Here is a 55,999-nt window from a genome sequence, read left to right as displayed (position 1 = left end):
CACTACCGCGAGGAACGAGCACCAAAGATAAGAAAAACCAAAAAGATAGCACCGAATACATACCAGCCATACGTTTTCCATCCAGCTCTAGCAAAAACTTGATCTTGGCCAACGAGAACAAAGCTCGCCCAGTAATGAGGGTGGGCACTCAGTCGGTCTTGCTGGTCTAGGTAATTGAGCTGGGCCTGCTGTAGCGCGCCACTGGTGGATTGCCCTCCTGCCAGTGCATCATAAAACAGCGGCATAAGTTCCGCTGTAGCGGCATCCGATACTGGCCAAAGACTACCAATCAAGGCCCGCGCACCTCCTTGCAAGAAGGCCCTGCCTATGCTGAGCACCCCTTCACCGGCGCGGTAAGGGCCCGACTGCGTTTCACAAGCGCTCAGGACGACCAGCTGCAATTGTAGTGGAAGATTAGCGATTTGGCTGGCGGTGAGGCTGCCGTCTTGCAGAAATAAGGCCGATTGACTTGGGTCTTCCTGATCGCGGCAAGCGTGGGTGGCTATATGCCAGACGGTGAATTCCTCCTTGCTGCCAGTGAGTGCCTGAAGACGAGCTTCCGGGCCGAGAAAAACTTGCCCTTTTACTCGACTGATGATGGCTTCGGCTTCCTCCATGCTATGGTTCAAGGCTGGCAATGGGCTTACACAAGCAGTACGGCTGGCCATGGCATCACCGTTAAATTCGGGGGCCAATGCACCTACTTTGAGCGGTAGGGAAGGGTGTCCGTCATCCAGCCATGCAAGTGCTGAAGGAGCCGTTGTTAATTCGTAGGTTTTGACCAAGTAATCCAGTTGTTGAGGACTGTAAGACGGCTCGCCCTCTGGTGCTTGGCTGCTGAGCAGGGCGCTGAAGGGCAAATCCCAAAGCGCGCCATCGGGCAGGATAAGCAACTTTTTTGGGCCTGACTGCCGGTGATGGCGAAGTGCGGGGCGGAGCAACACGTTTTCATACAGCCAAAAAGCGGCTTTGGTATAGCGCTGGTAAGCGGCGGTAGGTTCCTTGAGGAAATCCTGTCCAGTCATCTCTGACTGAAAATTTTGCAGTGCTGTTTGTGTTTCCTTGTTCCAGTAAAAGTGATCAATCTGCACTTGTTCGCCATCAAGGTGAAAGACGATGCCTTCGTCGCCCAGCAAGAAATAGCTAATGAGTAAGGTCTGTTGTTCGCGCAGTTGGGCCTGCACTGTTGCTAGTGAAAGCTGCGCGGATGGTGCCGGAGGCCAATGACTTAGCTGGGGCAGCTGCTGGTCCACAAGCTCGCGCAAGCGTTGGGGCTGCTCAAAAAAACTACCGGACTGGGTTGCCAATTGTCGGGCCAGCCGCAGTTGTTTTCCCAATGGTGGCCAATCCAGATCATCACGATCGGCAACGTAACCTTGGAGTTGATCAGAAAGCAAGGTAGATTTGGCTTGTTCGGCCAGCAAAAATGCTTCCTCCCACCATCCTGCTTGGGGAGCTTGCTGGTGTAGTAGTAAACAGATGGCCATGGCCCGATGCGCTAATGCCGGGATGGTAGCAGCCAGCGCCAGCCGGTCGGCCTCGGTAGTACGTGCCCGTCGGAGGAAGTGCAGCAATTCCAGGCAGTGCCGCAGCCCGGTAAGGCGTTTTTCCAAAGTAGCAGCGTCGGCTTGCGCTGGCAAAGGACTCCGATAAGCACCTAGCAATGCTTCGAGCGCCAGTCCAGGGTCTGTCCAGTCCAGGGGATCAGCCAACTGTAGGCTGTCGGGGGCACCCAAGAGTTGGAAAACCTCGTGGCTCAAAGGCTCATCGCCTTCCTGAAGGTAATGGTAGTCCATCAAGACGGCCGCCAACATCCGATTGATCGTATCCGAAGGCGGAAAGCTCCGCAGTCGCTGAATCAGCGACTGCATCTGGCGCAACGGTCGATGCTGTACAGTAGCCAGTTGGCTGGCAAGCTGCGTAATCTCTTCCGGGTTATCACTGGCCATGGCCTGTTCATACACGCGGTCGGCCTGCTGCAAAACCTCATATTCCGGATAGATATTTCCTAGGATCTCGTATCCCAAGGCCTCATTGAACCCGTCTGAAGACATGATCTGATCATACAAATCCTCCGCCTGTCGGGCCTGCGGACTGTTCTGCCCAAAGCCAGCTTGCATAGCCAACAATAGCAGGCCAAGGAGGATAAAAGAAAACCAGGAAATGGCAATTCGCATACGTAGGGAGGGTGTGATTCGATAGCTGTTGGAAGGAACCTTGCAGATGCCTTTCAACTTGCGTAGATAATAACTTCATTGCTTGGATTACACAAAGGTAATCAGAAGTTTAGGGAGTTATTATGAGCGATAATGCTGGGAATTTAAGGTTTTACCAATATCCCACCTCTCCAAGGTATGTTTTCTTGACCCCATGCTGGTTTTGTTCGAGATGTGCCCCCAATCTTAGTACTCAAGTACAATAGATATACAGATAAGAAAAAAGAACGGTGCCTTTGGGGTAAAAGCCAAGAATTAGAAGTAAACACCTTACTTTTGCGCCGACCCCTAAAGGAGGCTTCGACTCAGCGGTATCTAACTAAAGTCGTAGCTACCGATAAAAAAACGCTGTGGCGTTGCGCGAGACCCACTATTTGGGACAAGCTCTAAATCAGCTGACAAAACCATTACGAATGAAATATCTTGCTGCTCTTTCCCTCATCTTTTCGTCTATTGTGGGGGTTTCGCAAACTAGAATCCTTGTTGACGGACTATTCGAGGAATGGGAGGAGTATCCGGTAGTATATGCTGATGCTACCGGTGATGGCGGTTTCCTGGGAATCGACTTTCTGCAATTGAAAATTCATAATGACGATGAGTTCCTCTTCTTTTTATTAGAAATCGGTGCTGAAATCAACCTTCAAGATTTGAATAACATCACTGTTTATCTTGATACAGATGACAATACGAGTACAGGGTTTTCCATCAGTGGAATTGGTGCTGACCTGGTTTATAATTTGGGCAACCGTGGTGGTGTTTTTTATCAGTCGGGTAGTGTATTTGAAGTTGCTCATATCGATATCGGCCTGGTGAGTGCCCCAACGGTTACTTCTGACCGATTTGAGGTGGCCATCAATAAGAATGTTACCATTTCAGGTACCCCCGTTTTTCAAAGTGATAACTTGAAAATCGTTTTCAAAGACGATATCCCAAGCGGAGATTTAATGCCTGCTGTAAATGAAGAAGTGGCGTATACATTTTCAACACCAGACTTATCGCCACTTCCAGGTTATTCCATCCAAAAACCTCAGGAAGCCGACCTGAGAATAATCTCTTACAATGCCCTGTCTGATGGTCTTTTTGACCAAAGCAGGATTCCTGCCTTTACCCGTATATTTCAGGCGACCCAACCAGACATCATCGGATTCCAGGAAATCTATGATTACTCCTCCGCACAAGTGGCCAATCAAATGGAGTCGATACTTCCTTCCGCTGTGGGCCAGCAATGGTACCATGCCAAGGAAGGGCCGGATTGTCATGCAATAAGCAGGTATCCCATACTGGCAAGTGCCCTGATTCCCGGTTACAATCAAAATGCAGGCAACGGTGCCTTTTTGATAGATATACCAGGGCTAGAGGCCGATTTACTCTTGATTGTTGCACACCCACCATGCTGTACAAACGACTCCGGGAGGCAAATCGAAGTAGACTTAATGATGGAATTTTTGAGAGAAGCAAAAGCCGGTAATGGACCCATTCCGATAGCAGCAGATGCGCCGATTGTCATCCTTGGAGACATGAATTTTGTGGGCGACAACCGCCAATTAGAGACATTGCTTTCCGGAGATATTGCTGATGAATCGTCTTACGGGCCAGACTTCACCCCCGACGGGGATGGTAATGACCTATTGGACAGCCATCCTTATACAACAGGCGTACCTTTTTCTTACACCTGGTATCGCGCAGGAAGTAACTTTAGTCCTGGGCGATTAGATTACATCATTTACAGTGGCTCGAATCTAATGCTCCAAAATAATTATGCTTTATTTACGCCAGGTTTGCCGCAAGACAGCCTCGACGCGTTTAATCTTTTCGCAGATGATGCCGTCATTGCTTCTGATCACCTTCCGGTCGTTTCCGATTTTGAGTTTAGAAACGTGACTGCCCAACAAGACCTGCTTCCCCAACAGCCCGGCATCCTGAATGTCTACCCAAATCCCGCTTATGGATGGACAGCGGTTTCTTTTATGACTCATCAAAAGGATCTTGTTGTTATTCAGTTAGTTAGCCAAGATGGTAAAGAAACAACTGTTTTACGTCAAGAAATCATAAATGCAGGGGAGCATAATTTTCAATTCGACACCTCTAACCTTCCTTCAGGAGCGTATTTTTTACAAATACAGACTGCTGAGTTTACGGAGGTTGAAAAGATTATTATTCTTTGATTTTAGAGCTATTAATAATAGGAGCCTCCCTTCGGGCGCTACGTTGCGTAGCTCGCTATTCGCTCGGCCCCCAGCAAGGGCTGGGGTCTGCCCGCCACTGGCTGGCACTACTCCACATCGCTAGGCCAACTGTGTTTCGTGTTTTAGCGTTACCTTGTAAGAAGAAATAAAAAGGATAACCATGCCTCATTCCCACCCCATTTTACTTTTTGATGGTGTTTGCAACCTCTGCAACAGTTTTGTGCAGTTTATGCTGACGCGCGATCCAGAGGGCATCTTCCAGTTTGCGAGCTTACAATCGGAGGAGGGGCGTGCCTTATTGGTAGCGCATAACCTCGATCCGGAGGGGATGGATACCGTCGTGCTGATTGAAAATGGCCAAGCTTATACCCATTCGGACGTACCACTGCGGGTAGCTCCCCGCTTGGCTGGTTTTTGGGGCTGGGTGAGCATCTTCAAATATATGCCTCGCAGTTGGCGCGATGCCATCTACCGCTGGGTAGCAGCCAATCGCTACCGTTGGTTTGGCAAGCAGGAGAGCTGTATGATGCCCCGCCCAGAATGGAAGGAGCGATTTTTGTAGACTGATCAGAACCATATTAGAATACGTATAGGTTAAATTCATGAATTTAACCGTTGATGATGTTTTCTGAACCAGATTAGGAAATTTAAGGGATTATAGGAAGGAATATGCATAGGTTAAATTCACGAATTCGACCGTTGACGATGTATGCTCAACCGACCGAAACCCCCGCCTTCTTCATTTGTCCAAGAATATCATTATAAAGAATAGGCGTTTTGAAGGCCAAGAGCTTTTCTTCTTGCCCGTTGGTGACGACTGATATACGGAAGTAAGCGCTGAATAGGAAGCTGTCATATTGCTCGGCGTTAAGGTGTTCAATTTCAGAGAAAGCAATGGTCTTGGCGTGTTCATCAAGGATGTCATCGGCATTGCGGCGATGATTGTCTTTTGTGATGGTGATCAACCGGCGTTCAAAATCAAAGGTCACTTCTTTGTTCCACTTGAGGGGATGGTCTTGGAGTACCACATAAGTATAGTAGCCGACGATCGCTATTGCAGAAAGAAACTGTATCATAAAAAAGACCGTGGATGTATTTAAGAAGTTGGTGACAACTATAAACCAATATCCCCCGACCCAGTAACTGAGGAGTTTGGTAATCATTCGGACCCACAGGCCGTTGGTGTCAGAAGAGGCAGTAATTGTTTTCATTGTACTAATTTACGAATTAAGTGCTTTTTTAAACTACCAAAGGCATCTAGGGTTTTTATTTGAACCATATGAGGGATTATAAGGAAATTTAAGAAGAGGGGAATTCGCTAGGTTGAATTCACTAATTTAACTACGCGGTAACCACCCTAGTGTTATTTGCCAGTGCTCGGAAGGGCGCATCCAGATCTTCCATCAATAGAGCATTGCCCCAGATAATACAGATGGTCGGTAACATGCTTTGGAGCATCGGTAAATAAGGTATAACTTGCTATGAAGTGAACCTTATTCCCAATACCGTATTTCTTATAATTAAACCTCTATCTAGTATGAAACGCAGATCCTTCCTTCAATCTTCGGCCTTGTTGGCTGGAGCTACTTTGATTCCACAGCAAGCATGGTTACGTAATTTCTTATTGCCGGCTGGCGAACTGACGGCCATACGGCGCAATATCAGCTTCTACACCGAACGCGGTGGGACGATTGTGACCCTACTGACCCCCGAACACAGCGTGGTGGTCGACACCCAATTTCCGGAGCAAGCAGGCAACTTGCTGGCGCTGATGAAAGATACCAATGCAAAACCGCTAGACTTGCTGGTAAACACCCACCACCACGGCGACCACACCGCGGGCAATATTGCCTTTAAAGGAATGGTGAACACCCACGTAGCCCACGCCAACTCGCTGGCCAACCAGGAACGGGTAGCCAAAGAACGCGATCAGTTGGCGGAAACCTTACTGCCAGGGACGACATACACCGACAAGTGGTCGCAGCGGGTAGGTGATGAAACGGTGAGTCTCCACTATTTCGGTCCCGGCCACACGGATGGCGACTCGATGGTGCATTTTGAAGAAGCCAACGTGGTGCATACGGGCGACTTGATGTTTAATCGACGGTTTCCCTACATCGACAAAACTGCCGGCGCGGATATCGGCAACTGGATTGAAGTACTAAGACAGGCTCGCAGGACTTTTGACAAGGAGACCTTTTACGTATTTGGCCACAGCGGCGAGGGCTACCCCGTAACAGGTACTTCAGCCGACCTGAAAGCGATGGCGCACTTCCTGAAAATGTCGCTACGATTTGTGAAAAAAGCTAAACGTCGAGGCGATACCCTGGAGCAATTGCTGGAAAAAACAACCATGATTCCCGGTGCCCCGGAATACAAAGGAAGCGGTGTAGAACGGGTGCTGAACGCGGCTTGGGAAGAGATTTGAACGGGTTGTAGTCTGGGCTTCAGCCCGGGCGTAAGAAATCTGTATCAAATAGCATTACAAATGCTCACTTTCCTATTTCCGGTTTTGGGTGCGGAGTGCGATAGGTGCGGAGTGCGAGGTAAATACTTCCGACCTCTGACTTCCCACTTTCCACTTCCGACTTTGAGGATGTTAGATGGTTGGCTACCTCGCACTCCGCACTCCGCACTCCGCACTCTGACTTGCTACTTCCCACTTTGATAATGGTTGATGGTTTGGATCTACCCAACCCTTAAACCTACTTCGCTACTAGCGGAAATAAATTTACAGAAAGCTGAAAAGCATCTCGCCAGGCGAGGGCGGTATTGGACAAGACGATAATGACGGCTTTCTTTTCGGGAAATAGCATCATTTGTGCAGCAGCACCGGTTTGTTCGCCACTATGGCCGATAACGGGGCCTACTGTTGGGTTGTCGCCATAGAGGAAGAGGCCCATACCGTAGGGATTGTTTTTGCCACGATCTACATCAGGATAAGTTTGCATCAGGGCAAGGGAGCTATCTTGGAGCAAGGTGCCGTTGAGTAGTGCTTGGCCGAATTTTAGCATATCAGGTGCATTGGAATAAATGCCGCCGCCAGGAACACGATTACTGAGGTTGTTGGCGTCGGCATTTTTGATTTTTCCCTTTCTGGTACGGTAAAAGAAGGCCGATTTATTCTGATATTCCTGCTCAAATATATCTACACCACTTTGGGCCATGCCTGCTTTGTCGAAAATGTTTATCTGGATATAATCATTGAAAGACTGGCCGCTAGCGACTTCAATGACTCGTCCCAATAGCACATAGCCATAGGTGGAGTACTGGTATTGGGTGCCGGGCTCGAAAAGCAATTCCCGGCCTTGAAAGATGGTAATAGCCTCGGCGAGGGTAGCATATTCCTTTGTGGTTTCTGTTTCCTTGCCGGAGAGGTAACCGCCGATGCCGGCAGTGTGATGAAGAAGTTGGCGAGCCGTTATTTTCTGCGCTGCAAAAGCAGGGTAATCAGGAAGGTAATGGACGATTGGAAGATCGAAGTCAAGCAGGCCCTTTTCCTGTAATTGTAAAGCTGCAACTGCGGTGAAGGTTTTGGAGATAGAAGCGATGCGTTGGCGGGTATCGATATTACAGGGTGTCTGCCGATCTTCGCTGCAATAGCCATCAGCCCCCAGCCAGATGACCTCATCGCCAACGGCGACTCCAGCGTTGATGCCTGCGAATTGTTGAGCTGCGATAGCGTTGGTGAGGAGCTCGTCGGCAGTAGGGGCGTCTTGGGCCGAAAGGCCGTAGATAGCAAGAAAAAGAAAGATGGAAGTGATCGTGAATTTCATCGGGGAGTATTGATTTGGTGATTTTTGTTTCACACAAAACTATTACGTAGGGTGCTGGAAATCAAGCAGGTTTAGAGCATTTGTGGTGAATTGGCTCCTGCTAGGGACGAAATTGAAGCCGATCGAGCAAGTCTTTTTTGTAAGCTTGGGTTACAGGAATTTCTAACTGGGTTAAAACTGCCGTTGAGGTTCCTTTCCACTCCAGGAAATGATGTGGATTGATCAAATGAGAGCGATGTACCCGTAATAGTAGAGGTACTTCTTCTTGCATTTTTTTTAATGTACTACGCAGTAATTTTTTACGTAGCGTCTCTTCTTCAAGGTAATAGACGGTAACATAGTTGTTGGCAGCCGAGAGGGCGATGAGCTGGTAGGGGCGAAGCCGCAAAATATCCAATTTGTTAGTGCCACTAAGTTGTATCCAATCCGATTTGGTGAGAATAGTGGGCGGTATCGGTGCGGAGGGTTCTACTGATTTGCGTGCAGCAAACCTGCGGGAAAGGGCCAGTAAGGGTAACAAAATAATGAGTGTAGGGATATATATTTCTAAGCTGAAGCGGGGGAACCCATAATCACCATTAACCCAATCTGTAATGTAATAGCGATACGATAAGGGTAGGCAAACGAAAGCGAAAAGCATAAGTAGAGTTCCCTCTAATAGCCAATTCCAGTACCCTAATTGTCGGTACAACCCGTTTTGCACAGGGATACAAACCAGGTAGGCAACCGCTGCTACCAATCCGTATCCGACCATCAGCTGCACTCTGAACCTTAGACGAAGGTCGGCTGCATCAAAAGGGCCAATGATGGCCAAAAAGAGATAAAGCCAAGTGCCCATCAGGATCGCGATAAGGAAGTGATGGCGGTAGTTGGTGGAAGGAGTGATTTTCTTGGTCATAAAGACCAATTATACACAAATAAGGGGTGATTTGTACGAAACTCATACACAAATCAGGGGTGACTCATTTTTTCGGTAATGGTATTCGGAAATGCCGGATTGTAAATTAGGCCAATAATATTGTCCCAAGGGTCACGAACGGTAGCTACAAGAAGCGGCCCACCGACGCTGTGGGGGGCTTCGTGAGTAGTCGCTCCTAAGCTTAGTAAATGTTGATAAATGGCCTCAATATCTTCCACGCCCCAGTAGGAAAGTACATTGTCGGGCTGGCCAGTGGTGGCCTTTTCGGCAGGCAACAAGCCTAGTTCAAAGCCACCAATATTGAAACCTACATAGAAAGGCTCATCGAAATAAGGAGCTGTGGCAAAGGCTTTGGTATACCATGCTTTTGCTGCTGCTAAATCAGGAACTTGATAGATGGTGGTGCGCAATCCGAGCATAAGGAGGAAGGAGATTGGTGAATAAGTAGGAACAGCACGAAAATAAAAAGCGATTTTGTTTTTCAAATAGTTGAATAAACGATTTATTTCAAGTGTTTTAACTATTTGAAAAACCTAAGAAAAACCTAAGAAAAATCGCAATTTATTTTCTGCGCAATACTTATCGGTAAGATAATTGATTGTCAGCCTTCTAAGATTTATTTTTTACTATTTTAGTGTAAAATTCGGTTGCCTTGGGAAGCTATTCCCGAAACAACTGATAATCTCAAAAACGAATAAAATGTGTTTTACTTTTTCTTTTTAGTGACCTTCACTAAGGGGAGATGTTCAAATGCATTCTATACCTAAAAACTTAATTATGCGACTCTCTACACTAGCGATCATGGCCTTGGCTATGTTTTTTTCCTTCTACACCTTTTCTTTAGCTGCTCAAAGTTGTGAGCCTGCACTCTTCTATTTTCCCGGAGATAATTACACCGGAGATTTTCATATCGACCGTACCGTGGAGGGCAATTATCTCCTGGCCGGAGAGATAGACAACAGTGCAGCAGGTTCTGGCAAGAATATTCATATCCTCAAGGCCGATGACTTTGGGAACGAAATCTGGTCGACGACCTTGGTTTGGCCTGGCGATGAATCTGTTAGCGCAGTGCGCACTTTGCCAGATGGCAGCGCGGTAATCGTTGGTTCTACCGATAGCGAAAATATAGCTAACGCAACTCAGAGTATCTTTCTAGTAAAGATCAGGGAAGATGGTAATACGCAATGGTGGAGAACCTATGGCCAGTATTCTTCCTGGACATATACAGGCACCGATGTTGAAATTTTACCGGCGGGAGGGTTCGTTATTTCCGGAAATAGCAGAAGTGCTAATAATTATGAGGATAAAATGGTTTTCTTAACGACTGACCCCAATGGCCAGCAAACGCAATGGAAAACGCTGTCTTTGTTCGTCGAAGATATGAATGGTAACCTGGATTTTGGCCGTTCTAGCACAAACAATGTGACTATCCTGGAAAATGGCGACTTTGTTTTTACAGGCATCACTTACCCCCAGTCATTTGCGTGGCCTACAGGTGGCTATTTCACCGTGGTACGAACATCTCCTTCTTTGACGACTGTTTGGGAACTAGCATCACCCTTTGGCTTCTGTCTACTCAGCCATGGATGGGCGTTACTGGAAGAGGAAAATGGAGATTTGAATATAGCTGTTAGTAGAGAGCCTCAGGGCTGCTTTGATGTCGGTAGTTCTTCTTCGATGCACAGGGTTTCTGGAGCAGGCGAGTACCTGGGAACAAGTTATCTTGGCGAAAGTGGAGGGCGAAGTATTATCCGTGCCGAAGATGGTAATATGATCATAGGAAGGGCGCGTAGTATTGCGAAAGTAGATACTTACGGAGAAATTTTATGGGAAAGCCCCTCCATGGGCAGTTTTACCAGTGGGGCAGGTAATTCTCTGGTTGCCAGTAACAATGGTGGCTACATCTTATCAGGGCGACAGCAAGGGGCCGTGGTGCTCATCGAGTTTGACTCCTTGGGAAATACCTGTACCAACAGCCTCAGTGGGAAGGTTTATTTCGATACCAACCAGAATTGCACCTTCGATAGTAGCGAGGTTATTGTCCCAAATGTCGTTACAGCATTGAATAACGGAGTGCAATTCGCAAATACCAATCCGGAAGGCTGGTACCACTATCAGTTGGATACCGGACAGTATATGATACAAATGGCTCCGCCCAATAACCTCTGGAGTATTGGTTGTCCGCTGACCACCGCTTACAATTTAGATTTAGTGAGTGTTTATCATAATTATGACGACTTGGATTTTAGTTTACATGCGGTCGAGTCTTGTGCTTTACTCTCCGTAGAGGGATCGCTAGGCTGGGCAAGAGCCTGTAGAGAACAAACGATAGCGATACAATACAATAACCTCGGTACGCAGGCCGCAGAAGGCGTGTACGTCACCCTGGATTTTGACGAAACACTCACCTTTATTGATGCCAGTGTTCCCTGGCAGCAAATAGATGGAGAGTACCGATTCTTTGTGGGAGAATTGGGTATAATGGAGTATGGCCGTTTCAATGTACAGGTAGAGGTTGCCTGTGATGCCGAGTTGGGAACCCAGGCGTGCTTTCGGAGTGCTATTTTCCCTGTTAATAATTGTAGCATGGAAGAAGGACACCCCATGGAGGAACAATGTAGTACGATCCGGAATTCGTATGATCCTAACGACAAATTAGTAGTAGCTGCTGATACCGCAAGCTGCTGGAAAACTGCGCTGGATAAACTTGAGTTCACCGTTCGTTTTCAGAACACAGGTAATGATACGGCCTTTCAGGTAGTGATCCTGGATACCTTGCCCGATTACCTGGATATGGAAAGTGTACAACCGGGCCCTGGTAGCCACGATTATAACCTCAGGGTACTTGGAGAGAATCAATTGATGTTTGCTTTTTCGGATATTAATTTATTGGATAGCACCAACCATGAGGCGGAAAGCCACGGTTTTGTACAGTTTTCGGTTTACCCTAAAGCAACAATTGCGGACGGTACAGTGATCAGCAACCGAGCCGCCATTTATTTTGACCATAACCCTCCCATTTTTACGCCTACTGTAAGTATTGATCAGTGCATTGTTGTTCCACTTACCATTGTAGAGGTCGAAGCCGAAGAGGTGACAGATTGTACAAACCCCAACGGCATACTGAACGTCATCGCAGCGGGTGGTGCCGGAAATTACGAATATAGCATTGATGGAGGGGAGCATTGGCAAACGGAAGAGGTGTTCTTGAACCTGATTCCCGGCGATTACGAAGTCCTTCTACGCGATGTGGAAGGTCAGGAATACAACTACCCCGAAAATCCGGTGACCGTCACGGAAGCATTGCCTATTCTGCTGTCTTTATCCCCATATTCTCCTACTTCTTGTGGCGGCGAAAACGGTAGGATTACCATAGATGCAGTAGCCCCAGGGGCACTGATGTATAGCGTAGACGGTGGCGAAAACTTTCAGGCTGATCCTGCTTTTCTTAGCCTGACGGAAGGTACTTATACGGTGCTGGTTCTCAATGAGTGCCTGGTTGGCGATACAATTGAGGTAGTTCTTACTGATCCTACTCCACCCGTAATCACCGACGTTACTTGGCAAACGCCTAATTGCGAGGGGAATGGCGGGCAAATTTTGGTGGAAGCCGATGGTGTTCGTCCCCTCCGGTTTAGTGTTGACGATGGGGAGTCCTGGCGTACTTATGGTATTTTTAATGGCCTGCAAGCAGGCGTTTATCAGGTAGTCGTCAGTTATGGCGCTGGCAATTGTGAGGTCATGTACGAAAGTGAAATAGAGCTCTTCGCTGGTAGTGCTCCTCCCGAAATTGTGACGGTAGAAGCAAACAATGGCACCGATTGTGATGGAGGCGATGGCATCATAAATGTCTTCACTATCAGTGAAGAAGGTATGGAGTACAGTATCGACGGAGGGGAGACCTTTCAGGGAAGTTCAATGTTTACGGGACTGTCTGCTGGCTGGTACGATATCATTGTACGCAACGAATGTGACACCAGAGATACCTTCCCCGCAGTAGAGGTTGCTTCACTAGCTGTTCCCGAATTAACGGACTTCGAGATAGTTCGCCCCGGTTGTGGTGCCGAAAACGGTAGCATCAACATCCTTGGAGGGGAGGCCGCTAGTTTGCTTTACAGTATAGATGATTGGGAAACAGATCAGGAAGAACCCCTTTTCACAAACCTTTCAGGAGGGATGTATACTGTTGTGGTGAGTAATGAATATGGATGTACTACAAGTTTGGAAACGATAGCGCTAGAGGAAGTAGCAGCGCCTGTTATTCAAAACGTCAACGAAACTAACCCCGGTTGTACCGATAGCGCTTCTGGCGAAATAACCATTGTTGCTAACAGTGAAGAAAGCTTGCTGTATTCCATTGATGGCGGAGCCAATTGGTTCACAGAAGCTACGTTTACCAACCTTACCGAAGGTGCTTACGAAGTAATGGTAAGCAATGAGAATCTTACCTGTATAGAAACATCGGTGGAAAATCCGGTACAACTCACTCCGCCGATCTTCCCTGTTATCAATGATATTGAAATTATTCACCCTTCTACAGGAACGGCCACGGATGGAAGTATTACCATTTCTGCCAGTGGAGAGACCTACCTCTACTTTAGTATAAATGAAGGGCAAGATTGGCAGGGAGAGCATGTGTTTTCCAATTTGCCCGCGGGTGAGTACACCATTTGGGTCCGGTCCGGCGGGCCAGATTGTATCGTCTCCGAAAGCGAAATTGTGCTCGATGCGACCGTTGCCGTTGGTGAAGAAAAGATGCAGCCGATACTCGCGGTTTATCCTAACCCTACATCGAATAAAACTACCATTCGTGTAGAGCTTCCTGTCGTTGAAGAAATAGAGGTGAGTTTGGTCAGTGTGCTGGGGAATACGCTAAGGCACTACCCAAAACAAAAGACCAGTTTATTGGTGGAGGAAATACAGATAGCCAGTCTACCTGCTGGTATCTATTACTTGCAGTTTTTAATAGGCGGAGAGTTATTCCAGAAAGCTTTGGTAGTGATTTAAAAAAGGAAAGGTGAGGCTTGTTTTATTTAGTGCTGAGTGTGGTTACTCGACTTTTTGTAGCTAAAGTTGTCAAAATGTATCTTCTTGATAACCAGCTGAAAAAAGCTTTACGTCTCTGCGCGAGACACACTATTTGGGAAACTCCCGGTACTTAAAACATATCAAGAAGCAACAAGGCCTCATCACTCATCTTGCTCTTGTCCCAAGGGGGATCAAACACCACCCGAAGGTCGATATCTGTAACGCCCTCTACGGCGATAACCTTCTCCTGTACCTCCATCGGCATAGAGTCGGCTACGGGGCACATAGGACTGGTGAGGGTCATCTCGATGAGTACTTTACCGGTGTCGTCAATATCTATGGTGTAGATCAGGCCCAGCTCGTAGATGTCGGCAGGGATTTCCGGGTCCATTACGGTTTTGATGGCGGCAACGATGTTTTCTTTGATAGTATCTTTATCCATTGCTTTGATCGTTTTGGGCGGTCATGGCTAGTCCGTAAAGTTTCATTTGTTTGAGCATACTGCGGAGGCCGTTGGAGCGAGTAGGGGAGAGGTGTTCGTGCAAGCCGATCTTATCAACAAAGTGGAGTTCTGCTTTGGCTACGTCTGCTGACTTTTGCCCGGAGAGTACGCGTACCAAGAGGCCAATGATACCCTTGGTGATGATCGCATCGCTATCGGCGGTAAAGACCACGTGGCCGTCTTCTTGCGCAGCGTGCAGCCATACCCGGCTTTGACAGCCTTTGATCAAATGCTGCTCGTCTTTGTACTGTTCATCAATAAGGGGCAAGTCTTTACCCAAACTGATGAGGTATTCGTATTTATCCATCCAGTCATCGAAAAAGGAAAACTCTTCGATGATTTCGTCTTGTATTTCGTTGATCGTCATTATAAGTATTCTCGGACTGTTTCTAGCTAAAGTTGTCAAAATCTATCTACTTGATACCCAGCTTTAAAAAACCTCTGCGGCTCTGCGCGAGACAAATTGTTTGGGACACTCTCCCTTAACGTAACATGTTCGCCGCTCGCTTCACACCAGCAACGAGTTTGTCCACGTCTTCCATGGTGTTGTAGACGGCAAAAGAAGCTCGTACAGTGCCAGGAATCTCGAATCGATCCATCAAGGGCTGCGTACAGTGGTGGCCGGTACGAACGGCAATGCCCAACTTATCCAGAATCGTCCCCAAATCATAAGGGTGCGTACCTTCGATCAAAAAGGAGATCACACTGGCCTTGTTTTCGGCGGTGCCAATGATGCTTAAACCATCAATTTCGAGAAGTTGTTTGGTGGCTGCTTCCAATAAATGGTTTTCGTGAGCGCTGATATTATCTTGCCCAATCTGCTCAATGTACTCCAAGGCTACACCCAGCCCTACTGCACCGGAAATATCAGGGGTGCCTGCCTCAAATTTGAAGGGCAGCTCGTTGTAGGTTGTTTTTTCAAAGGAAACCGTTGCGATCATCTCCCCCCCTCCTTGGTAAGGAGGCATGGCATCCAACCACTTTTTCTTGCCATAAAGGACACCGATACCCGTAGGGCCAAAAACTTTGTGACCAGAAAAGGCATAAAAATCTACATCCAGTGCCTGTACATCCACCTTCAGGTGGGGCGTCGCCTGGGCTCCGTCGAGCAATACCGGAATATCGCGATCGTGGGCTAGGTCGATAATTTCTTTAACAGGATTGATCGTTCCCAAGGCATTGGAAACGTGAACGATGGAGACGATTTGCGTACGCTCACTGAGGAGTTTTTTATATTCCTCCATGATCAGTTCCCCACGGTCATTAATAGGGATCACTTTCAGGATGGCTCCACTGTATTCGCAGGCCAGTTGCCAGGGAACGATATTCGAGTGGTGCTCCATCGCGGAGATAATCACCTCATCCCCTTCCCGTAGGAATTTGCGCCCAAAAGAAGAAGCAACCAGATTGATGCCATCGGTACAGCCCTTAACGAAGATCACTTCTTCGGTGCTACCAGCATTGAGGAAGTGGCGTGCCCGTTCGCGACCCAGCTCAAAAGCATCGGTGGCCTGTTGGCTCAATTCGTAGACACCCCGATGCACATTGGCATTCTGGTGGCGGTAGTAGTAGTCTAAAGCATCCAACACCTGCTGTGGCTTCTGGCTGGAAGCGGCACTGTCGAGAAAAACCAGTGGTTTGCCTCGCATCTCGCCTTCAAGAAGAGGGAAATCAGCACGAATGCGTGCGATATCAAAAGCCGGAGCGGTGATGGTGTTAGACATGAATTTTTTTTTTACCACATAGACACATAGTTATTCATTCTTATGTGCCTATGTGGTGAAATATTCTCTCCGTAGCATTGCCACGCTTTATTTTATCACATAGACATATAGGGTAGCTGTTTATCTATGTGCCTATGTGGTGAAAAACTATCCCAGTAGCTTTGCCACTAACCTTTCCATAGCGTAAGCCTGTACAGCTTCGTTAGGCATCGCTTCGAGCACCTCGGCCAGGAAAGCCTGCTGTAATAATTGTCTTGCCTGTGCTTCAGACAATCCGCGACTACGAAGGAAGAATACGCTGGTTTCATCCAGTTGGCCAATGGTGGCACCGTGGCTACAGAGAACGTCATCTGCAAAGATTTCGAGCTGTGGCTTGGCGTCCATGACGGCATTCTTGGAGAGTACCAGGCTGCTATTCTGCTGGAAAGCATTGGTTTTTTGCGCATCCTGGCGCACTGTTACTTTACCATTGAATACGCCGCGAGCGTAATCGGTAAGGATGCCTTTGTACAGTTCGTTACTCTGGCAATGCGGTACAGCATGGTCGATAAACGTTTGGTTGTCAATGTGCTGCTGCTTGTTGCCGAGGTAAACACCGTAATAGTTGGTGTTGGTATTGGAGTCGAGTAGGGTAGTGGCGAGGTTGTTACGAACCACTTTACCACCCAAATCGAGACTGTAATTGCTATAAATACTATCGCGCCCTTGGCGAACCAGGGTGTTGTGTACTTGTAGGGCCTGCTCATTCTCCAGTTGGAGCTTGTAGTGGTGGCAGTGGGCGTTGTCTTCGACACTGAACCAGTTAGCTACATTGGTAAAATAGCTGCCGGTACCGGGTGTTGCATCGTGGCGTTCAATCACCGAAAGGTTGCTACCTACACGTACCCGAACAAAAAGCTGGGGATGGCTCAGGTGAGCTTCCGCTGTAGCGGTATTCAGGTAAAGGCAGTAGATCGGCGTATCTACCTGCGCGTTACGCTCCGTCTCAATGTAGAGACCATGTTGGGCGAAAGCCCGGTTGAGCGGCAAAAACGTATTCTGTTCGGTACCTCCTGCCTGAGCAGCCTGGTCTTCAATCCAGCTACGCTTTTCGTCGTTTTCAAGGGCAGTGCTGAGGCGCTCTACACTTACTCCTTTAGGGAGGGTGCTGGCCGATAGCTCTTCTTGAAGAACACCATTAACGAAGACGAAAGTCGCTGCTGTTAATTCAGGAATCTGGTAGGCTGCTACCGTATTGGCGTCCACTGCGGGAGCGCTGGTTTCCTGAAAGTGATTTTCCATCATCCGCGCGATAGGGGCACCGGAATATTTCCAGTCTTCATCCCGACGGGTAGGGAAATCTTGCCCTTCTAGTTGCTTGTAAGCAGCCAGGCGGAACTGAGCCAGTGGGTGTTCGCTGTGCCCGTTGAGCCCTTGCCGATAGGTCTGGAACAATTGCTTGTACCAGTCTTTGGTGGCAGTATCTTGATCTTGCAAAATTGCTGACATGTGTTTCGCTTTTGGCTAAATTAAACGGTAGCTGATTGCTCAGCTTTGATCCAGTCGTATCCTTTTTCTTCCAGCTCGAGCGCAAGGCTCTTGTCACCAGATTTTACGATGCGTCCTTCGTGGAGAACGTGTACGTAATCAGGAACGATGTAATTCAGCAGACGCTGATAGTGGGTAACGATGATGAACGAGCGATCAGCACTACGCAGTTGGTTAACGGCATCAGCAACGATCTTCAGTGCGTCGATATCAAGACCACTATCGGTTTCGTCAAGAACAGCAAGCTTTGGCTCCAAAAGCGCCATCTGCAACATCTCATTACGCTTCTTTTCCCCACCGGAAAAACCTTCGTTCAAAGAACGCTTGAGGAAAGACTCGTCGATGCCCAGCATCTTGGCTTTTGCACGAAGGAGCTTCAGTACTTCTACTGGTTTCAACTCTTCTTCGCCACGTGCTACGCGAACAGCATTCACGGAGCTTTTCAGGAAAGTAGCGTTGCTTACTCCCGGAATTTCTACCGGATATTGGAAAGCCAGGAACATACCTGCGTGTGCTCTCTCTTCTACTTCCATTTCCAGCAAATCTTCTCCCTGGTAGGTTACCGAGCCACCGGTTACTTCATATTCTTCACGGCCAGCAAGTACATTAGCCAGGGTGCTTTTACCAGAACCGTTAGGGCCCATGATGGCGTGAATTTCGCCGGGCTTAATATCAAGATTGATACCCCGGAGGATAGCCTTGTCTTCAATGGATGCTTGGAGATCCTTAATCGTGAGCATGAATGCTTATTTTAAAATGCTAATATTAATGTTGATTATCCTACGCTGCCTTCCAGACTGATGGCAAGTAGTTTCTGCGCTTCGGCGGCAAATTCCATCGGAAGTTCGTTGAAAACCTCCTTACAGTAACCATTAACGATCATGTTGATGGCGTCTTCTTCACTGAGGCCGCGTTGCTTGAGGTAGAACATTTGATCTTCACCAATTTTTGAAGTGGTGGCCTCATGCTCTACTTTAGCGGTACTGTTCTCGATTTCCAGATAAGGGAAAGTGTGTGCACCACAACGATCGCCCATCAGCATAGAATCACACTGAGAGAAATTATGCGCATTTTCGGCACGCTTGCCCACTTTTACCAATCCGCGGTAAGAGTTGTGCGAACGCCCTGCCGAAATACCTTTAGAGATGATCGTACTCTTGGTGTTTTTACCAATGTGAATCATCTTGGTGCCCGTATCTGCCTGTTGCCTGTTATTGGTAACGGCTACAGAGTAGAATTCACCAATAGAGTTGTCGCCTTTGAGGATACAGCTAGGGTACTTCCAGGTAATCGCTGAGCCGGTTTCAACCTGTGTCCAACTGATCTTGGAGTTTTTTCCCTGACAAATACCACGCTTGGTCACAAAGTTGTAAATACCACCTTTGCCTTCACTGTCACCAGGGTACCAGTTTTGTACGGTAGAGTATTTGATCTCTGCGTCATCCAGTGCTACGAGTTCTACCACTGCGGCGTGCAGTTGGTTTTCATCGCGCATCGGTGCGGTACAACCTTCGAGGTAACTTACGTAGCTACTGTCTTCGGCAACGATAAGCGTACGCTCAAACTGTCCAGTGTTAGCCGCATTGATGCGGAAATAGGTCGACAATTCCATCGGGCAACGTACACCTTTAGGAATATAAACGAAGGAGCCATCACTAAATACAGCAGAGTTCAGCGCTGCAAAGAAGTTGTCCGTAGGAGGAACAACGGTTCCCAGATATTTCTTGATCAGCTCAGGGTGATTGTGTACCGCTTCGCTGAAAGAGCAAAAGATGATACCCAGTTCACCGAGCTTTTCGGTATAAGTGGTCTTGACGGAAACACTATCAATAACCGCGTCAACAGCTACGCCTGCCAGGAACTTCTGCTCCTCCAAAGGAATACCAAGCTTGTTGAAAGTCGCCAGCAATTCCGGGTCTACCTCATCCAGGCTTTCATACTGTGGCTTCGTTTTTGGCGCTGCGTAGTAACTGATAGATTGGTAATCAACCTTCTTGTAATCTACATTTGGCCATTCCGGCTCGGTCATGGTCTGCCAGTGGCGAAAGGCCTTTAGGCGCCATTCTGTCAAAAACTCAGGCTCATTTTTCTTAGCAGAAATCATCCGCACAACTTCTTCGTTCAATCCAACCGGAAAGATGTCCGTTTCGATGTCACTGGTGAAGCCGTACTTGTATTCACTTTGGGTGTGTTGCTCCAAAGTCTGCATGGAATCGCTCATAGGTGGCGGTACTTTAGGATTTAGACTAAATCTAAATAAGATAATATGCCTTTAAGACAAAACAGGGATTAGAAAGTTCAGTTACTGACGCAGTTTTTACCCTTTAGCGACGCAAAGATAAGAAAGGAAGAGGGAAGAAGAACCCTGATTAGGGAAATTATTACATAGAGTTTATAAAACAACGAGCTTTTTCCGATTCCTACAAGCCCGAAACGGGGAATACCTAAACTATACCTAATGATTAGGTAGTGGTATGGTTGAAGCGAAATTGATAGGTGGAAGAGTACTTGGGGGAGGTTTCCATGTTTGGCAGGCAGTGTTCGCTACGCTTACGGTGGTGCTCGTTCCTCGCGGCTGTGCTCACTTCGCTCGCGGTTAACGCGGCTGCCGCCGACGTAGTCGGCACTACCGTGATTCCGATTTATCGGAAGAACACCCCCGTGAGCGTAGCGAACACTATCACCACTCTGCCAGCAGCAACCTCAACCGAAGGATTTGCCCCAAGCCTAAACTTTTCAACAGCAACAAAGGTTATCACTGAGCATCGCATTCGGATCAGGATATGCACCTTATTTAAAAAAAGAAGCAATGACAAATTCCAAAATAGCCCTCGTGACGGGCGCCAACCGTGGTTTAGGTAAAGAAGTATGTCGCCAGTTGGCCCAAGAGGGCTACCGTGTGATCCTCACCAGCAGAACCGAAGACAAAGGCCGTGCCGCCCTGGCTGATATCGCCCAAGAGGGTTTGGATATCGTTTACCACCAATTGGATGTCAATAACCAACAGAGCATCGCTACCATCAAAGAGTGGATCATCAAGAATTATGGCCGTTTGGATGTGTTGGTCAACAATGCGGGTATCAACTACGATTTGTGGCACAATGCCCTGGATGCTGATCTCGAAGAATGCCATGAAACGATAGAGGCCAATCTTTTTGGTCCCTGGCGCATGGCGCAAACCTTCATCCCGCTGATGCAGGAGAAAGGCTTTGGCCGAGTAGTGAACCTCTCCAGCGGCGCCGGTGCCCTCAATGGCATGGACGGCGGCAAACCTGCCTATGCGATGTCAAAAGCTGCGCTAAATGTACTAACCATCAAGCTAGCTCACCTTACGGCCAATGACAACATCCTCGTCAATGCTGTCTGCCCCGGCTGGGTACGCACCGATATGGGGGGCAAGGAAGCTACGCGTTCTATCCCTGAAGGTGCCAAAGGCATCGTCTGGGCGGCTACGATTGAAGATGGTGGCCCCACCGGCGGCTTCTTCCGCGATGGGGAACGGATTGCGTGGTAGGGTTTTGAACCACCAAAGGCACCAAAGAAGGGTTCTTTTCTGAACCATATAAGAGATTATAAGGGAATATAAGCGTGCCGATTAAACAAGGTAAATTCACGACAAGGTAAATTCACGAATTTACCCGACATGATAGGTTTAAAAACCAAGGCACCTACCAGGGCAAATTCATNNATGAATTTGCCCTGGTAGGTGCTTTTGGTGGTTCAAAAAAGAAACATCCCCTTACTCCTTCACGAAGCTGTGCGTATTCACCAACCGACCGTTGGAAACGGAGAGATTGTAAATGCCTTGAGGCAGTTGCCTGATGTCGAGTTGCTGCTGGAGGGCTTGGTCTCCTTTGTCGTAGCTGCGGCTCAACAGTAGTTTGCCGGTGTTGTCGGTGAGACGGATTTCGAGGCGGCCGCGCCAAACGCTTTCAAAGTTGAAGTTGAGGTCATCTTTGGCAGGATTGGGGAAGATAGACAGTTGGCCGAAACGTTGGTTCAAGTCCCTTACGTTGACGACGGTCTGGTTTTCGTAAGCGCCCATGTCGGGTGCATTCACGCGGGGGAGGCCTTCGATGTCGGTAGCAGGAGCACCCGCTTCAATACCCATATCAATACACGGGCTACCATCTTGTAAGTGATAATCCTGGTCGTCGAAATCTACGAAAAGTGGGTCCTCACCGTTCAGGTCGTTGGTGTTGGAGAATTCTGTGACCATCGACCCATCGGTGCTGAGGTTGCCACCGGCGGACACCAGAACGGGGTCACCATCTTCGATCTCATAATTAACCCCCAGTGGATTATGTAAAATCGTATTCTGCAAAGTAAGTACGGAAGTGCTTTCCGTACCAGGCTTCCAATGAGAGATGCCGGCCCCAATGGTAGCACCGTTGTTAACGAGTGTGCTGTTGATCAAATTGATCGTCGCATTGATGGTGTCACTCGTATTCAGGGAAATGGCACCACCAATACCGTCGGAGTCGGTGGCGAAATTGGTGTCAAACAATACGTTGGAGAGGTTGCCATTGGCATTGCTCATGTTTAAACCACCACCTTGGTTGACGGCGAAATTGGCAATGAAAGTAACTTTTTCCAAGTTGAGAACAGGCAAAGGAAGGCCCACGCTCGCTTCGTTATCTCCAGTCATACTGATAGCTCCTCCAGTTTGTGCAGCATTACTTAGCAAATCACAATTGGTAAGTGTGATGGTGTTTTCGTCATTCTGACTGTAGACAGCTCCACCAGAACCCATTGATTCATTTTCGCTGAATACACAGTCGGTCATATTTGTGGTAACACCAAAAGCATTGGAAATAGCTCCGCCGACATTGACAGCCGTATTTCCAGAAAAATCACAGTTGACAAGGTTCGCAATTAATGAACCCTGATAGCAAGCTAAAGCTCCACCAAAGGTCGAACCGTTGCCTGTGAAAATACAGTTGGTAAGCGTAGCTTCAATGACCTCATTGTCAGCAGAATTGGTAAGGTGCATGCCGCCACCAGAAGACTCGCTGGCACTGTTGTCAGTAAAAGTACAATCTGTAACAGTGAGCGTACAATCACTGCTGTACATACCACCTCCGCGCATCGTAGTAGCGGAATTGCCAGTAAAGGAACAGTCGGTCACCATCGCAGCTACGGAGTTGATATAAAGGCCACCACCGCCCCAGCTGGCAGTATTACTGATAAAGTCGCAGTTCTCAATTACGATAGGGTCTGTACCTCTAGGGTACACGCCACCGCCATAATGACCGTAGTTTTGGGTGAAAACACAATTGCGGATACTAGGGTTTCCGTAGGTGAGGATACCGCCGCCTCTGCGATCATTGCCAGAACCGTCAGCACCTTCTGTATTGCCATTACGAATGGTGAACCCGTCAATAACGGAAACATTGGTTACGGTGTCTGTGAGCCAAATTACATGTTTAGAATTATCGGTGCGGTTAGCGGTAATGTCCTCGTCATTGTCGTCGCCATTGTGGTCACCAGAGAGGATGGTCAGGTTGGTTTCCCAATCTCTCTCTGCGAGCATGGTTTCTGTTCCGGCAAAGCCGCCGTAGAGAAGTAGATCGTGAGGGAAGCTAAAAAATGCGTCTACAGAAGGCGTACCTCCTCCTGGTTTGTAGGTGCCGGCAGCAACCCATATTTGATCTCCAGGGGTAGATGCTGCTAATGCATCCGATAAATCAGCATAGGCATCGCTCCAAGAGCTACCACTGTTACTACCAGTAGCATTTTGGTCGACAAAAATTTGTGCATTGATACCACTGGTAAACAGCATGATCAATACCAGAATAGATAGATAATTGTTTTGCATGGTACAAGATGTTTAATAACAAAATAAGGTGATTTTAAGATGTAGGATTGGTATTACTGCTTAACGACCCGGTGAGCAACGGCTAAACCTGCAGCTGTTTTTACCCAAAGTGTGTATAGACCAGCAGGAATTTGTTGGAAAGCCGATACGGTTAAATTGCCATTGCTGCTGATCGTATGCTTTTGCCAAAGCACACGGCCATTTATATCCATGAGTAGTAGGGTAGCCCCCGCGGTGAGGCCCTCCAGATAAAGCAAGTCGTCGGAAGGATTGGGGTAGATTTTTAATGCGGAATTTGCAAGCGTATTAGTATTTACAGGGCCTGAGGAACAACTCAAGAAGCCGCCCTCTAATTCGTGNNTCTTCCGAAAAGTGATCTCGGCAATCCTTGCGGGAATAGGACATGAGATTGCCGGTGTCTGGACTGTAGAAGTCGCCCAAAGCATCTATCTCAACCCCCGTATATTCGCAGTTTTCGTTGACAATAGATGAATTAAGGCGGGGGTCGGCCGGGGTGTCACACAGCAAATCGCCAGCAAAGGCACAGTTGCTCCCGTCAGCCAGTTCTGCTCCGTTGGAGGAAGAATGGGTGTGTAGCAAAGAAAAGGAATGCCCCAATTCATGGGTAAGCGTACTGCCATTTGTAGTACAACCATTTTCCATTAGTACGCGGTTCTTAATATCGAAATTGTAAGCATAGCCACAGATCGATTCTCCTGCAGAGTTTTCCAGGTTAAGGACAAAGTAAATATTGATAACATTAGGTACATCGTGAATATCACAGAGGACTTCATCGGCACCTTTGGTAAAAGTCAGGTAGTTGTTGTTATTGATGAAGTTAACCGGCCCGCAGTGGACAAATTCGAGGTCGATGGCCGCAAAAACCTCGTTGACGGTAGCCAATTCTTCGAAAACGTCAGCAGAATCAATGGCCAATGCACCGTTATTCGCACCTATGATGTGAAACTGTACGGGCACCTCTGTAATAACGAACCCATTTCTCGTTGGCGAAAAATCTGGATTTGTGTCTCGGAAAGAAAACGTTGTGTGCTGGTCTTCTTCTGTCGTACCACAGGAGAAATTACTTTGCGCATTGATTCCGGGAGAAAGAAATAATACCACGCAAATCAAGAGAAGTCTTTGATAGTTCTTCATCATATCCATTAATCTTATCTGAATGAAAAAGGAATAAAGAGCGTTGTTCCAAGTATTGGCTTAATACGAAGTGCTAATCTTACTAGTAGTAATACTCAGTGAATTTAATAAAAAAAATGGACTAAGAGTGTGTTGTAAGATTTCATTTGGTGGGAAACGATCAATCGAAATATTCAACCGAAAATAGATGGAGGATTTACCCGGTGTTACCGAATTACCTGCATCGCATTTTTCTAAACCACAGTAGACACCTAGAGGATGTCTACTGTGGTAAATCCCCCTTAAGTGCCTTTGATGGTTCAAAAAAAATAAGCCCTTATTAGCACCAATTACCCGTACCTTCGCCGCTCACCCAATGAGACCTCATGGCTGCCCCTTCACATGCTAAGAATGTTTTCCTCCTTCAATTGGCCATCTTGTTTATTGCTACTTCGGGCCCGTTGGGGCGGGTGATTGCGATGCCAGCTACCGTCGTCATCTTTTGGCGAGCAGCCTTGGCCAGTGTCGTTTTTATGGTGTTTTTGAAGTTGCAACGACAACAGTTATGGATTGAAAACAAAAAAGACCGCTACCTCATTCTGGGTGGAGGCGTATTAATTGCCCTTCATTGGGTTACCTATTTTATTTCGCTGCAACTATCTAGTGTAGCTATCGGAATGCTCTCTTTGTTCACGTATCCGGTGATTACGGCTGTGTTGGAACCCCTTTTGTTAAAAACGCGCTTTCAGGCCACTCATCTGCTGTTGGGTGGCCTTACACTTTTGGGTATCTACTTTCTGGTGCCGGAGTTTGATCTGGCCAACGGGGAAGTGCAGGCCATTGCTTGGGGAGTGTTTTCGGCCACCCTTTATGCTTTGCGCAATATTCTGATGAAACGCCAGGTCAGCCGCTATAGCGGAACCATCATTATGTATCACCACATGCTGGCAGTGAGTGTGGTTTTGCTGCCCTTCTTATTTTGGGAAGGCACTGGTGATATCCAAACGGCCTGGCCATATATTGCTTTGTTGGCGGTGCTTACTACGGCTTTGGGGCACACTTTGCTACTGCGTAGCTTTCGGCATTTCTCTATAACTACGGCCAGTATAATGAGTTGTGTTCAACCCGTTTATGGCATTATCCTGGGAATAGTCTTTTTAAAGGAATACCCTGGCTGGTCGACCTATTTGGGCGGGGCTATTATTCTTTTGGCGGTACTGATTGAGAGTTTGAGGGTGCGCAAACAAGTGGATTAAGGTCATTTGGTGTGTTAGGGGCCATGCCGGTAGGGGCGNNTGCTGCGCATTGCATACCGCTGCCATCCTTCGTCCTGCTCTCCCGAAAGATCGGGATCCGCCGGGCTTCAGGCGCTGCCTTGCGCCCCGTATCTAAAGTCGGAAGTGGGAAGTATTTCCTGCACCCCGCACCAAAAGATCTAAGCGTTGGAAAAGTGTAGGCTGGACTGAAGTCCTACGGTTTGGACACATTTATGTGTTTTGACCTCGGTAGAGGTCGTCTATTGGTAGAACCATGTTTATTAGGAGTTAAAACGACCTCGGATGTGGTCGAATATCAATTCCTATTGGGTCACCGGGGAGAAAAAATCAAAAAGGAAGACTGTATTTACGCTTGTGCGACCTCATCCGAGGTCGTTTCCTTGTTTATTCATTCTTTTCTACCAATATTCCACCTCTCCGAGGTGTTTTTTCTTGATCCCACTCCTGATTTTGGCGAGATGTGTCCCAACCGTAGTATTGAAGTCCAAGCCACGTCTTAAGCATTCAACCCCAAACGATTTCATCTAGTGCCGACTTTTTAAAGAAAACTTTGAGCAAAAAAAGAACCCGCTGAGCTTAAAGTATTTGCTCAGCGGGCCAAATTATCATCTAGTATAAAAATATTCGTTCTCTGAACGGGGAGTTCATTATTGTCTTAATGCAATATTGTTGCAATATAGTAAAAAGACGCAGTAAGTGCAATATTGTTGCAATAAATGTAAAATTAGTCAGTAGGGGGTAGAAGAGGAAGGTAATGAGTTAACACGTTAAAACTGCTGTAATAAATAATCTTGGGGAACAAGTTGCTACTGCTACTGGAATGTATATTTAACCGACGGTCTACGCACCTCATCGCATCCCGCACCAAAAAGGTGTAAAGGTTGGATAAGTGTAAGTGTGTAAAAGTTAGATTACTCATCCCGCACAAAACGCACTCCGCACCTAAAGTGGGAAGTATTTCCCGCACCCCATCGCACTCCGCACCAAAAAAAGCGCACCCCGCACCAAAAACTACTGCTTTATTACTTTGCCTTGTCGCAGTTTGATTTCTTTATCCCAAAGCTCGTAATAGTAAATTCCCACAGGCCAAGCACCTGCAAGAACGGTATTCCAACCGTGCTGGATTCGCTGCTGGTGGATAGGTCTTCCTAAACCATCAAAAACAATAAGCTGCGCGTTTTTAGGATAGTAATCATTCATCACCACCGAAAACTGATCTCGAAATGGGTTGGGAAAAACCTGTAACGCAACATCCAAACCAAGCTGCGCTGTAGTATTTACGACACCTAGAAAAAGAGTGTCGCAAGCGGTATGGCTACCATTTTCATTACTTACCGTCAGGCAAACTTCATAAACGCCATCTTCTAAATAGGTATGCACCGGTGAGGTATCCTGACTCATTTGGCCATCACCAAACGTCCACTGCCAAGTGTCGGGCTCATAAGCACTCAAGTCTTGAAAATAGAAATCCAGGTAATTTGTACTGTCCTGATCCGCTCGGAAATTTGCCAGCGGCATGTTGTCAATACCGAGCGTATCACAAGGGCTACCGTCAATTGGCCCGAGGCGGTAATTGGGGTTGTTAGGTATTGAAAAAGCATTAAGCGTAGGTAACCGTACGCTGTGTTGCTCTACCATGCAAGCATCACCGCCTTTGTCCGGGTATTTGATCCTATGCATAACGGGTACCCCATTTGGACAGATCACATAAATCTTACCATCTGGTGCAAGCTGTGCAGCAAAAAAAGTAGTAGGGAACCAGTCTACATTCAAATCATAAACGGCAACGGTGTCTCTTGTTGATTCAATATCCTCCGCCCAAAGATCAAATTGGTAGATGTACCAACCTGATGAATGATACAAATAGCGGGAATTGGGAGATATGGCCACGCCTCCGGCACCTCCGTCATGCGAAAAGTGCATTTTAATTGGGTTGCTTAGTAGGCCTGAGCAGCGGTCAAAATCGTAGATGTCTAGGTATAATCCTACATCAGCACTGATCGTGTTAAATATCACGTACTTACTGCCGTCAGGAGAGAAAACGGCTTGGCCTGCTCCTTGCATTACTGGTTCGCCTATTGTTTGTTCGCCAATTACCTGGGGCCCATTTGGAGCTATTAAAGTTCGGTGAAAAACGTTTTCATCTAATTTGTTCTTGACATACCACCAATCCCTACCGTTAGCGTGACGGACTAAGCTTGATTTGCCAAGCTCTACCGTATCCTGTAAGAAAACGACCCTTTTTTCATACACTTCGCCTTCTCCATCATTGGTATTCATATTAACCCGTGAGTAGAGTAGAGTGGTAGTTTTAAAACGATGATCCTCATGAAAAGGGAAATATTCTCCTTTCTCTTGTATAAGAAGATATTGGTTGGCAGAATCTGGCCAAGGTACACTTACGCCCCCTTGTGGCAAGGCATATCCCCCGTCTTCACCTGTTGCACCTGGAAAGCCGCTCATTCCATCACCATTCTGCATAAGTTGATGAAGATGATTATTTAAACCAACACCATTACAATAGTACTGTAAGTCTCCATCTGAATTCGACATGGAGACATTGAAAAAATCCATATCAAAAGAGATGTATTTTCTACTAAAAGTATCAACCTTGCCAAAATCTGAGAACTGCAAGACCGATAAGCCAAAATCAGGGTTGCCTACATTTGAACCATAACCAGTAATCCAGTGATAATCATGTTTTTGGGCACTCAAAGCTGGCCCCAAAAACAGCAGTATAGACGTAAGTAAACGGATAGACTTCATTCTGAGAGCGATTTATGGCCTTTTCATAAAGATAGCATAACCGTACCAATATATGCGACCTCATCCGAGGTCGAAATAGATTGAAATAGATTGAAACTACCAATATTTCACCTCTCCGAGGTGTTTGAGCTGGCAGAGGTAGCGTTATTTTACTCATTAAAGAATCAAGAAAGCCAATGCTTTCTCCCTCCAATAAGCAGATTCCATCCTGTTTTACCCCGGATCTGTTGTTTCTCCTGTTCTACCTTGGTTATACCTACGCACCCCATCGCACTCCGCACCAAAAAGGTGTCAAGTTTGGAAAAGTGTAATGGTGTAAATGTTGGTTGCTTCTAGCAGCCCTCATCACACCCCGTCGCACTTAGCACTCCGCACCAAAAAAAACGCACCCCGCACCCAAAAAACGCACCTCGCACCTTCCTGTTTTGCATCGGTTATACCTACGCACCCCATCGCACTCCGCACCAAAAAGGTGTCAAGTTTGGAAAAGTGTAATGGTGTAAACGTTGGTTGTTTCTAGCAGCCCTCATCACACCCCATCGCACTCCGCACCCCGCACCCAAAAAAAGCGCACCCCGCACCAAAACCCCATTTTATCCTTCTACCAAGTACCTCGTACCCAGTACCTTTTACCAAAAACTACTCCTTCACAATTTTCGTCACCCGTTGATCAGGCCCGTTTTTACTCCTCAGGAAGTAGATTCCCGCAGGATACGAACCTAACTCAATAGCCACGAAATTTCTCCCGGAAGTCAACGATACGCTATTTTGGGCGACAACTTGTCCTTGTGTGTTGACGAGCTGCCATTGTAAAACCGTCGACTGGTCGGTATAATATTCGGTGGTTACTTGCTCCTTGGCGGGGTTGGGAAATACCCGCGTCAGTTGAAAATTGATACCTTCTCGTTCCAGCAGGATAATGTCCGAGTACTGGAAACTGCCATCCAAATCAACGGTCTTGATGCGGTAGTAAGCCTTGGGTAGAGGGTAGACATCAGACCATTCGTACTTCACTTCTTGCTGACTATCGCCAGCGGCCGGCGTGTTGCCAATTTGCTCCCAAGTCGTTTCGCCGGGTAGCAGTCGCTCTATTTCGTGGAGCTTTGTGTTTTCTTCTAAGCTACTTGCCCAGCTTAGTAGATTGGTCTTATGCATTGGCGTTCCACGGAAGTATTTCATCTCAATGGGTAGGATCGCCGCATTGGAGCGCGGGAAGAAGCCTGAAAAACCACTTACTTTATACTCTAGCAAATGGGTGCTGCCCGAGAAGTCTTCCATCGCATAGTTGGCTGCCAATATTTGGGGTGTCCCATTGTTGTAGTCGCCACAAGTGCTACCACTAACTTTGAGTAGTTCAATCTCATCGAGGTCGTTTGGCCCACCAGCAGTAATGAGGTCTTGAAGTTCCTGCTCCGTCAAATAAAGCCGAACGGTAGCTGCATTATTGTTCTCAACATCAATAAACCAATCGCGATCAAGGATAGGGTAGTTGTCACCATCTTTACGAATGGCACCTGTATTGATATTGTATTCCAAAGAAATATCACCGAGGTTATTAAACTCGTCATTGATGGAGGCAATACGGTTTCCACTGCCATCAACAATATGAATCCATTCGCCATTGCCATCAGAGCTTGCAGTGTATACGTTTCCACAATCACCGCTATTGATCGGAGCGGAGTCACAGCTAATGCCAGGATCAGAAATGGTGAAGCTGAAATTGCCTGTGGTTCCGCTCCAGCCGTCAATTTGCAGGAAATAAGTTTTTCCTGGAATGAGACAGCTTTGATTTTCAATGAGGGGGCTGTATCCGCCAGCACTTCCTGAGTCATCATTGGCAGCCACCATCATTCTGGTACTACTATTCAATAATTCTTGGCAACTATTTGCTTCCCATAGCGCCATTTGCATATCTATAGCAGTATTAAAGTCAATGTTGATACTTCCTGAAGCTGGTGCAGTAAATTGGAACCAAACGGTATTGTGTAAGGTGTTTTCACACCATCCATTTTGCACGCCACAACCTGCTGCATTTGGCCGGGGTTCATTGTTCTGGGTGGTAGCGCCATAATTGGAACACGTGACTGCTGCGCCGTCAATATTTGCTGTGATATCTAGCGCATCACAAACATCATCATTGTCACAGGTACTTGGGGCGTTGTATAGATTATTGGCAGTGAAGGCACAACTTGGCTCTTCTGAAAAGCTAGCACTTACCGTTACAGATTCACCATCAGCAGGCAAGCCAGTTATGGTTACGGTCTGCGGGCTGCCGGTTATCGCTTCATTTACAGTTATCCCCGCTGCTGATACATCAAGGGTTCCACTGGCAGGTGGGAAAGAATAGCTGATCGTAAAAGCCTGGTCATAAGTACCACCTGCAATATTAGAGGGACTACCATCGGTAGCTATATCAGCTACAGAACAGTCCGTACTACAGAAGTCGTAGCTAAAATTGATCAAATCACCAGACGAACTGATATCGAATATATTGATATTGGATACTCCACCGCTGTAATTGTTGGAGTTTGGACTGGTACTACAATTGAATTCAGTATTGTTACTCGACCCAGGGTACAGGTCACCGTTGTCGCCGCTATTTACGTTCAGGTTCAGGTCTCGATCACCATCTGCTTGTTCTAGGTCAACCCATGGACGGCTTTCGTCACTATTGGAATTTCTACTTTCGTCGATGTGGTAAATGGCTAATCCTTCACCCGGTATATGGGCATCCCAGCCAATTTTTTGCCGATTTTCCAAAAGGAAGTACTCATCAGCATCTGGGGTGTCAAATTGATAGGCTTCGTCGTCATTATCGCTGTAGTCCATGTTACTGATATCTCCGTTGCCACTTAGGACGGTAGGGGAAATCCAACCAAGTTCTTTCTTGCACCAAGCCGAAAACTGAGCGGGTGTTTTTCCACTATTGTTCCAAGTGCCTCCAGCCATACAACACCAGTGCCCCAGTCCACGCGAAGAATTGTCCGTGTCATAAAGGTCAGGCAAGCCTAACGCGTGGCCAAATTCATGAACAAATACGCCAATATTAGTGATACTATTTGCACCGTGTTTTTCCGGCTGGATGATGTAATCGTTGATTAATTTCCCATCATACGTTACACTCAGACTGGCCGCTGCAAGTACCCAACGGTGCGACCAAATGTCGTCTACATTACCTGATGCTTCCGCTCCCCTGCCAGAGTGGATCACTTCGACTACATCAACTCGGCCATCACCATCGCCATCATATTGAGAGAAATCTATGCCAGCAGCCTCTGCCGCGTCTACGGCTTCCCGAATTAAGGGTACTGCATTATGGAAATTCCGATTGGCTAAACTCTCAATACCGTAGGTCGCTTTGTTGTTGAGTGCCGTATACCAGCCTTCTACATCGGTGTTTACGGTCAATAGCCCGTAAGAAATGTCAAGATAGTAGTCACGGAAACTCCCGGAGTTACCATTTACATTATAGCCTACTTGGTTGGCCATATTGTCAAAATCGCCTTGTGGGTAAGTAAAGGCTTGGTCGGGGAAATCAATTAAAAGCAGCAGTGCCTTTTGGACTCCGGCAGGTGGGAAAACAGCACTGGTACCTGGTTCGTCGTCATCATAATTCCTCAGCTGATCAGTTGCGGTAAGCTCTGCCAGCCGAATCCCTTCGTAGCGTAAGTGGGGGCGAATAACTTGCAAAAGGGTGATTTCGGTACTAGAACGGTTGTCGAGTGCGGAAACGGGTACCCCTGTAAGGTATAAGTCTCCTTTTTTGCCACGAGTAGCGTACCGATAAAAGTTATCGCTACGATCTTGTAGTACACTATAGCCATCAAGGGTTTCTAGGTAGGCAGCTGGGCCTTCCGTGAAGAGGTAAGCCATGAAGCTGCTGCCATCAGGCTGAACCAATTCTATAGGCTCAGGGTAGGGGGCTACGCCACAATAAGTGTTGCCACTATGTGATAAATGGACAGCCACTTGATCCGCGTTGGAGGAAGGTGGCTGTTCTTCTCCAGTAGAGATTTGTTGGCAAGAGATACTAAAAAATACCAAAAAAAGCCCGCAAAGAGCAGAAGTTAGATGATGTAAATGCATTTTTCCATGTGTTAAGGGGGTGGCCCGAAAAAGAATCGATGACCAATAAATCCTTAACAAATAAAACATTACCCCATGGGTTCTTTTTAAAGAAAATGGAACCTTTGTGACAGCATAAATTTGTCTAAGTATAAGTAGACATAAATCATTTGCTTGGTTATGAGCGGGTGTTATTCAGCGTAAGGTGTATAAAAAAATGGGCATTCCCATCCAAAGGATAGAAATGCCCAAAGTTTTTCAAATACCTAGTACCAACTACGTAGTACCTAGTACCTCACAATCTACCCTTCGTCCCAAGAGATTTCGCTTACGCGGCGAGAAATTTGGGTGAAGACGACTCCACCTTCGCGATTGTCAACTTCATCTAGACGACCAAGGCGACGAGCGTCTACCCAGCGGTGGCCTTCGAGCCAAAGTGAATAGCGGCGTTGGAAAACGATTTCATCAATCAATGATTCCGTATCGGTAGCACCGGTATAGTTGCCTACACCCCAAGTGTTACGAATGGTATTGATCGCAGAAACGGCATCACCACCCTGGCGCGCTTGTGCTTCGGCGTAGATGAGGATCAGTTCTTCGTTACGCATCATAGGTACACTGCTGGTATTAGAAGCCCAACGTGCATCCTGGTACTGTCCAATGATTGGCTGTCCGGTACCTGCATCAACCAAGCCCTGATCAGAGATTGGGTTGTTTACGCGCTCAGCAAACTTGTTTGCCACGCGTAGGTCACCTGGTAGCGCATCTTCCAACATGCTGGGATGTACACACAGAACGGTAGAACTAGGGGCATCAATGTTGTAGAATAAAGGATTGTTCACATCAGGTGATTCCCCGTAAGGGTGTGAAGGTCCTACATTCATCGCTTCGGCAGTAGCGGCAGAAAGGTTCATGAAAGAACCCTGGAGTGCAGTTAGGGCACCAGGGTAATCTTCTTGATACAGTGCAACTCTTGCGGCAATAGCACGGTTGATTTGCTTCATGCCATCAGGAGAGTCAAAACCGGCAAATCCACTACTCAAAGTGAAATTGAAAGTTCCTCCTGCTTTATCCAGATCGGTAAAGCCTTCGTCGAGGATGTCACGAATAGCAGCTAAGGCATCATCGTAGCTAAGGGTTGGTCCAGGGTTGAGTGGTTCTTCCACATCCACCCGAATACCGTTTTCGTATTGTTGCATCAATGGCCATAAAAGCTGGTAACCTTTAATGGTTTTTGCAAAACCAGTATAGCCAAAGACATCTTCATTTGATAACTGGCTACTGTTGTTAGCAGCCTCAATTATGACGTTAGCCTGTTTTACGGCAAGGTAAGGATTGACATAAGTACCCGCAGAAGCAAAAAAGTCAGGATAAGTATCATCAACTTCCAGGCCTAACCAGTCAGCAATAAAACGAGGGTCAGAACCGAAGAAAGCATAAGCCTCGCGGCCTAAAACACCAAATAGTTCACCTGCGTTCTCTACGTAACCTCTGTGGCGAGCTTCCAAGCCTGTGACTAGCCCTTGCATAGCTACTGGGCTAGCATCGGAAGTTACACCACCCAGAGAAGGGTTGTTTGGGTCGACGACAGTATCGATCTCACAAGCAGTAAATGCCAGTAAGCCAATCATACTCAGACCTATGATAAATTTATGCATGGTATATCGCATAGTTAATTTTTTAAAGTTTTTTTAGAAATCAGCGTTCAAGTGGAAGAAGAAGCGCCGAGAAGAAGGATAAGGAGTTACCTCAATGTTACCGGTAACGGCCTGAGAACCAAAGTTACTTACCTCTGGGTCATAACTACCATAGTTAGTCCATAGTAGCATGTTGTTGGCAGAGACACCTAGTTTCAGACGCTTGAATACCCCTACTTCCTGAGGGAAAGTATAGTACAATCCTGCTTCACGTAACTTGAAGTAGCTGGTCTCTTCGATGAATGCACCGGCACCATCAGCTCCTGCACGAGCAGTAAAACGCTCATTACCGTTTAAAATTTCATCTCCGTCATCATCTCCATCCCAATCAGGTGAAGTACCACCATCATCCCACAAGAAAGCAGAAAGATTGATCGCTGCACCTCCGCTCTGATACTGGGTAACAAAGCTGAAGTCCAAATTCTTCATAATGGTGATATTGTTAGACCAAGCCATGGTGAAGTCTGGCTGACGATCGCCGTGAATGGTGAAACCACCAGCAGGCAGGTCTGTACCAGAAGGCGTACCGATAATCGTAGTAGGGGAGTATCCTTCTGCGAGCAGGTATTGACCTAATGAAGCACCGAAGCCACCTTGCAGGTATGGAGGGATATCTAACTTAGTGATCTCAGACTGGTTCGACCAGTACAGTAAACGAGTGTACCAGTTGAAGTTTTCTCTTCTCACAACATTGACACCCAAGCCAAGCTCAATACCTGTGTTACGTAATTCCGCAGCATTGGTAGCAAGAACCGAAATACCAGAAGATTCTACTGGTTGTTGATCCAAGATAAGGCCAAATACGTCCTTCACGTAGTAGGTAGCTTCCAAGGTGATTCTGTTGTTCAGTACACCCAGGTCTACTCCAAATTCAAGTTCCTGTGCGGTCTCAGGCTCTAGGTCCGGATCTACAGCACGGGTACCTACTTGTGTACCGATCTGACCACCAAGTAGCTGAGGGGTCAGCGATTCGAAGGTCGTACTGAAACGTGGTAAACCACCTGTTTGACCAAAGGCGGCACGTACTTTGAATTGACTGAAGAGGTTGTCGCCCCAGAAATCAAATTCGTGCAGATTGAATGCACCAGATAACTTAGGGAAAGCGTAGTATTTCTCCTGATCACGGTTGAGTGTAGAACGGTCGAAACGTACACCAGCAGAAACGATAATTTTGTCTTCCCAGTTCAGGTCTTCCTGAACAACAAAGCCCAAATCAGTAATGCTACGTTGCTCTTGTGATAATACACTTTGAACGTTCGCCCATTGCAGGTTGTTCTGGCCAGCAATTAAGCCACGGCCACGGTTGAGCACAAAGTCGCCACGCTCGTCCAGGCGTACGGCTCCGACACTGGTGTTGGAGTTGATCTTGCCTAAGTTCGTGTTGTAGGTCAAGAAAGCCTGGATGTTATAGTTCAGATCATCCTGACGGCCGCGCATCACATCACCAGGCGTTGCAGAAGCACGTTGGTGCTGCAAATCTTCCGGGAAGTAAACAAGCGAGTTGCCACTCAGGTAATCAATACCACCATTGATCTTAAACTTCAAGAAGGAGTTAGCCGACTGATAGAGGTCAATATCAATACTGGCAGCAGATACAAAACGATCTACTTGCTGATTGTTGACACCACGGTCTCTGATCGCAATAGGGTTATCATTGAAGTAAGGGTTATCTGGGTAATTGCCATTTTCATCTGGTTCCAGATCAGCGTAAGTAGGCAGGTATGCCAAAGCATAACCGATACTACCACCCGAATTGTTCTGGTTACCGGTGAAACCACGGTCGTTATCACTCTTCATGTAAGAAGAGTTAACACTCACTTTGATGCGGTCACTGATACGGTGGTCAACGTTAGCACGGAGTGAGTAGCGATCAAAGCCAGTACCTTTAATGATACCATCTTCTGACAATACACTACCAGAAACAAAAAACTGCGTCTTCTGGCTTCCTCCACTAACACTTACTTGTGTGTTAAGTAAAAGAGGTGTTTCACCGTAGAAGTACTCTTCCCAGTCTGTTGATTCCCGGCCTTCGGCCTTGGCAGCATTAAATGCAGCAAGTTCTGTTGCTTGTCTTGCAGGGTCGCCGTAGTAGTTGTTAATCTTGGCTTCATCCCAAACATCGAAGCCCTGGAAATTTTGTCCGCGAGCAACACCAATATCTTGGCTGAATGATACACGGGTTTCTCCAGCTTTACCTTTCTTGGTGGTAATAAGGATAACACCTGCGTTGGCACGTGTACCATAGATGGCAGCTGCCGAAGGACCTTTCAGAATCTCGATACGCTCAATGTCATCAGGGTTCAAATCCGCAATACGGTTAGCACCATCATCCTGGGTAGCTGAGCTTGCACCACCAGTAGCACCATTCAACTGGCTACGACCAGTACGAATAGTAGAGTTGTTGACATAAACACCATCAATGATGTAAAGTGGCTGACTAGAGCCAGCACCCAGCGTAGAGATACCTCTGAGCTGAACGTTGACACCACCACCAGGTGCACCACCATTGGCAGTGATATTAACACCGGTAAGCTTGCCATATAAGGCATTGTCAACGGTCTGTGGTGTGGTATTGCCGGTCAATTCTCCTGAAGAGATAGTTGCTACAGCGTTACCTGAGTTCGAGCGTTTAACGCCAGAAGCAAGGCCTGTTACTACCACCTCGTCGAGGCGAGCAATATCATCTTCTAATACAACAGCTAGCTGTCCAGTACTTGAGCTAACAGCTACTTCCTGGGATTTAAAGCCGGTATAAGAGAAGATAGCTACGTTCTCAGAACTTCCGGGGACGTTTAGTTCAAAATTACCGTCAAAATCGGAGATGGTACCGGTAGTAGTGCCTTTGACGAGAATGGATACCCCGATCAAGGGCTCACCAGCGGCGTCTTTTACACTACCCTTCACCATGTACTGCGCCATAGCAGGAGCTGCTAACAACAGCATGGCAACCAGCATCATACTGGCACGGGTAAAACAAATTTTCATACAAATTGGTTTTGATTAGTAAATGCGTTTTTCCTATTTTTTGTGATCGTTTGGTTATCTCGGGGTTTGAGATTTGTAGAGAGAGCGAATATTTGTTCGTAAGGTAAAGCTATAACGAAAATACCATATCGTACGCGGCTTTGTACGTGAAATTTTATTTTTTTAGTTTGGTTTTGTTTTTTATTAATGAATAAGGGCCTGAATATTAGTAAGTTGTTGTGCTTTATACTTAATAAACAAAAGGTAGTTTTTTATTTTAAGTGCATTACTGAATAAGCTGAGGATTGGGCAGTGGTCCATCTTGTGCAGATTTCTCGCAAAATCAGGTGTCTTGCGCTAGGGGTAGTAGCCAGCCCCGCACCGCGGGGAGCCCGACTGTGAGGAAGGGCCAAGCGAATAGCGCGTGGCGAATGACCCGGCCCCGACGAGCAGGAGGGGAAGCGCCCTGTTCCATCTCTTCTGTATTGTCAAGAATGGCTTCGCTTCGGGATCAGTATTATCCGCCCTACGGTTGGGACACATCTAAAAAAAACACATCTAAGATGTGGAATATTGACAAAAATGTCAATTTCTAACGTCATCGCTCATGTTAGTTTCCGAACTATCCCGACCAGGAATCAAGATTAGCCCATTTTACGCTGGTCAGAAGACCAGAAAGATAGGGTATCGTAGTCTGGAGACTACGACAAGCCCACATAATTGAGATGTGTCCCAACCGTAGGGATGCCCAGACTACTGGTTAACTAAGGAGGTAGTCTATGTCTCCTCGCTCCAGCGAAAGCTTTCCACTAGCTCCGAGGATGTCCTCTGCCAGTTGGAGTTTGCGATTTTGGAGCTGTAGGATTTTCTCTTCGATGCTGTCGCGTGTGATAAATTTCAGGGCAATGACATTCTTCTTTTGGCCGATGCGGTGCGCCCGTGCTATTGCTTGCTGCTCGGTCGTGGGATTCCACCAAGGGTCGAGGATGAATACGTAGTCGGCGGCTGTCAGGTTTAGGCCGGTGCCTCCGGTTTTGATGGAAATGAGGAAGGATTGTACATCGGGGTTTTCCTGGAAACGGGCAATTTCGCTTTTCCGTTTATTGGCCGTAAGGCTGCCACTGAGCCAGGCATAAGGACTTTCGCGTTGTTCTAATTCCTGTCGAAATAGTTCCAAGTGCTTGACGAAAGAGCTGAACATGAGCACTTTGTGGCCGCTGCGCTGGATGGTTTCCCATTGTTCCAGGATGTCTTGGTATTTGCCGCTGCCTTTGGTGTAGGTGTCATCCACCAGCTTTGGATGATTAACGAGCTGCCGGAGTTTGGTGAGGGTCTGCACAACCAGTATCCGGTATTTAGCGTTGGAGGCATCGAAATTTTCAAGGAGGTAATTGCGGGCGGCTGATTTTTCACGCTCGTAGATTTTCCTTTGCTCTTTGGTCATTTCGGTATAAAATACCTGGGTAGTGAGTGGCGGTAAATCTTTGGCTACTTCTTCCTTTGTTCGCCGCAGCAGATAGGGCTGGACGAGTTTGCGAAGCCTGTCTTTTTGCTCTTCATCCCGTTGTCGTTCAATAGGGAGGATGAATTCCTTGCGGAAGAAATTGTAGCTACCTAATAGGCCTTCGTTGATGAACTGCATTTGCGACCACAGGTCACTCAACGAGTTTTCGATGGGCGTACCACTAAGGGAGAGTTTGTGGCGCGCTTGCAGACTATTGAGGGCTTTGAAGACCTTGCTTTCGCGGTTTTTGATCTGTTGACTTTCGTCTAAAATGATGTATTCAAACTCCAATTGTTCTAACAATTCTACATCGCGCAAGGCGGTTTGGTAGGTGGTCAGAATGGTGTCGAAGCGCTTGAGTAAGCGAATGTCCTTGTGGCGTTTTGGTCCGAAATGCTGGTAGACAGACAAGGACGGCACGAATTTTTTGATTTCACTTTCCCAGTTGTACAAAAGGGAAGAAGGCAGTACAATTAGGGCGTTTAGGGGTTGTAGGAAGTCTTCGTCATCAGGTGGCGCAAATAAACCGAGTTGCTGACCGGCAGCGTTCTGTGGTTTTGATTGCTTTTCAGCGGCATTTTGGGCTGCGCGTTGCTCTTTGGCATAGAGCAGCATAGCGATGGTTTGTAGGGTTTTACCCAGACCCATGTCGTCTGCCAAGCAACCACCTAGTTCATTTTTGTGTAATTGTGCCAACCATTTTACGCCCTCCAATTGATAAGGCCGTAACTGTGCTTTCAGCAGCGGAGATGGCGTGTAATTGACCGTTTCTACCTGTAAATCGGTAGTGTCAGGAACATCGAGGGTCTCTAGTAAGGTATACTGGCTTTTGGTCAATCGCAGGTTATCGCCTTCTGTTTTACCAAAATCTACGACCTGCTTGTAGCGGTTGAGCCACTCTTCCGGGATCAGGAAATAGGTTCCGTCCGGGAGTGGAAAAAAGCGATTGTTATTGCGAATATATTTGGTCAAGGCTAGAAATGGGAAGCGATGTTCTCCTACAACTACTTCGCCTTTGAGGTCAAACCAGTCGGATTCCGTTTGTACTTCCAGGTCGATTTTTGGGAGGGCCAGCTGGATAGATTTTTCGTCTAATTCCGGGGTTTCGATGGTGAAACCGGCAGCAAGTAGGGTTTCCCTTTGTTGGGCCAACCACTCGAGGATACCATAGGCATTGTCTTCGGGGCCAGCGACTTCAAAATGGCTTTGGTGCTCCTTACGAACGAGGGTGAACTCTTCGAGGCGCTCCATAAAAGCTGCTTCGGCGGCAGGGTTTCTTCTTATTTGCGAAATCCTGATTTCTTCCCCCGACATATCCATCGAAGTACGACTTTTGCGGGCTTCCTGCCAACCGAAGAAGGCGTCTTGGTAGACCATTTCTACCGCTAGTATCCACCGTTCCTCGAATAAATGTTTGACGGTTTTTAGGCGGCAAGCCAAGAGTTCATTATGCTGTACAACGGCGAAGCCTTCGGCCTCAACCTCGACTTTGTTGACAATTTTCATGATGAAATTGCGAAAGTAGGCATTGACGGAAGCCGCTGGAATCTGGACTTCTGCTTTTTGCCGGAAAGGCTTTACCAGAAAACCGTTGATGTGATTGAGACGATATAATTTGTAGTCGGCACAAATCCATCCGGTAGGTTGGTTAGTGAGTGCTACGACCTCTTTTTCCCGGATGGGCCATTCTTTTTCTCCTGTAAAAAGGCGTAATTGGTAGAGCACCGCATCGTCGGTCTTCTTGAAGTAGAGCTGCGGTTCGAGTGGCTCTTTGACGAGCTCTACGATAAAATCTTTGACCAATACCCGCCGTTCTACCTGCCAGCTAAGCGGGAGGTCATGCCTGAAGATCAGTTGAAGAATCTGGTCTAACCGACGGTGAACATAATTCTGGATAGCTTTAAAAAGCTCTCGATCTTCCAGCATTTGTACCAGAGGAGGGGGCTTTCTGCGACCTTTGTGGAAATGTTTGAGGATAACATCAGGTTGCAGTTCATCAATCAGGCGAAAGATGACTTCGCGGGTAGGGTTGAGTTCCAGTTCAAATGCACCGATAGTAGCCGTGGTAGCTTTTTGCTTAATGTGTGCGAGGAAACCATCCTGATCACGCGTAACCACGAATGCCTCTGGCAGGAAAAGCTCCTTGGCATATTCGTTGAGGTTATAGACGACATCAACAACTTCCTTTGGTACTACGGTAGGTTTGAACATAAAGATTGGAACAAGGTAAAGACTATACAAAAGACTGCAAGAATACTAAAAATGCTTCTTTGTGCCAGCGCAGGAAAAAAGAAATTTGAGCAGGCTGGAAATAAAATTACTTTCCTCCTACAATGGGGAAGGGATGTACTATATTTGTTAGTTTTGGCATTCAATCCTGTATATGTTATTGCATTGGTCAGATCATTTACTGTTTATCATTGTGGGGATCATCATTCCGTTACGAACGGTTTTGGGTACGCAACCTCAGTTAGCCAATATGCGCTTCAATACCCGCATGAAAATTCAGTTGTATTGGGGCAACAACCTCTGGCTGTGGCTGTTGTGCGGCGCAGTAGCAGGCGTGTGGTGGTTCAATGATCGCTCCTGGGAGTTGATAGGTCTGAAAAGCGAACTGCAATGGCCAACGGGTTGGCCTTTAATCGTTTTTGCTGTTTTTGCGTTGTTGTACGTTTGGGATACCATCAGCGAGGTCAATAGTCAGCAACATCGGGAGATGACGGCAGAAAACCTTCAATCAGAATTGGGCTTTCTGCCCACTACGGGCTACGAATATTTCCATTTTATCTTTTTGGCGCTTACCGCGGGGATTTGTGAAGAATTCATTTTCCGAGGTTATTTTATTCGCTATTTCCAATGCTTGCTAGGGTCGGAAGAGACCTATACGTTGGCCATCCTGCTACCAGCATTGATCTTCGGTGTAGTTCACTTTTATCAAGGCTGGCGGGCGGTTGTTAAAATCACCGCGATGGCCATTATGTTTGGCTATGTTTTTGTGCATACGGGCAGCCTGTGGGTGCTGATGATGGTACACGCAGTTATTGACCTATTAGGTGGGTTGATTGCCTGGCAGTTGTTGCGGCGGCGGTAGAGGTTCCGCTGTGCAATATCGCTATTCTTTAAAATGGCGTTTTGAGTTGGAAATTCTTGGAAGAATGCGGAGTTATGGGATAGTATGATTAATATTTATTGGACTGGCTGAATGTCTTTTGGCTCAGGAAGATTATAAGACCTATTACAAACTGGCATGAAAAAACACCCCCCGATTCCATAAGAATCGAGGGATGGATAAATTACCTTGTTTAAAGGTGGCTAACACACATTTTCATACAAATTGTAAAGCTTAGTGTTGAATTACTACTTGATCGATAAAGGTTTTACCGTCGGCAGAAAGTGAAACCGTATAGATGCCATTCGGAATGTTTTTGGTTTCTATAAAGATGCTTTGGGCCAATTCGGTTGTTAGAATTGTTTTGCCGCTAGCATCGGTCAAGGTGAGCACAAAAGTTGTTTCCAATTGATCGGGGCATACAACGTTGAACCCTTGATCAGCAGGGTTAGGGTACATCTGGATGTTGTTATCGCTAAAGTTTTCAATGGTAGCGTTGGAAATTACCTGGAAGACTTCGTCATCAAAAACGAGCGTATCATTATGAGAATGGTCCAGGATGGCGAAACCAATTTTATAATTTCCATCTTCCAATTGGTCGTACTCTAGTTGAAGGTCTTCGTTACCGTTCTCGATAGTGATGACAGCACCTGGCTTTTCGTAGAAGAACTCTTCATCCGTTACCTCGTTGAAGATCTCATAGAGTAACTGAATCTCGTCGCCAGCCTGAAGTTTGATACGTTCTTTGGGTACTACTCTTGAAGCTCCTTCTCCATTGTGTTCGTGCATAATACCCTCCAGCGTGATGTTGTATTCTTCATCAAAACGGAAGTTGATCATGATGTTCTTCTCGTCTGGCGTTTCATTGTTCAGAATAGCCGGGATGTGGATGCGGTGGAACTTCGTAATCTCACCATTCTCGTCTTCTAGTTCGTAGTCGTGGATGTCAGAAATATAGGCAGGATGGCCATTAAGACCCAGCCATTGCTCATCCCAAAAGTAATAGTATTCATCTGTGTTTTCGTCCACGTTTGCGATAGAATCCGGGAAGGTACTACCGAGTAAGATGTACTCACCGGGGTTGCCTGTAAACTCTTCGTCCAGAACGATTTGTACATGCTCAATATCACTATCGTGCTCAATCGTAAGAATGATAGTAGTCACTACTCCTCCTGTGGTAGGCCCTCCTAGAAAAGAAGATGGAGATTCACTCATCATGAAACCTCCTGGCGCACTATCATCTGAAGTAATGAAAGGAATGTAGTCGTCAAGTATGAAATTCTTTAATGGAGTAGCGATATTCAGGGGAGTGTATACATCATTGATGACGTATTCTAACTCTCCTTCGCTGCTCAGCACGTTGTGAGGGAAATAGACCGTCATCCCACTTGCTTTAGGCCGCCCGGAGTCATTGATACTATGAATCACGGTACTATCGAGGGCTGTCATTACTTCGGTAGCTTCTGCGTCAAGGCTGGAGTCAAAGTTTTTAATGTGCTTCAATAAATCGCCTAAGTCAACAACGTCGCTTGATGTTGCAGGAACCTGAGCTGATTTGCCGTACTCCTCTGTGGCTGATACTGATCTTTGGAGCGCGTCTTCCTTGTCCTCTGTTCCGATTTTATCCAGTAGAAGTTGAAGTTTGGTTTCTAAGTTCGAAATTTGCCCAAGGTCCGTAAGGCTGAGTGTTACGCCAGTGCTCCAGGTTTCTTCATCAATGGCGTGTTGTTGGTAGCTGTCGACGATGATGGTGCCGATTTCATCACCATACAGTGCTTCGCCACTTTCCATGGCTTCGATGATAGGCTTATAGTTCCAGCCGTGTCCAGGCTCTGTTTCTTCTGAACCGACGTAGAAATAGGCGTAATCCTTAAGCATACTCTGTACTTCGAGGGAAGCCATCAAGCAGGCGTCAAACCCGATCACATCAAACTTGTTGCCTTCGGTGATAAAGGTACTCTGACCAATGGATTGTTGGATTTGATTGATAGAAAGATGATCCTCTGTACCATCCACCCAGCCGTAGCCTCTCAGCTCTCCGCCGTGATTCCAGAAATCGAGCATGTAACTCTGAGCAGGGTAATTGGCAATACCCCAGTTGATAAATTCAACGACATTGTCGGGGTTAGCCATGTCTTCGCTGGTCGGCTGAAAATCAAGTTCCGTTTGTTGACCATCGGCAATCAGGAAGCTTCTTGGTGTTTCCCAGCCGGGTTTGTTAGCACCGCCTGTGAGAAGTACCACGTTAACGTAATCGGTATAAGTCGCTCCGGCAATCATCTCTGCAATATCAGTCGAAGCTGCATCGCTTCCTGATTCAAGATCAGAACCGACGATATAAACCAATAAGGTCCAATCCTTTTCTTCCTGAGCTGTTGCTGTAGGCAAAGCCGCCAGCATTAAAAATCCAATGAGTAAATAGATAAGTTTCATAATGGTTAATTGTTTTGAAAAAAAGATAGGCGTAGGATTAGAGCTGGTTTGGGATTTGCTAAGCCTGAAAACCAATACTTTAGAAACCTGTCGTCGCTCAAAATAACGTACTTGACTCGCCAAGCGCGCAGTTTTGAGTTCTAAGTCGTTGATTTTTAGATTAAAACGACCACAAGTAAGCTCTAATAGCCTTGTTGCCGTCCAAATCTAGATATAGAATTTGGCAGCCAAGGAAAAGAAAGTGGGGACAGATGGGGGGACAATCAAGAAGCTGTTGATTAACAGTTTCTTAAATCCGATGGATTTTAGGTATATCTTAAGTCGATATGTGTTTTACAGGGATTGCCAAGGTGGCATTACATGAATGTGATCAGAAATGAATGTCAGGCCCCTGCGCTGTGGGGGGCAATGTTTGTGGTTTTTTTGATGTTGATTATCCGTCGATCAGGTCTATTTACTCACCTTGCAATATTCTTCCGTGCGACTAATGTTGTGAATAACAAGATTGCTGTTTTTTTGAATAACAAATTCACTGAGCCCTACATTGGTTTTGTTTTTCCGGTTCCAATCGTAGGTGTAGCCGAGTTCTGTCCAAGGGTAATTCTTGTTCCAGTCTGGATTGTAATAAGAGGCTAAGCGTAAATCATTGATCCATTTTTTATGGTCTTCACTAACATCGGCAGGGAAGGCTAAGTCACAGGAACCATCTGTTATTTCCGGATCGGGGCAGGGACGGAAGAGGTCTTTGGGTTGCACCCAAAATTCAACAAAATACTGCTTTTTAGTATCAGGAGGTAGACCTAATAATTGCTTCAGCCGTAAATCCAATCCTTCTCTGCGCCCAAAAGCAGGCGTTTGGCATAGCTGTTGAAGTTGAGGTGCGAGCGTTACCCAGATAGGGTAGTTTCCTGTATTGTAGTAGCCCGTAGAGGGGTTGGGGACGTAATAAGTGGTGTCGTTTTGCCAAGTAGAAACCAGGATGTATTTAATTCCATTGATGGTTTTCTGGACAAGGGCATCGTTGGTGGGGATAACTTGCGTCAGCGTTTGAGAAATCTCCCAAGGTTGAGGTTTTGCGGCATCACCAACGACGTCGGAATAAATCTTTTGAACTTTTACTTCATCGTAATCCTTGGTCAAAAGGCGGGGCGAACAACTGACAGTAGCCACTACAGCCAGAACAAAGAGCAGTCGGGTAAGAGTTTGCATAATGTGTTTTAGGTTTTAACTGGAATGCTTGAATTTAATAAAAATTAGCTGTTTTCTTTCCAATAATCCAATAACTTCTTTGCCACATTGAGATTGGTAACATTCGCAATCTCTGAAGCGCGGGCTTCTTGTACTTTTTTCAATGACCCAAAATGAATGAGGAGTTTTTCGGCTGTCTTTTCACCAATGCCGGGGATGTTTGTTAGTCCGCTCTTGGTGAAATTTTGGGATCGCTTGTCTCTGTGAAAAGTGATCGCAAAGCGGTGGGCCTCATTACGGGCGTGCTGAATGACCTTAAGGCTCTCCGATTTTTTATTGATTAATAGAGGGACCGAATCATTGGGGAAGAAGATCTCTTCGAGCTTTTTGGCAATGCCGACTACCGTAATTTTGCCTTCCAGGCCTAGTTTGGTAATACTTTTCATGGCAGAACTTAATTGGCCTTTACCACCGTCTACGATGATCAATTGGGGGAGGGGCTGCTCTTCGTCGAGTAAGCGCTTATAACGACGATAGACAACTTCCTCCATACTCGCAAAGTCATCAGGTCCTACAACGGTTTTGATGTTGAATTTGCGGTAGTCTTTCTTGCTGGGTTTACCATTTTTGAATACCACACAAGCGGCCACGGGGTTAGTTCCCTGAATGTTAGAGTTGTCAAAACATTCGAGGTGAAAAGGCACCTGATCCATTTGCAGGTCTTCCTGCATGGTTTTTAGGATTCTCTCTGTTGGGGTTTGTTTGGTAGCGTAGGTGGCTGCTTGCTTGCGTTTTTGCAATAGGTAGTAATGGACATTTTTTTCGCTGAGCTCCAGTAGTTTTTTCTTGTCGCCAATTTTGGGAACAACTACGGTAGCCTCCGTATCGGGAATTTCAATCTCAGCGCTGAGGATGATTTCCGGAGCGATACTATTGAAGCGTTCCCGGAGGCGAGGGATCACAAATTGGAGCAAATCTTCCTCTTCGTCATCCAAATTGGGGATCAATTCCTGGGTGTGGGTATGGATGATTGCGCCATTTACTACTTTTAGGTAGTTGACATAGGCTTCTTTTTCGTCAATAGCCAGGCTGAAAATATCAACATCACGAATAGTGGTGCTGACCACCGTGCTTTTTGCCTGATAGTCTTCAAAAGCAGTGAGGCGTTCTTTGAGCCTTTGGGCAAACTCAAATTCGAGGTTTTCGGCATGTTGCTGCATTTTGTCCGTAAAATGCTGTTTTACCGGTCCGAAATTACCTTTGAGGATGTTCTTGATCTGATCAATCTTCTCGTTGTAGTCTTCTTCGGATTCCAGCCCTTCACAGGCCCCCATACAATTTTTGATATGGTATTCCAGGCACACTTTTACTTTACCTGCTTCAATGTTTTTTTCACTGAGGTTGAAGGTGCAAGTGCGTAGCGGAAACAACTGCTTGATGAGGTCAAAGATGATTTTGATCTTTCCTTTGCTGGTGTAAGGGCCAAAGTAAGTGCTACCGTCACGGATAACTGTTCTGGTAAAAAACACCCTGGGGAAACGCTCCTTTTTGATGCAGATGTAGCTGTAAGTCTTGCCATCTTTGAGCATCACATTGTAGCGCGGCTGGTACTGTTTGATCAATGCGCTTTCCAGGAGCAGCGCGTCTGTTTCTGTTTCAACAACGGTAAATTCCAGCCGAGAAGCGTTTTTTACCATGATCCGGGTACGATGTATCCGGTCCTTACGGTCTCCGAAATAATCCGCGGTACGGCTCCGCAAGCTTTTGGCCTTCCCTACATAAAGGATGTTGTTCTCACTGTCAATAAAGCGGTAAACTCCCGGTTGTTTGGGGATGGTGTCGGCAATGGCTTGGTAGTCTTCAGTGATCATTAATCAGGTAGGCAATAGTTAGGAACAGCACAAAAACAAGTTGAGTCTTCGTTTTTTAAAAAAGGTGGCAAAGCGGTTCATTTTAAGTGTGTCAACTATTTGAAAAACTTCAAAGACCACGAAGTAGACGCGAAGCGAACGCTCAACTTGTTTTTTGCGCAATATTACGTTAATAATAAAACAAATGATTGGGAAAAAGTTGAGACAGACAGGAAAATTAGTTTACAAAGGTATCAGCCTCCTGACTTATGGCTGCTATTGGTGGCAAAAGTATTATAAAAAGAAAGACCTTAACTTTTCATTGAAGTTTTCAAGATACTAATGATGCGATTACTATTCCTGCTTTTCTTTTTTGGGCTATTTGTAGGGGGCTTATGGGCGCAATCCTCCGAAATTTTTGGAGAGATAAAAGAAGCTGAAACGGGTGAAAACATTCTTTTCGGTAGTGTTGACCTCTATCAAGATGGGCTGCTGAAGTCAGGTACTGAAACTGATTTTGATGGAAACTATGTATTTAGTAATGTAACTGCTGGTGTATATGTTTTGCAAGCTAGTTATTTAGGGTTTCAAACGACGAAGGTCGTTGACATCACCGTCTCGCCAGGAAAGAGAATCAAGGTTAACATCGTTTTAGAAAAGGAGACCGATAGCGGGCAAGCGCCCTTTGTTGTCGTATATGAGCCTTCAGAAGTGACAAATATTTCTGACAACGGAGAACTGACATCGGAACAAATCAGAGCTTTACCAACGCGGCAAATTAAGGGTTGGGGGAATTCAAGTAGTAGGGAGCTTGAGAATAAGGCGCAAAAAGAGGAGACTTTACCAGAAGAAGGCGTTTCTATGGAGCCAGCAATACAATTGTGATATCAATACTCTAAGACTGAAAGAGGAGTAGGTTGAATAATCTAGTAAACCATCTAATAATTCCTACCATTCCACCTTCACCCCATTCTTATAAAGCAGGAAGCGATCTTCGGGTTCATTGAAAGCAAGTGCTTGGTTGATACCAAAATCAACAGCACCTTCGATATCCATGCCCTGAGCAATGCCAAAGTAGAAGCCCGATGCGAAAGCGGTAGCGGCTTTGTCGCCAACACTCCAGCTAGTCCCTACTACATAGGGAACAATTTGGGAGATAGCTTCGGCTTGCTGACTAGAATGACAGGCGTTAAAAACAACGGCTTTGATAGGTATATTCTGCCGCTTCACCATGCTCTTGAAAGTACGCTTGAGGAAGGTTGTATTTACGAAATGAGCGTGGCGTTTGTCTTCATCCAGCAAGAAAATACCGGATTCTTCTTCTTGTTTAGCTGCTGATTTTGCAGTGGTATCCTTTCTTCCTGCCCGACTTTCCTGGATCATGCTCTGCACCTCAGGGGCTTTACGGTCACCGTGGCCGGAAAAGTGAACGATATCTGGCTTTTCCAAAAAAAGGTATTCTGCAAATTCGGAAGGCGTAACGGCCTGTCTGAATTTTAAGGGGAATTTTTCGGGCTCTAATGCTTCTTGTAGGCGTGCAGAAACACGGCTATGCTCGGTAGTGAGCTGCAACTTAGCGGTATCAGAGGGGTTAGAAGCCAGGAACAAAATCTTGGTGATGCCATCATCAACTGCTGCATCAGGCACAGGGTTAGCCGGGGGAGGAGCAGGTATTGCTACTGGCTCAGCAGAACCACCTGTGGTGGTAGCTTGATCACTCAGGCCAGATAAAAGGCCGAGTAAACTGTGGGTAAGCTGTGCTTCTTCTTTACGGAAATCATCATCATCGATGATACCGATCATTTTATTTTTTTTGTTGGTATTATACCTGCTTTGGAAGATGGTAATGGTTGTGCTATTATCTGTATCGTTGGCTACTGCTGGTAATTCAGCGGTAGCATTGATGGCACGGCCTAGTTTAGCGTTTCGGAGTAAATCCTTTATTTGCGGTATCGTCATTTTATTATTATCTATGGGCTGGAAAACAATGATACCAAGTTTTATCTTTTTTTCAGGTATCTCAACTTGACTTTCTACACTTTTATAATAAATGGTTTGATTGGAAATGAAAGAAAATCACATCTACAAACTTCGTGGCATTGTCCAGCATTACCAGTGGGGTGGAACGGATTTTTTACCCAGATTGTTACATGAAACCAACGAAGATAATGAACCTTGGGCCGAATACTGGATGGGCGTTCACCCCAAAGGAACCGCTAAAGTATTAACAGAAAAAGGCACAAAGGATTTGTCGCTTCTGCTCCAAGAGCATCCCGAATTTTTAGGAGAAGAAGTAAGAAAGACTTTTGGTGAACTGCCTTTTCTTTTTAAAGTTCTTGACGTAAAGGAGATGCTCTCTATCCAGTTGCATCCTACGCGCGAGGTAGCCGTTGAACGTTTTGAAAAGGAAGAAGCGGCAGGCATACCGCTCTTGGCGGCGCATCGAAATTATAAGGACAAAAACCATAAACCAGAGGTTATGGTTGCTTTGACCGATTTTTGGCTTCTCCATGGCTTTCGGCACAGGGATGCTAGTGAAAAATCATTACATACCCTACCGGGTTGGGACAAACTGGTTCCAGAAGTAGCGGCTAAAGGAGTACCTGGTTTATACGAAAAAGTGATGGCGGCTACAGAGGAAGAGGTTTTCTCTTTATTGGAACCATTGTACCATCACCTAAATGAAAAGCAGGAAGAACTTACGCCTAGTCATGCTGACTATTGGGCCTGGCAAGCTTTTTTGCAATACAGTAATGAAGGACATCACGATCGAGGTATCTTCTCTATCTATTGGTTCAATTTGGTGTATCTGGCCGAGGGGGAAGGTATCTTCCAAGACGCCGGGATTCCTCATGCTTATTTACGGGGCGTGAACGTCGAATTAATGGCAAATAGTGACAATGTGCTACGTGGAGGCCTCACGCCAAAGCATATTGATGTACCTGAACTACTCGACAATATTAACTTCGAAGCAGTTGTACCTCAAATATTACTTGGTGAGGAGGATCATCAAAAGGGACTTGGCTATCCGGTGCCGGTGCCAGATTTTACATTGAAGCAGTGCCGTTTGGCAAAAGGAGAAATTGCTACTGGAATGGAAAATGGCCCGCGAATTTTATTGGTAATCAGCGGAAAAGCAAGCTTAAATGGGCAGTTTTTTCAACAGGGAGAGGTGGCTTTTATCCCCGCAGGAGTAAGACTTGATTGTATGAATTCGGAAGAGAGGGATGTACATTTTTTCGTTGCTGGTGTATATTGAAGTATGAATAGATGATTGAATGTTAATTGGTTTTATATCTTTTTTATTATTACCTTTATTTAGCACCCTTTTGTAATACCAGGCATGACAATTGATTATCAGCAACGTTATAAGCTAGAACTAGCTCATAAAACCCTGAATTGGGGTAAGTACATTGCATTTATAGCAATTGTGTTTATCGTCTTGTTTTATTTTGGGGATATATATGATCTCCAATTAAAAAATACATTGCCCTGGCGACTCTTAGGACTTGCTGGCCCAGTGCTCTACTTGTGCTCTCGCATACTTGTTCCTCTTCAAGATAAGGTGGTGTTTTTCTACAGCTTGATGATGTTGCTAATCATTGCGATGATGTCCATAATGGCTGCCCAGATTTTTATTGATCCTGATGCAACTGATAGGCAGTTGTTTGCAATAACAACAGGATACACGACCGTCTGGGTATTGATTGCTGTAATTGCTTTTGGTGGCCGTAGGCCAATCAGTTTTGTGGGGGGAGGAATATTGATTTTGACCTTGCTGGTTAGTTATTCATTAGGAAATATAACCACCGGAATTGGGTATATTTTATCCATGCTTATGGCTGGTATTATTGCGATCATCTTGATGATGCTTCAAGCCAGGTATGACCGTGAGCGTGCGTTTAGTGTTTATGCCTTAGAGGATAGCAGGGATACTATTAAAAAACAGGCAGAGGACTTGCAGCTTGCCAACGATAACATGATGACATTCACAAGGGCGATGTCTCATGATTTGCAAAGCCCACTCAGAAGTGTTCGCTCTTTTCTGGATTTATACGAACAGCGTAGTAAAAAGAGACTTCCTGAAGACACTCAGGAGTATCTCGATCTTGCTCGGCATTATTTAGAAAGAGGGCAAGCCGTGGTTAGTGACCTTTTGACCTATTCAAAAATAGGTAAAGACCCCATCGTAAAAAGCTCCGTAGATTTAGCTGGTTTGAGTGAAGAAATCGTAACAGAAGTTACGGCGGCGCTTGATGATAAAGAGAAGTTTACTTTTGATTACCAATTGGAAGATCCTGTTCTCGCTGCTGATGAAAAACTATTGTGGCATGTTTTACAAAACTTAATCAGTAATGCGATTAAGTTTTCTCAAAAAACAGATTCACCGGTGATCATTATCCGATCAAACCGGGTAGGCACTGAAACCATCCTTGAAATTAAAGACAATGGTGTAGGCTTTGATCAAGATTTCAGCACCGAATTAGGCAAGCCTTTTACCCGACTGCATGGCAGTGAATTCAGTGGAACAGGCATTGGTCTATCTATTGTTCGCCAAGTCATGGAGTTGCACTCTGGCCGGTTTTGGGCGACCAGTAAACCAGGGGAAGGGGCGAGTTTTTTCTGTGCTTTTCCAAATGAATAAAGGCTGTAATTCGCTTTCTTCTTAGCCAACCGGAATATTATGAAGTCCTATTTACTATTAGCGCTAATTCTATTTGCGGGTATTCTCAGTAATGCCCAAAACTGGGCTCCTGCACATTGGCAAACTACAACCGGACAGTTAGATAGTGGGGAAGTTAAGGTTCCAAAAATAATGCTGACCAAAGCCTGGCAGATCAGGTATCGTTCACAAACGGGTATTCCCCTGGAAGGAGAGAATATAGATTGGCTGGTGACCAATGGAGATACGCTATTTTATCGTGATCACCATGATATTGGAACCAGCACGTTGTACCAGCAAGTGGTAGGAGGGGAAGTTGACCTTTATCATGGGGTCGCTCGTAAGGGCGCATTTGATTGGCAACTACATTCGTCTCTTGGGTATAAGCAAGTCGACCTTTTTGATGTTCCTGCTCAAATGAGGGCTATGGTAGGGGATGAATGTCCAAATTTTGAACTAAAGTCTAAGGATAAACCAACTACTTACAATTTACTATTAGCCACAGAGGAAATTAATCATTGTTTAGAACCAGATGCTCTTCGATATTCCTTTTTGGGAAAGCCTTTTAAGTGGCGACTTAATTTTGGTTTGATAACTCCCATTAACCTGATTAATCAATCTGATAACCTGGGGGCTTATTGGGGCATTCGTGTTGCGACTGAACGCAATTTTCGCCGCTTGTTTAATGGCTTCCATCTTACGGCAGGTTTGCAGCCTTATTACTATCGGCAAACCTCTAACTTGACTTTGGGGCCATTGAATGGAACTTACGCGCAGGAATGGGAGATGAGTGCTCTTCAAACCAATATAGGTGGCAAACTAGAACCCTTTCCCACCTTTCGCGTTTCCCCTTTTGCAGAACTAGGTTTCGGTATGGTTATTCCTTTCTCACACCAACGATATGCTATTTTGAAAGAAGGGGAACCTCAAAGCCCGGGATACCCCATTGTAAGTAGTGTTAAAGGCGGAATGAAGACCAGCTACGGCATCTATTGGGCCTACGGAATAAAGGCCAAGTACAATGAAAAGTGGGCTGTTTTGCTACAGATCTCCAGAGACGGAATGTTTGTAGATGTTGATTACGGCGACTTGTCGGGAGGTAGCCGGAGTTTGTTTTTTAATCAGGATAATGCCCTGCTCATTGGGGAATGGCAACGCTGGGAGTTACTTTTGCAACGACAATTTTAGGCTCAACTTATTTTGTGTAATACAACGATCTTATGGCACTGACTTCCTTATGGACAGGATCTGAAAACTATTTATGCGATGCGGAACTGGCCCAGGCTTTTCACATGGCCAGAGTGCTGGGGATGCCATTGCTCATTGAAGGCGAACCCGGAACAGGCAAAACAGAGCTTCCATTGCAATACGCAAAAGAACAGGGCTTGGAGCTGTTTGTTTTTCCTGTAGGCTCCAAGAGTACGGTCGAGCAGTTTGTCGCCAACTTTGACCATGTACGCTATTTACGTGACTCTCAGGTAGAAGTGCTCAATGCGCAACGCGAAGAGAAAGGATTGGAACCCCTCAGCAGCAGTGGCCGAATGACCGAAAACCTCGATGATTACGTACAGCTAGGGCCGGGGGCTAAAGCTTACCTTAAACCCCACTCGGTTTTGCTGATTGACGAAATAGACAAAGCGCCCCGTGAATTTCCCAATGATTTGCTTTATGCCCTGAGCCACCGCGCATTCATCCTCCCAGAGTCCGGCCGTACCATCGAGGTGTCAGAAACGGATATGCCAGCTGTGGTGATCACAAGTAACCGAGAGCAGGAGCTACCCACGGCGTTCAAAGGGCGCTGTATCTACCACTACATCCGCTTTCCAGAACCCGCTACCATGCGCCAAATTATCGCCAAACACTTCACTAAACTGGAACCTCAACTATTGGACAGGTGCCTCGACTTGTTTTATCAACTCCGCGAAATGGGCCTGGAACGAGCCCCCTCCACCCGAGAACTCCTCAACTGGATCAAATACCTCCAAGCATTCTCTCCCGAAGAAGCACAGTCGCGAATACAAGAACGTAGCGGCATGGGAGTCCTCGTAAAAACCCAAAAGGATATGGAAAAGGTCTTACGCCTCTACGGGAAATAATTTTCAAGTCGAAGGTCGGAAGTGGGAATTCGGAAGTATTTGAATGACATAAATTTGAGTACCAACCAAATATTTCCCACTTCGGACCTCCCACTTCCGACTTGAAACGATCCAACCATCTAACCATCCAACCGATCCTATGTTCTCTACCCTCCCACATACCTTCCGCGAGCACGGCCTACAGGCAGATGTACGTACGCTCTTGCTGCTCCGCAAAAGCCTGGAGCGAGGATTGGTGCGCACATTAGGAGATTTATACCTGGTGCTAAAAGGTTTGGTGACCAATGACCCCAAGGATTACGGCCCTTTCTCCGAAGCTTTTTACGCCTATTTTCTGACCATCGACTTCCAGCCGGGAGAAAAACTAGAGCAAGCCATCCAGCGCTCCCGCGTATATCAAGAATGGCTGGAACGCGAAGACCTCCTGGACGAAGAGACTGACGAAGATCTAGTAGACCGCTTTCTGAACGAGATCCATATGAGTAGCTATGATATTCAGCAGATGCTGGATGGCGAAGCTATTTTCAGAGAAAATAACCCCGATTTGGCTGATACCGATGACCTTCCTGATGAAGAAGGTATGGCCGATACCGACGACAGCCCCATCCAGCAAGGAGCCGATTATAGCAATATGTCCTTGGAAGAATTGCTGGAACGAATGCGGCAGATCGCCGAGCAGCAGAAAACCCAGCATCGAGGAGGTAGCCATTGGATAGGGCAGGGGGGCATGTCGCCCTACGGGCACGGAGGCGCAGCTGCCGGAGGTATTCGCCTAGGAGGCCCCGGAGGCGGAAAAATGGCCCGCAAAGTCATCGGCGACCGCCAATATTACCCCGTCGATCGCAAAATGCCCCTCCAGGATGACAATATCGATGTTGCTCTCTCCTTTTTGAAGGGCATCGAAGAAGAATCAGCCCAAAGCATCCTCGATATACCCGAGACCGTCCGCGAAGGTGTGCGCCAAGGAGGGCTATTCCTACCCGTACAAAAAGACAAAAAAGAACAAAAACTCCAAGCCATCCTCATGGTCGACAACGGTGGCCGCTCCATGACCCCCTACGTGCGGATGATCCTTAAGCTGTTTTCCAAAATGAAACGTCGTTTTGCCCACGACCTCAAAACCTACTACTTCCACAACACCATCTACGGTGGCGCTTATACCGACCCCGCCCGCCGCAACTTCGAACCCATCGACAAGATTTTGGCCAATGCCAAAGACTATCAGGTTTTCGTTATCGGTGATGCCGACATGGCCCCTTACGAACTCTCTCAGTCCAGCATCGCCCAGTGGCAGTCCATCCACGCCCGTTTCCCTCGCGCCGTCTGGCTCAACCCCCTCCGCGAGCGTTATTGGGAGTACGCCTTCACCGTCAGCATTATCAAAAGCTTCTTCCCCATGTATCCCCTCACTGTAGGGGGCTTGGAAAAGGCCGTCCTTTACCTCAATCAGACAAAAGTTTAGCAAGCGGCATTATGGCTTTTTTGGGGCCGTGCCGGTATTCGCGTTGCTGTGCAAACGCTCCTACGGCACCAGGCTATTCGGTCGCTATCGCTTCC

Annotated in this window: 36 protein-coding genes and 1 pseudogene; 14 read left to right on the top strand and 23 right to left on the bottom strand. The window is 46.5% G+C overall.

Annotated elements, in window-relative coordinates; genetic code table 11:
- Positions 1-2 precede the first annotated feature (2 nt).
- Positions 3-2,177 carry a CHAT domain-containing protein gene (locus ACRBG0_RS15435; RefSeq protein ID WP_431487760.1) on the bottom strand — a complete coding sequence of 725 codons (2,175 nt, stop codon included), beginning with the start codon at positions 2,175-2,177 and terminating at the stop codon, positions 3-5.
- A gap of 452 nt (positions 2,178-2,629) precedes the next feature.
- Here ACRBG0_RS15435 and ACRBG0_RS15430 point away from each other — a divergent pair, with 452 nt between their 5' ends.
- Both ACRBG0_RS15430 and ACRBG0_RS15425 read left to right on the top strand, forming a co-directional pair.
- A complete protein-coding gene (locus tag ACRBG0_RS15430; RefSeq protein ID WP_431487759.1) occupies positions 2,630-4,381 on the top strand; it encodes an endonuclease/exonuclease/phosphatase family protein in 1,752 nt (583 codons plus the stop codon).
- Positions 4,382-4,562: 181 nt separating this feature from the next.
- Positions 4,563-4,964: a thiol-disulfide oxidoreductase DCC family protein gene (locus ACRBG0_RS15425; RefSeq protein WP_431487758.1), complete on the top strand. Its 402-nt coding sequence runs from the start codon at positions 4,563-4,565 to the stop codon at positions 4,962-4,964.
- A 151-nt stretch (positions 4,965-5,115) separates the two neighbouring features.
- Here ACRBG0_RS15425 and ACRBG0_RS15420 read toward each other — a convergent pair whose 3' ends face one another.
- Complete coding sequence (locus tag ACRBG0_RS15420) at positions 5,116-5,613, bottom strand: hypothetical protein (RefSeq protein WP_431487757.1); 498 nt, start codon at positions 5,611-5,613, stop codon at positions 5,116-5,118.
- A 326-nt stretch (positions 5,614-5,939) separates the two neighbouring features.
- On the opposite strand from ACRBG0_RS15420, the gene ACRBG0_RS15415 reads away from it, so the two are divergent.
- Positions 5,940-6,830, top strand: coding sequence for an MBL fold metallo-hydrolase (locus ACRBG0_RS15415; RefSeq protein ID WP_431487756.1), 891 nt, complete (start codon positions 5,940-5,942; stop codon positions 6,828-6,830).
- Positions 6,831-7,107: 277 nt separating this feature from the next.
- On the opposite strand, the gene ACRBG0_RS15410 is transcribed toward ACRBG0_RS15415, so the two are convergent.
- The 3 genes from ACRBG0_RS15410 to ACRBG0_RS15400 form a co-directional block, all read right to left on the bottom strand.
- Complete coding sequence (locus tag ACRBG0_RS15410) at positions 7,108-8,178, bottom strand: serine hydrolase domain-containing protein (protein WP_431487755.1); 1,071 nt, start codon at positions 8,176-8,178, stop codon at positions 7,108-7,110.
- 100 nt (positions 8,179-8,278) lie between these two features.
- Positions 8,279-9,076 (bottom strand): LytTR family DNA-binding domain-containing protein, encoded by a 798-nt coding sequence (locus ACRBG0_RS15405; protein WP_431487754.1) that lies wholly within the window; start codon positions 9,074-9,076, stop codon positions 8,279-8,281.
- A 53-nt stretch (positions 9,077-9,129) separates the two neighbouring features.
- The gene (locus ACRBG0_RS15400) at positions 9,130-9,516 is read right to left on the bottom strand and encodes a VOC family protein (RefSeq protein WP_431487762.1); all 387 of its coding nucleotides are present in this window, start codon (positions 9,514-9,516) and stop codon (positions 9,130-9,132) included.
- A 358-nt stretch (positions 9,517-9,874) separates the two neighbouring features.
- Between ACRBG0_RS15400 and ACRBG0_RS15395 the strand changes: the two genes are divergently transcribed.
- Positions 9,875-14,104 carry a T9SS type A sorting domain-containing protein gene (locus ACRBG0_RS15395; RefSeq protein ID WP_431487753.1) on the top strand — a complete coding sequence of 1,410 codons (4,230 nt, stop codon included), beginning with the start codon at positions 9,875-9,877 and terminating at the stop codon, positions 14,102-14,104.
- Positions 14,105-14,255: 151 nt separating this feature from the next.
- On the opposite strand, the gene ACRBG0_RS15390 is transcribed toward ACRBG0_RS15395, so the two are convergent.
- From ACRBG0_RS15390 to sufB, 6 genes are all read right to left on the bottom strand, one after another.
- A complete protein-coding gene (locus ACRBG0_RS15390; RefSeq protein WP_431487752.1) occupies positions 14,256-14,567 on the bottom strand; it encodes an iron-sulfur cluster assembly protein in 312 nt (103 codons plus the stop codon).
- A complete protein-coding gene (locus ACRBG0_RS15385; RefSeq protein ID WP_431487751.1) occupies positions 14,560-14,994 on the bottom strand; it encodes a SufE family protein in 435 nt (144 codons plus the stop codon). Before ACRBG0_RS15385 ends, ACRBG0_RS15390 begins: the two co-directional genes overlap by 8 nt.
- Positions 14,995-15,109: 115 nt before the next feature.
- Positions 15,110-16,351, bottom strand: coding sequence for a SufS family cysteine desulfurase (locus ACRBG0_RS15380; protein WP_431487750.1), 1,242 nt, complete (start codon positions 16,349-16,351; stop codon positions 15,110-15,112).
- Between the two features lie 147 nt (positions 16,352-16,498).
- Complete coding sequence (sufD, locus tag ACRBG0_RS15375) at positions 16,499-17,839, bottom strand: Fe-S cluster assembly protein SufD (protein WP_431487749.1); 1,341 nt, start codon at positions 17,837-17,839, stop codon at positions 16,499-16,501.
- A 20-nt stretch (positions 17,840-17,859) separates the two neighbouring features.
- Complete coding sequence (gene sufC / locus ACRBG0_RS15370) at positions 17,860-18,618, bottom strand: Fe-S cluster assembly ATPase SufC (protein WP_431487748.1); 759 nt, start codon at positions 18,616-18,618, stop codon at positions 17,860-17,862.
- Positions 18,619-18,653: 35 nt separating this feature from the next.
- Entirely contained in the window at positions 18,654-20,099 is a 1,446-nt protein-coding gene (sufB, locus tag ACRBG0_RS15365; protein ID WP_431487747.1) for a Fe-S cluster assembly protein SufB, read from the bottom strand.
- A 588-nt stretch (positions 20,100-20,687) separates the two neighbouring features.
- On the opposite strand from sufB, the gene ACRBG0_RS15360 reads away from it, so the two are divergent.
- Positions 20,688-21,392 carry an SDR family oxidoreductase gene (locus ACRBG0_RS15360; protein WP_431487746.1) on the top strand — a complete coding sequence of 235 codons (705 nt, stop codon included), beginning with the start codon at positions 20,688-20,690 and terminating at the stop codon, positions 21,390-21,392.
- A 225-nt stretch (positions 21,393-21,617) separates the two neighbouring features.
- Here the strand turns inward: ACRBG0_RS15360 and ACRBG0_RS15355 are convergent, their stop codons facing one another.
- From ACRBG0_RS15355 to ACRBG0_RS15345, 3 genes and pseudogenes are all read right to left on the bottom strand, one after another.
- Positions 21,618-23,696: a choice-of-anchor Q domain-containing protein gene (locus ACRBG0_RS15355; RefSeq protein ID WP_431487745.1), complete on the bottom strand. Its 2,079-nt coding sequence runs from the start codon at positions 23,694-23,696 to the stop codon at positions 21,618-21,620.
- Between the two features lie 53 nt (positions 23,697-23,749).
- Complete coding sequence (locus ACRBG0_RS15350) at positions 23,750-24,034, bottom strand: T9SS type A sorting domain-containing protein (protein ID WP_431487761.1); 285 nt, start codon at positions 24,032-24,034, stop codon at positions 23,750-23,752.
- A gap of 23 nt (positions 24,035-24,057) precedes the next feature.
- Positions 24,058-24,854: pseudogene (locus ACRBG0_RS15345) on the bottom strand (hypothetical protein); the annotation flags it as partial.
- A gap of 362 nt (positions 24,855-25,216) precedes the next feature.
- On the opposite strand from ACRBG0_RS15345, the gene ACRBG0_RS15340 reads away from it, so the two are divergent.
- Positions 25,217-26,086 carry a DMT family transporter gene (locus ACRBG0_RS15340; protein WP_431487744.1) on the top strand — a complete coding sequence of 290 codons (870 nt, stop codon included), beginning with the start codon at positions 25,217-25,219 and terminating at the stop codon, positions 26,084-26,086.
- 221 nt (positions 26,087-26,307) lie between these two features.
- Positions 26,308-26,607, top strand: coding sequence for a hypothetical protein (locus tag ACRBG0_RS15335; protein ID WP_431487743.1), 300 nt, complete (start codon positions 26,308-26,310; stop codon positions 26,605-26,607).
- Between the two features lie 511 nt (positions 26,608-27,118).
- Here ACRBG0_RS15335 and ACRBG0_RS15330 read toward each other — a convergent pair.
- The 5 genes from ACRBG0_RS15330 to ACRBG0_RS15310 all read right to left on the bottom strand — a co-directional run bounded on the left by ACRBG0_RS15330 (position 27,119) and on the right by ACRBG0_RS15310 (position 41,314).
- Positions 27,119-28,873: a PKD domain-containing protein gene (locus ACRBG0_RS15330; RefSeq protein WP_431487742.1), complete on the bottom strand. Its 1,755-nt coding sequence runs from the start codon at positions 28,871-28,873 to the stop codon at positions 27,119-27,121.
- A gap of 639 nt (positions 28,874-29,512) precedes the next feature.
- On the bottom strand, positions 29,513-32,959 hold the full coding sequence (locus tag ACRBG0_RS15325) for a M6 family metalloprotease domain-containing protein (protein ID WP_431487741.1): 3,447 nt from the start codon (positions 32,957-32,959) through the stop codon (positions 29,513-29,515).
- A 281-nt stretch (positions 32,960-33,240) separates the two neighbouring features.
- A complete protein-coding gene (locus tag ACRBG0_RS15320; protein WP_431487740.1) occupies positions 33,241-34,608 on the bottom strand; it encodes a RagB/SusD family nutrient uptake outer membrane protein in 1,368 nt (455 codons plus the stop codon).
- Positions 34,609-34,629: 21 nt separating this feature from the next.
- Positions 34,630-37,620: a SusC/RagA family TonB-linked outer membrane protein gene (locus ACRBG0_RS15315; protein ID WP_431487739.1), complete on the bottom strand. Its 2,991-nt coding sequence runs from the start codon at positions 37,618-37,620 to the stop codon at positions 34,630-34,632.
- Between the two features lie 739 nt (positions 37,621-38,359).
- The gene (locus ACRBG0_RS15310) at positions 38,360-41,314 is read right to left on the bottom strand and encodes a DEAD/DEAH box helicase (RefSeq protein ID WP_431487738.1); all 2,955 of its coding nucleotides are present in this window, start codon (positions 41,312-41,314) and stop codon (positions 38,360-38,362) included.
- Positions 41,315-41,486: 172 nt separating this feature from the next.
- On the opposite strand from ACRBG0_RS15310, the gene ACRBG0_RS15305 reads away from it, so the two are divergent.
- Positions 41,487-42,194 carry a CPBP family intramembrane glutamic endopeptidase gene (locus tag ACRBG0_RS15305; protein ID WP_431487737.1) on the top strand — a complete coding sequence of 236 codons (708 nt, stop codon included), beginning with the start codon at positions 41,487-41,489 and terminating at the stop codon, positions 42,192-42,194.
- Positions 42,195-42,446: 252 nt separating this feature from the next.
- Here the strand turns inward: ACRBG0_RS15305 and ACRBG0_RS15300 are convergent, their stop codons facing one another.
- From ACRBG0_RS15300 to uvrC, 3 genes are all read right to left on the bottom strand, one after another.
- On the bottom strand, positions 42,447-44,645 hold the full coding sequence (locus ACRBG0_RS15300) for a clostripain-related cysteine peptidase (protein WP_431487736.1): 2,199 nt from the start codon (positions 44,643-44,645) through the stop codon (positions 42,447-42,449).
- Between the two features lie 450 nt (positions 44,646-45,095).
- Positions 45,096-45,854: a hypothetical protein gene (locus ACRBG0_RS15295; protein ID WP_431487735.1), complete on the bottom strand. Its 759-nt coding sequence runs from the start codon at positions 45,852-45,854 to the stop codon at positions 45,096-45,098.
- Positions 45,855-45,898: 44 nt separating this feature from the next.
- A complete protein-coding gene (gene uvrC, locus ACRBG0_RS15290; RefSeq protein WP_431487734.1) occupies positions 45,899-47,704 on the bottom strand; it encodes an excinuclease ABC subunit UvrC in 1,806 nt (601 codons plus the stop codon).
- Positions 47,705-48,028: 324 nt separating this feature from the next.
- Here uvrC and ACRBG0_RS15285 point away from each other — a divergent pair, with 324 nt between their 5' ends.
- A complete protein-coding gene (locus ACRBG0_RS15285) occupies positions 48,029-48,568 on the top strand; it encodes a carboxypeptidase-like regulatory domain-containing protein (RefSeq protein WP_431487733.1) in 540 nt (179 codons plus the stop codon).
- Between the two features lie 63 nt (positions 48,569-48,631).
- Here ACRBG0_RS15285 and ACRBG0_RS15280 read toward each other — a convergent pair whose 3' ends face one another.
- The gene (locus tag ACRBG0_RS15280; protein ID WP_431487732.1) at positions 48,632-49,642 is read right to left on the bottom strand and encodes a CHAT domain-containing protein; all 1,011 of its coding nucleotides are present in this window, start codon (positions 49,640-49,642) and stop codon (positions 48,632-48,634) included.
- A gap of 106 nt (positions 49,643-49,748) precedes the next feature.
- Here ACRBG0_RS15280 and manA point away from each other — a divergent pair, with 106 nt between their 5' ends.
- The 5 genes from manA to ACRBG0_RS15255 all read left to right on the top strand — a co-directional run bounded on the left by manA (position 49,749) and on the right by ACRBG0_RS15255 (position 55,904).
- A complete protein-coding gene (gene manA, locus ACRBG0_RS15275; protein WP_431487731.1) occupies positions 49,749-50,942 on the top strand; it encodes a mannose-6-phosphate isomerase, class I in 1,194 nt (397 codons plus the stop codon).
- 84 nt (positions 50,943-51,026) lie between these two features.
- Positions 51,027-52,328 (top strand): sensor histidine kinase, encoded by a 1,302-nt coding sequence (locus ACRBG0_RS15270; RefSeq protein WP_431487730.1) that lies wholly within the window; start codon positions 51,027-51,029, stop codon positions 52,326-52,328.
- A 39-nt stretch (positions 52,329-52,367) separates the two neighbouring features.
- Entirely contained in the window at positions 52,368-53,534 is a 1,167-nt protein-coding gene (locus tag ACRBG0_RS15265; RefSeq protein WP_431487729.1) for a hypothetical protein, read from the top strand.
- A gap of 32 nt (positions 53,535-53,566) precedes the next feature.
- Positions 53,567-54,442 carry an AAA family ATPase gene (locus tag ACRBG0_RS15260; RefSeq protein WP_020538939.1) on the top strand — a complete coding sequence of 292 codons (876 nt, stop codon included), beginning with the start codon at positions 53,567-53,569 and terminating at the stop codon, positions 54,440-54,442.
- 139 nt (positions 54,443-54,581) lie between these two features.
- Positions 54,582-55,904 carry a hypothetical protein gene (locus ACRBG0_RS15255; RefSeq protein ID WP_431487728.1) on the top strand — a complete coding sequence of 441 codons (1,323 nt, stop codon included), beginning with the start codon at positions 54,582-54,584 and terminating at the stop codon, positions 55,902-55,904.
- Positions 55,905-55,999 lie beyond the last annotated feature (95 nt).

Source organism: Lewinella sp. (assembly GCF_050633125.1).
In the GTDB taxonomy this organism is placed as follows: domain Bacteria; phylum Bacteroidota; class Bacteroidia; order Chitinophagales; family Saprospiraceae; genus Lewinella.
This window is presented reverse-complemented; position numbering and strand designations above follow the sequence as displayed.

What these genes read in the sequence shown, in the direction of transcription:
- ACRBG0_RS15435 (WP_431487760.1), bottom strand. Translation starts at nt 2,177, where the DNA reads ATGCGAATTGCCATTTCCTGGTTTTCTTTTATCCTCCTTGGCCTGCTA.
- ACRBG0_RS15430 (WP_431487759.1), top strand. Translation starts at nt 2,630, where the DNA reads ATGAAATATCTTGCTGCTCTTTCCCTCATCTTTTCGTCTATTGTGGGG.
- ACRBG0_RS15425 (WP_431487758.1), top strand. Translation starts at nt 4,563, where the DNA reads ATGCCTCATTCCCACCCCATTTTACTTTTTGATGGTGTTTGCAACCTC.
- ACRBG0_RS15420 (WP_431487757.1), bottom strand. Translation starts at nt 5,613, where the DNA reads ATGAAAACAATTACTGCCTCTTCTGACACCAACGGCCTGTGGGTCCGA.
- ACRBG0_RS15415 (WP_431487756.1), top strand. Translation starts at nt 5,940, where the DNA reads ATGAAACGCAGATCCTTCCTTCAATCTTCGGCCTTGTTGGCTGGAGCT.
- ACRBG0_RS15410 (WP_431487755.1), bottom strand. Translation starts at nt 8,178, where the DNA reads ATGAAATTCACGATCACTTCCATCTTTCTTTTTCTTGCTATCTACGGC.
- ACRBG0_RS15405 (WP_431487754.1), bottom strand. Translation starts at nt 9,076, where the DNA reads ATGACCAAGAAAATCACTCCTTCCACCAACTACCGCCATCACTTCCTT.
- ACRBG0_RS15400 (WP_431487762.1), bottom strand. Translation starts at nt 9,516, where the DNA reads ATGCTCGGATTGCGCACCACCATCTATCAAGTTCCTGATTTAGCAGCA.
- ACRBG0_RS15395 (WP_431487753.1), top strand. Translation starts at nt 9,875, where the DNA reads ATGCGACTCTCTACACTAGCGATCATGGCCTTGGCTATGTTTTTTTCC.
- ACRBG0_RS15390 (WP_431487752.1), bottom strand. Translation starts at nt 14,567, where the DNA reads ATGGATAAAGATACTATCAAAGAAAACATCGTTGCCGCCATCAAAACC.
- ACRBG0_RS15385 (WP_431487751.1), bottom strand. Translation starts at nt 14,994, where the DNA reads ATGACGATCAACGAAATACAAGACGAAATCATCGAAGAGTTTTCCTTT.
- ACRBG0_RS15380 (WP_431487750.1), bottom strand. Translation starts at nt 16,351, where the DNA reads ATGTCTAACACCATCACCGCTCCGGCTTTTGATATCGCACGCATTCGT.
- sufD (WP_431487749.1), bottom strand. Translation starts at nt 17,839, where the DNA reads ATGTCAGCAATTTTGCAAGATCAAGATACTGCCACCAAAGACTGGTAC.
- sufC (WP_431487748.1), bottom strand. Translation starts at nt 18,618, where the DNA reads ATGCTCACGATTAAGGATCTCCAAGCATCCATTGAAGACAAGGCTATC.
- sufB (WP_431487747.1), bottom strand. Translation starts at nt 20,099, where the DNA reads ATGAGCGATTCCATGCAGACTTTGGAGCAACACACCCAAAGTGAATAC.
- ACRBG0_RS15360 (WP_431487746.1), top strand. Translation starts at nt 20,688, where the DNA reads ATGACAAATTCCAAAATAGCCCTCGTGACGGGCGCCAACCGTGGTTTA.
- ACRBG0_RS15355 (WP_431487745.1), bottom strand. Translation starts at nt 23,696, where the DNA reads ATGCAAAACAATTATCTATCTATTCTGGTATTGATCATGCTGTTTACC.
- ACRBG0_RS15340 (WP_431487744.1), top strand. Translation starts at nt 25,217, where the DNA reads ATGGCTGCCCCTTCACATGCTAAGAATGTTTTCCTCCTTCAATTGGCC.
- ACRBG0_RS15330 (WP_431487742.1), bottom strand. Translation starts at nt 28,873, where the DNA reads ATGAAGTCTATCCGTTTACTTACGTCTATACTGCTGTTTTTGGGGCCA.
- ACRBG0_RS15325 (WP_431487741.1), bottom strand. Translation starts at nt 32,959, where the DNA reads ATGCATTTACATCATCTAACTTCTGCTCTTTGCGGGCTTTTTTTGGTA.
- ACRBG0_RS15320 (WP_431487740.1), bottom strand. Translation starts at nt 34,608, where the DNA reads ATGCGATATACCATGCATAAATTTATCATAGGTCTGAGTATGATTGGC.
- ACRBG0_RS15315 (WP_431487739.1), bottom strand. Translation starts at nt 37,620, where the DNA reads ATGAAAATTTGTTTTACCCGTGCCAGTATGATGCTGGTTGCCATGCTG.
- ACRBG0_RS15310 (WP_431487738.1), bottom strand. Translation starts at nt 41,314, where the DNA reads ATGTTCAAACCTACCGTAGTACCAAAGGAAGTTGTTGATGTCGTCTAT.
- ACRBG0_RS15305 (WP_431487737.1), top strand. Translation starts at nt 41,487, where the DNA reads ATGTTATTGCATTGGTCAGATCATTTACTGTTTATCATTGTGGGGATC.
- ACRBG0_RS15300 (WP_431487736.1), bottom strand. Translation starts at nt 44,645, where the DNA reads ATGAAACTTATCTATTTACTCATTGGATTTTTAATGCTGGCGGCTTTG.
- ACRBG0_RS15295 (WP_431487735.1), bottom strand. Translation starts at nt 45,854, where the DNA reads ATGCAAACTCTTACCCGACTGCTCTTTGTTCTGGCTGTAGTGGCTACT.
- uvrC (WP_431487734.1), bottom strand. Translation starts at nt 47,704, where the DNA reads ATGATCACTGAAGACTACCAAGCCATTGCCGACACCATCCCCAAACAA.
- ACRBG0_RS15285 (WP_431487733.1), top strand. Translation starts at nt 48,029, where the DNA reads ATGCGATTACTATTCCTGCTTTTCTTTTTTGGGCTATTTGTAGGGGGC.
- ACRBG0_RS15280 (WP_431487732.1), bottom strand. Translation starts at nt 49,642, where the DNA reads ATGACGATACCGCAAATAAAGGATTTACTCCGAAACGCTAAACTAGGC.
- manA (WP_431487731.1), top strand. Translation starts at nt 49,749, where the DNA reads ATGAAAGAAAATCACATCTACAAACTTCGTGGCATTGTCCAGCATTAC.
- ACRBG0_RS15270 (WP_431487730.1), top strand. Translation starts at nt 51,027, where the DNA reads ATGACAATTGATTATCAGCAACGTTATAAGCTAGAACTAGCTCATAAA.
- ACRBG0_RS15265 (WP_431487729.1), top strand. Translation starts at nt 52,368, where the DNA reads ATGAAGTCCTATTTACTATTAGCGCTAATTCTATTTGCGGGTATTCTC.
- ACRBG0_RS15260 (WP_020538939.1), top strand. Translation starts at nt 53,567, where the DNA reads ATGGCACTGACTTCCTTATGGACAGGATCTGAAAACTATTTATGCGAT.
- ACRBG0_RS15255 (WP_431487728.1), top strand. Translation starts at nt 54,582, where the DNA reads ATGTTCTCTACCCTCCCACATACCTTCCGCGAGCACGGCCTACAGGCA.